Annotated in this window: 28 protein-coding genes (1 of these 28 cut by a window edge); 9 read left to right on the top strand and 19 right to left on the bottom strand. The window is 29.4% G+C overall.

The genetic code is table 11. From position 1 onward, the window contains the following. Nucleotides 1–55 precede the first annotated feature (55 nt). The gene (locus IEV72_RS10840) at nucleotides 56–1,675 is read right to left on the bottom strand and encodes a S41 family peptidase (protein WP_188459129.1); all 1,620 of its coding nucleotides are present in this window, start codon (nucleotides 1,673–1,675) and stop codon (nucleotides 56–58) included. Between the two features lie 523 nt (nucleotides 1,676–2,198). Between IEV72_RS10840 and IEV72_RS10835 the strand changes: the two genes are divergently transcribed. From IEV72_RS10835 to IEV72_RS10810, 6 genes are all read left to right on the top strand, one after another. Continuing rightward, entirely contained in the window at nucleotides 2,199–3,461 is a 1,263-nt protein-coding gene (locus IEV72_RS10835) for a hypothetical protein (RefSeq protein ID WP_188459128.1), read from the top strand. A gap of 313 nt (nucleotides 3,462–3,774) precedes the next feature. Continuing rightward, nucleotides 3,775–7,692 (top strand): eCIS core domain-containing protein, encoded by a 3,918-nt coding sequence (locus IEV72_RS10830; RefSeq protein WP_188459127.1) that lies wholly within the window; start codon nucleotides 3,775–3,777, stop codon nucleotides 7,690–7,692. A 401-nt stretch (nucleotides 7,693–8,093) separates the two neighbouring features. Further along, nucleotides 8,094–11,072: an nSTAND1 domain-containing NTPase gene (locus tag IEV72_RS10825; RefSeq protein WP_188459126.1), complete on the top strand. Its 2,979-nt coding sequence runs from the start codon at nucleotides 8,094–8,096 to the stop codon at nucleotides 11,070–11,072. After that, a complete protein-coding gene (locus IEV72_RS10820) occupies nucleotides 11,065–13,605 on the top strand; it encodes a TonB-dependent receptor plug domain-containing protein (RefSeq protein WP_188459125.1) in 2,541 nt (846 codons plus the stop codon). Before IEV72_RS10825 ends, IEV72_RS10820 begins: the two co-directional genes overlap by 8 nt. A 14-nt stretch (nucleotides 13,606–13,619) precedes the next feature. Beyond that, nucleotides 13,620–14,195, top strand: a complete 576-nt coding sequence (locus IEV72_RS10815; RefSeq protein ID WP_188459124.1) for a hypothetical protein — start codon at nucleotides 13,620–13,622, stop codon at nucleotides 14,193–14,195. A 10-nt stretch (nucleotides 14,196–14,205) separates the two neighbouring features. Continuing rightward, the gene (locus tag IEV72_RS10810; RefSeq protein WP_188459123.1) at nucleotides 14,206–17,115 is read left to right on the top strand and encodes an MFS transporter; all 2,910 of its coding nucleotides are present in this window, start codon (nucleotides 14,206–14,208) and stop codon (nucleotides 17,113–17,115) included. On the opposite strand, the gene IEV72_RS10805 is transcribed toward IEV72_RS10810, so the two are convergent. The 18 genes from IEV72_RS10805 to IEV72_RS10720 all read right to left on the bottom strand — a co-directional run bounded on the left by IEV72_RS10805 (nucleotide 17,092) and on the right by IEV72_RS10720 (nucleotide 43,832). Then, entirely contained in the window at nucleotides 17,092–18,444 is a 1,353-nt protein-coding gene (locus IEV72_RS10805; protein ID WP_188459122.1) for an ATP-binding protein, read from the bottom strand. The two genes, IEV72_RS10810 and IEV72_RS10805, sit on opposite strands and share 24 nt — an antisense overlap. A 5-nt stretch (nucleotides 18,445–18,449) precedes the next feature. Continuing rightward, nucleotides 18,450–23,885 (bottom strand): contractile injection system tape measure protein, encoded by a 5,436-nt coding sequence (locus tag IEV72_RS10800; protein ID WP_188459121.1) that lies wholly within the window; start codon nucleotides 23,883–23,885, stop codon nucleotides 18,450–18,452. Next, the gene (locus IEV72_RS10795) at nucleotides 23,872–26,631 is read right to left on the bottom strand and encodes a hypothetical protein (RefSeq protein ID WP_188459120.1); all 2,760 of its coding nucleotides are present in this window, start codon (nucleotides 26,629–26,631) and stop codon (nucleotides 23,872–23,874) included. The genes IEV72_RS10800 and IEV72_RS10795 overlap by 14 nt, the downstream gene beginning before the upstream one ends. A gap of 7 nt (nucleotides 26,632–26,638) precedes the next feature. Further along, a complete protein-coding gene (locus IEV72_RS10790) occupies nucleotides 26,639–27,376 on the bottom strand; it encodes a hypothetical protein (protein WP_188459119.1) in 738 nt (245 codons plus the stop codon). Nucleotides 27,377–27,380: 4 nt separating this feature from the next. Next, entirely contained in the window at nucleotides 27,381–31,133 is a 3,753-nt protein-coding gene (locus IEV72_RS10785) for a baseplate J/gp47 family protein (RefSeq protein WP_188459118.1), read from the bottom strand. Between the two features lie 2 nt (nucleotides 31,134–31,135). Then, nucleotides 31,136–31,555, bottom strand: a complete 420-nt coding sequence (locus tag IEV72_RS10780) for a GPW/gp25 family protein (protein WP_188459117.1) — start codon at nucleotides 31,553–31,555, stop codon at nucleotides 31,136–31,138. Nucleotides 31,556–31,559: 4 nt separating this feature from the next. Further along, nucleotides 31,560–33,377, bottom strand: coding sequence for a phage baseplate assembly protein V (locus tag IEV72_RS10775; protein WP_188459116.1), 1,818 nt, complete (start codon nucleotides 33,375–33,377; stop codon nucleotides 31,560–31,562). A gap of 11 nt (nucleotides 33,378–33,388) precedes the next feature. Continuing rightward, nucleotides 33,389–34,090: a CIS tube protein gene (locus IEV72_RS10770; RefSeq protein ID WP_188459115.1), complete on the bottom strand. Its 702-nt coding sequence runs from the start codon at nucleotides 34,088–34,090 to the stop codon at nucleotides 33,389–33,391. Between the two features lies 1 nt (nucleotide 34,091). Further along, on the bottom strand, nucleotides 34,092–34,298 hold the full coding sequence (locus tag IEV72_RS10765; protein WP_188459114.1) for a DUF5908 family protein: 207 nt from the start codon (nucleotides 34,296–34,298) through the stop codon (nucleotides 34,092–34,094). A gap of 27 nt (nucleotides 34,299–34,325) precedes the next feature. Beyond that, nucleotides 34,326–34,835 carry a phage tail protein gene (locus tag IEV72_RS10760; RefSeq protein WP_188459113.1) on the bottom strand — a complete coding sequence of 170 codons (510 nt, stop codon included), beginning with the start codon at nucleotides 34,833–34,835 and terminating at the stop codon, nucleotides 34,326–34,328. Between the two features lie 101 nt (nucleotides 34,836–34,936). After that, entirely contained in the window at nucleotides 34,937–35,404 is a 468-nt protein-coding gene (locus IEV72_RS10755; RefSeq protein WP_188459112.1) for a phage tail protein, read from the bottom strand. A 22-nt stretch (nucleotides 35,405–35,426) separates the two neighbouring features. Beyond that, nucleotides 35,427–36,929, bottom strand: a complete 1,503-nt coding sequence (locus IEV72_RS10750; RefSeq protein WP_188459111.1) for a phage tail sheath family protein — start codon at nucleotides 36,927–36,929, stop codon at nucleotides 35,427–35,429. 76 nt (nucleotides 36,930–37,005) lie between these two features. Next, complete coding sequence (locus IEV72_RS10745) at nucleotides 37,006–37,848, bottom strand: hypothetical protein (protein WP_188459110.1); 843 nt, start codon at nucleotides 37,846–37,848, stop codon at nucleotides 37,006–37,008. Between the two features lie 10 nt (nucleotides 37,849–37,858). Then, the gene (locus IEV72_RS10740) at nucleotides 37,859–38,392 is read right to left on the bottom strand and encodes a Pvc16 family protein (protein ID WP_188459109.1); all 534 of its coding nucleotides are present in this window, start codon (nucleotides 38,390–38,392) and stop codon (nucleotides 37,859–37,861) included. A gap of 241 nt (nucleotides 38,393–38,633) precedes the next feature. Continuing rightward, nucleotides 38,634–40,340, bottom strand: coding sequence for a glycoside hydrolase family 18 protein (locus IEV72_RS10735; protein ID WP_188459108.1), 1,707 nt, complete (start codon nucleotides 40,338–40,340; stop codon nucleotides 38,634–38,636). A gap of 58 nt (nucleotides 40,341–40,398) precedes the next feature. Then, on the bottom strand, nucleotides 40,399–41,697 hold the full coding sequence (locus IEV72_RS10730; RefSeq protein WP_188459107.1) for a hypothetical protein: 1,299 nt from the start codon (nucleotides 41,695–41,697) through the stop codon (nucleotides 40,399–40,401). Beyond that, nucleotides 41,666–42,763 (bottom strand): DUF4407 domain-containing protein, encoded by a 1,098-nt coding sequence (locus IEV72_RS10725; protein WP_188459106.1) that lies wholly within the window; start codon nucleotides 42,761–42,763, stop codon nucleotides 41,666–41,668. Before IEV72_RS10725 ends, IEV72_RS10730 begins: the two co-directional genes overlap by 32 nt. A 4-nt stretch (nucleotides 42,764–42,767) precedes the next feature. Next, complete coding sequence (locus IEV72_RS10720) at nucleotides 42,768–43,832, bottom strand: hypothetical protein (RefSeq protein WP_188459105.1); 1,065 nt, start codon at nucleotides 43,830–43,832, stop codon at nucleotides 42,768–42,770. Nucleotides 43,833–43,897: 65 nt separating this feature from the next. On the opposite strand from IEV72_RS10720, the gene IEV72_RS10715 reads away from it, so the two are divergent. The 3 genes in view from IEV72_RS10715 to IEV72_RS10705 are tightly spaced (at most 27 nt apart) and all read left to right on the top strand, a layout consistent with a single transcriptional unit that may run on beyond the window. Next, nucleotides 43,898–47,008: an AAA family ATPase gene (locus IEV72_RS10715; protein WP_188459104.1), complete on the top strand. Its 3,111-nt coding sequence runs from the start codon at nucleotides 43,898–43,900 to the stop codon at nucleotides 47,006–47,008. Then, nucleotides 47,005–47,853, top strand: a complete 849-nt coding sequence (locus IEV72_RS10710) for a hypothetical protein (protein WP_188459103.1) — start codon at nucleotides 47,005–47,007, stop codon at nucleotides 47,851–47,853. The genes IEV72_RS10715 and IEV72_RS10710 overlap by 4 nt, the downstream gene beginning before the upstream one ends. A 27-nt stretch (nucleotides 47,854–47,880) precedes the next feature. Next, nucleotides 47,881–48,012 carry the start of a DUF4280 domain-containing protein gene (locus IEV72_RS10705; RefSeq protein WP_229731890.1) on the top strand. 171 nt of this gene lie beyond the right edge of the window, so 132 of the gene's 303 nt are visible here — the first part of the coding sequence; the start codon lies at nucleotides 47,881–47,883; its stop codon lies beyond the right edge, outside the window.

The following is a 48,012-nucleotide window of genomic DNA, read 5'->3' as shown; positions in this document are numbered from 1 at the left end:
CTCATCTCTCACTTCTTTTCAATCTTCAAATTAACACCTACTTACATTAACCAATTTAAGGTTGTAAAATGGCATTATAATTACTTTGATTAGTTAGAATTTCTTGTGCGGTTTTAATTTCTTCACCTTGTTGAATGTCGTAATTAAAAACTCCTTCTTCGTAAAAATAACGCTGTACTATTTCACGGCTGAGCAGTTTCATAATTTGTTCCTTTTGCTGTACTAAAGCATCTTTTTTAGCATCAGCTAAACCTTCTTGTAAAGCTTCAATTTCTTTGTTTAATACTGTTTTTAAAGCTTCATCTTCAGCAGCAGCTAACATTTTCTGAAAGTGTTTTTCGGTTTCATTTTCAAATTCAAATCCTTTTTCTTCTGTAAAAGTTACAAATTTTTTGAAGTCTCTATCGCTTAATTGGAAATCTTCAATCTTTTCAATTTCATTATCATAAAAATACTGTGTAGCAAAATCGAATATGAGAAACTTCTGTAAAAGTGCTTGAGTTATGCCTTCTACTTTAGCATCTTCTATGCTGATATCTGGCATAATTCCGCCGCCATCAAATACTTTTCTTCCGTTTTTGGTGGTAAATTCGTTATAGGCATCTTCGGTATTTCTAATGGCTTTGCCATCTTGGTATTGTAAGGCTTGTATGCATCTTCCGCTAGGTGTGTAATAGCGCGAAATGGTGATTTTAGCCGAAGTACCGTAACTCAAATTCTTTGGTCGTTGCACCAAACCTTTGCCAAAACTACGGTTGCCGATGATTACACCACGGTCTAAATCTTGAATACTTCCAGAAACAATTTCGGAAGCAGAAGCACTGCGTTCGTTGATTAAAACTGCCAAAGGAATTTCGGTATCTACCGGTCTGTTTTGGGTTACATAATTGGCGTTGTATTTTTCTATAGCCGATTTAGTAAACGTGATTTGTACATCTTTTGGAACAAAAATATTGGTCACATTTACGGCTTCGCCAAGTAAACCACCTGGGTTGTTTCGTAAATCTAAAAGGATTTGTTTTGCACCTTGACTTTTCAATTCTTTTACCGCATTTTCAACTTCTTTGGAAGCTGTTCTAGTAAATTGAGACAAGACAATATAGCCCGTTTGATCTGCTAATAAATCGTAGAACGGAACGGCATTTTCTTTTTCATTAATGCGTGTTAACTCTGTTTTTTGAAGCTTTTCTTTTCGGAGAAATTCAATTTTTAATTTGCTTCCTGGCGAACCTTTTAGCAAATTTTCTGCTTCTTCTAGGTTTCCAGAAAGCGCAATTCCTTCTACTTTTTGCAGTACATCACCAATTTGTAAACCAGCTTCATCAGCGGGTCCATCTTTGCTGATTTGAGTAAGTACTACTTTTTCATTTTGTAAACGAATGCCAGCGCCAATACTCGAAAAGTTTGCCGATTGTTGTATTCTGGCATCCTGTACATCTTGTTCGTTGTAAAATTGTGTATACGGATCTAAATCGTTTAACATAGCTGTAATGGCAGTGTTCATCAATTCTGCGGTATTGATTTCATCTACATAATTCATGTTGACTTCCTTGAATAAGGTAGTGAAGATTTCAATTTGTTTGGCGATTTCAAAAAAATCGGTTTTTACGGTGGTAAATCCAACAGATATTAAAATTCCGATGCTTAATACGCTGATGTATATTTTCTTTTTCATTTATGAATTGAAATTGATTTGTAACTTTAAATTACAAGTTTAAGGCTTTAAAATTAATCAAAATAAAATCTAAGTAAACTTTACGATTCTTAAGTGGTTTCGAATATGGAAGGAATCAATTTGAAATATTTTTTTATTTTTTTTGCTAACCATGAAGATTCTTTATATGATTTGAAGCTATTTTTTAGTTCTCAATAATTTGAAGCTGAATTTTTTCAAAAAGCTTCAAAAGTTTCTTTTCCATTCTTTTACATCTTCAATTTTCATCAAAAAAAGAGATATTAACAAAAGTGCAAACTTTAGCAGAACTTCATTTATTAAACAATATAGCATATTTGTTTTCAACCATTGTCTAATCTGGGAATTTTAAAAGTCTTATATAAATGAAATATATCTTTAGACTTATAAGAAATATGATTGACGATTAACTTAGAGATGCGTCTTTATATGAGTTAATTAATAAATTATATGCAAAATGAGTTAATTTTAAAATTTATAATTAATTTTAGTCCAAATTAATAATTTGAACACCACTCTTAAACAGTCTAAAGATAAAAAAAAATCTTCTGACGGCTCAAAACAAAAAAAGGATAATAATTCTCAGCAAGCTAAAATACTTGATAAACGGTCTGATAATAAAAACCTACTTGAGCTTCAAAAGAAGGCAGATGCTTTTGTGGATCATGATGCTAGCAAGTTACCAGAAAAAAAGACACCAGCAGTAACTAAAAAAATAGAAGTATCTCCAAAGGAGATTTCTGCTGGAGAGACAATTACTGCTTCAAAAGAATCAGAGATAAAAAAAACAACCCCTTTAGAAGAAGAGTCAACTGCTACAGCAACAGAAGACGGCAAGGAACTTAGTCCAAGTCTAGATAAAAAAGAACGAAGCTTCTTAGCAAAAAATGGTGACGAAATTGTGGATAACGTAAGTGTTGGGGCTTCATCTGCAGGTGGAGTTGGCAAAGGAGTAAGCATGCTCAATAAAAAACAAGACCCAGCCAAAGAAGGCAGCAGCATAATGGAAAAAACAAAAGAAGTTTTTAATAAAGCTTCAAGCAAAACAAATTTTTTTAAAATACTTAGTAAGATACCAGGTATTGCCAAACCTTTAGTGACGGCTTATAATAATATTCAAAGTGCAATAGCTAAAAAATCACAATGGGTTGAATTTGAAAAAGCCACTATTGACCCAAAAACAAAAGAGAAAAAAGCTGGTGCTCCTAAAGAAGCAGAATATGGACTTAGTAAAATTTGGAAAGGATTTGTAAGAACCATCAAGAATGTAATCATGGCCATCTCAGACTTTACCGCTAACCTTTTATTATTAATTCCTGGTGCTCAACTGGTTGCTGGACCATGGAAAGCATTTAATACGGTAGTTGGTGCAATAGAATCTGTTTTTAAAGGTGGAAAAAGTGTATATCAATGGATTCGTGGAGAGAAAAAAGATGTAAATTCTGTCAGTTTGCTTGATAAAGCAATTAAAGGGGACCAAGCATCACTTGAATTAATTTACAACTTAAAACTCGATTCTATCTGTGGCTCAGGATTTTCCTTTATAGATTCTATTGCTAAAAACACACAATCAGCCAAAGATTACATCAAAGTGAAATTAGGTTGGAGTGAAGAGCAGGCATCAAGAATTGTTGATATGACACAAACAGGCGGTCCAAAATCTGTTGAAGAATTGAAAACACAATTGCAAGTAATTGCATCAAAAGAAGACTCCAAAAAACTAATAATTAATGATTTGAAAGAAGCAATGACTGGATATGGCACCTAATTTAAAAGGGACTATTCTATAGCAAATGTTAATTCAGCTAGCTCATTTAATTCTTGTTAGATACATAACTTAGATTTAAAGAAGAATCCTTTTCTCATGCGTATTTCAATTGAAATACTTGAACTGCATCCATTGGTTACATCTACCGAAAGTAGCGTTTGGTTCCCGTACTTAAATTCATCTTTGTATTTTAAAAAATATAAAATTGGCTTTCAGTTTAGATAAACATTTTAAAATGAGTTGATTAATAAATTATTTGCAAAATGATATAGTCTTTAAAATTTATAGTTAATTTTATAGAAAATTATTTGCTTTGGATGCCAGCTTTAAACAGTCAAAAGATAACAGTAAATCTTTTGGTGGTACTATACAAAAAAAAGATAATAATTCACAACAATCTGAATTAGTAAACAAACGGTCTGATAACACAAATCTAATTCAACTTCAACAGAAGGCAGATGATTTTGTGGATCAAGAAGCTAATAAGCATGTTGAAGGAAACTCTACTGGATTGCCCGATAACCTGAAAAGTGGTATCGAAAATCTATCGGGTTATTCTATGGACGATGTTAATGTACACTATAATTCTAACAAACCAGATCAATTACAAGCACATGCTTTTGCACAAGGAACAGATATTCACTTAGCTTCAGGTCAAGAAAAGCATCTCCCACATGAGGCTTGGCATGTGATACAACAAAGGCAAGGTCGGGTTCAGCCAACAACAGAAGTTCAAGGTATGCCTATTAATGATAATAATTCTTTAGAGCAGGAAGCAGATATTATGGGCGCAAAGGCGGCTCAGCTAGGTGGTCAGGAAGCTATACCTTTAGCAAATCTTTCACTTAATCAAGGAGGTAATGTACAGCGTAAAGTGATACAACGTCAAGCGGATAGTTCAGTTCTAGAAGAAAAGAAAGCAAAAGTGAAAGCTATATTCGAAGCTAGAATTCGACCACAATTGTTTATATTAGAAGGACAAAATTCATGGTTTAACCGTACGAGGAACACTACGTTCAACCAGCTTCTAAATGCTACCGCTAATTACAATGCAGCTGAAGCCGATAAAAAAGAAAAAGCTTTAGAGCAGGTCAGAAATCTTGGCGAAAAGTGGCTTGATAGACATAAAGAAATTAAGTCTGCTGACGAGCAGATAAAGCATAAATCCATCACCGCTTTATTGAATTTTATTAATGAGTATCGTCAGGATGATGCGGCGGCGGCAAAAGATGAATTCATGAAGCCTCAAGCGGTTGATACCACGCCTGATGATGCGGGTGAAAAGATTGAGTCGACCTCCACTTTTATGGAAAAAGCAAGGGAAGTTGTTACAGGTAATGATACGATTTACACGGATATTATCAAGCATTATACAACTTATCAGAACGATTATGTCAAAGTATCTTCCGAAAGTTCTTCCACTGGATTAAAGATGCTTGCTGAAGTTGCTTTAAAGAGCCAAGAAGTTTTGGATAAAATCAAAGAATGGCATGGTAAGCACAGCGTAGATGGGTTTTTGGCTAGTGCTGTGGAGCATGTATTCCTGGATTATGAACGAAAAAGAGCTATTCTCTCACAGATACAGCAGCATCTTAATGTGTTCAGCTTTAGCGTAGACTTATCGGATCAAGTCACTGTTCGCGGTGCTAATATTTCAACTACTGTACTAAGTAAAGAGCTCACAGGTTTGGGTATACAAATAGCTTTACCAAATGGTCAAGTTTACGAGGAAAAGAACTTTGGCATGACGGTAGAAGATGGGGATACAAAATTTAATTACAACTTTAAACATGCAATTGAATTGAATAACGAAGTGAAACTAGACGATTCAAATGTTATATTAGAGAAGGAACTTGGTAAGATAGTCAACATTCGAGGTGAGGGTAACGTAGCTTTTATCGGTCAGCCAGCGCATACCGAAAATGGAAGTTTTACGGATCCTTTTACGGAAGTGGCCTTAACAAAAGACAATACATGGAGTTTACCAACTAAAGAATTTAGTTATGAAGCTACTGTTGACGGCGATTTACATTTTAGCAGTAGCACTGTATCCATTACAGAGGGTTCAGCCGCCGCCGCCGAAGCGGATCTAGATTTAACTATCAAAGATAAAGTGCCTAATGCAAAAGGTAAGGTGAGCAAGGTTAAGATGAGTAAAGCAGGCTTTGGCTGGAAGAAATCCGCACTCAATATTTCTGGTGGCTTTCTAGTAAATAAACTGGTAGAATTAGCTGAAATTGAAGTACATCAGGAAGGGATGCATACTGGATATAAGCGAACGGTTACTTCTGGAAATGTGAATTTATCGCTAAATAAAGGGCCTGTTGCTGCAAGCATCTCAGATGGAGAAGTGTCCTTAAGTAAAAGTGTAACAAATTCAGACTGGTCATTAAGCACTTTTGCACTAGATTTTGGGTTTGACTACGAAAACCTCTTTAGCAGTTCGGTAGAACGAGCGATTTACAGCGATAGTGATAAAAAACTGAGTCTAAAATCATTAACTGTGACGCTCAAATCAGATGTTCTTCCAGGACTGGAAAATACTTCTGCAGAGCTAGAGGGATTGGTTATTCAGGATAAGGGAAGCGCAGTAGAAACAGACTTTGAGAAGATTACGATTAGAAAACCAGCGTCTACGTTTAAGCCCAACGATGGTATCAGTTACAAGACACCGGCTGCAATTTCTTTAACTAAGTTAGCAAAAGGAAAGTATAAGTTGGATATTGGAGATTCGGCGCTAGACATCAAAGCGGGTAACTGGCTAGATGCCGATGCAACAGCTTCTGCCGAATTCACCTTTGATGCAGGCCAGAAAGTCGCGAATTCGTCATTAATTACGGTTAAAACAGCTACTATAACACTAGGGTCTGCTTTAAATGCTCATTTGAAAGGACTAAAAGGCACGGTTGATAATTTAACCATAGCATCTAGCTTTAAAGGTTCAGGTGATGACCCTACAAATGACATAGATTGGGGAAAAATCACGGTAACTAATCCGCAAGATGGCGCAGTTTCATTTGGAGGCCCGATTAGTGTTATGCCTCCTAAAAAAGCGGAAATTTTATCGCCAAAACAGAAATATAAAACGACCCTTACTGGTGCTACTGGAACGGCCAATATTCCTGGTATGCAAGCTACTGGCGCAGTTAATTTTAGCTTTGATAGTACTGGGAAAGTTTCATTAGAAGACGGTTCTAAACTAAGCGTTGATGGGAAAACAGGTAAAATACCCCCTAAAATTCCAGGTTGGCCGGTATCACTAACGGTTCCATTTCCAATGGGTGGGTTACCTTTCGAAGCGAGTGTAAGGTTTGAGGCTGGAGGTGGTGTAGCTTTAAATTATAATTTATCTTTTGCCTATGAGAAGAAAGAAGTTCCTTCACTTGCCTTAAAAGGAACTATGGGCGCTGATGGAGAGATTTTTGCCAATGTTACAATAAGTGCAGGTGTAGGCTCTACCATAGCTCTTTATGCGGGTGTATATGCAGAAACAGGAGCAAAGGCTGTTGTGAAGGGTAATGCCACTTTAAATGGTCGTTTTCTTCAAAACGAAAAATCATTTACTGCTGAAGAATTAACCGCTGTAGCTGAAATGAAAGGCAATTTAACCGCTAGTTTGAAATTTGGCGCTGAAGCTAGAGCACTCTATTTCTTCCGTAAAAAGTTATATGAATTTGAAGCCGCAAACTGGAATATTGGCGAAGCGAGTAAAACCCTGACGTATTCTTTAATGGGTGAAGATGATGGCAAAAAGTATTCGCTAAATGAGGGTTCTGGAGTATTATCTCCTAATGGGGAAAACTTAAAATTACCAGATGCCAATGCTACTAAAGAGAATAAAGAAGGACAAGCCTTGGATGAGATATCTAGGAATTTAACAGGCTACACTCCAATTGATTCAGCTAAAGCGGAGATTGCAGCGATTATTGACGGGGAAAACGGAAGCTTACGCAAAACATCGCCAGATGCTATTGAAATTATGGCGTCATCTATAATTGAAGTGGGAAAAAGTATTTCTACAGATGTAGCAAAAAATGATTCATGGAAAATTACCAGAGCTTTTAACATATCTGATTCAAAAGAGCGCCATGAAAAAGTGGAACAGGTTAAAAAACTTACAAAAGATTTAGAACAAGAAGCAAATAAGCTAGCATCTTATATCGAAAATGGAAACTTGCCTGCCATTATAAAGTTTGACAAATTACTTTCGGATTTAGCAAAATATCTTTGACCTAGGTAATTAAGACTACCCTATATTGCTCATGTATCTACCACGTTCCTTGACCTGTAAGCTTACTCTAAAACTAGACTCATCTTATAGTATCATGGTACTTTTTTACTTTTACTATTCTAGGAGTCTGCTCTAAACCACTTTTGAAAAGTTTGATTTAAAGAAAACACGACAATTTAAGTTTTTATTAAGGCTCCCAAAAACATGATTTGTAAAAAGTAACTCCTAAGAATAAAATCTAATTTTACTGTAAAAGTTAATTCTTTACTTTTTTTTCAGAGGTACGATATTTTATTATTTAAACATGAACAACTATTAAAAAAAAAATATTAACTCAATAAAAAAGTATTTTAACTATTTTTGAGTTTTTTTTAAAATTTAGTTATGAAATATCATTAGTCATGTCTAAACGTGATATAAATAGTACTTTACTTTGTTTCGAAACTTACGGTTTCTCAAACAATAATAATTTTGTAGGTAGAGAACAGCAGATTAATGATATCATTCTAAAGCTCGAGAAGGAAAATTTTATAAGTTGTATTGGCCCAGCAGAAAGTGGAAAAACTTCACTTATTAATGCCGGACTTATTCCTACACTACAAAATTCAACTCATAATAAATGGTGCTTCTATAACTGTAATAAAGATATTAATTCATTAAACGAGCTCTTAAAAAGTTTAGATAGACTTACTAAAAATGATACCAATCAAGAAGTTGTAGGTATTATTCAAAAATTTTTAGTTCCAAAATATAAAGACAGTTTAACATTTATAAAAAATAAGAATGCAAAGCACCTTATTATTATAGACGATTTTTATTGCTCATTCATTAAAAACAAAAAACACAGTCCTGAAAAGTTTAACGAATTTGTATCTGCCATTAATAGTATAATTCGATCAAAAAACTCTAGAATATATCTTTTAACCACGTTTCAGGACTCTCACATATCCAAAATTATTCAATATAATGAATTTATTAAATGCATAAATAATTCATTATATCTTCTCCCACCATTAAACAAAGAACAAACCTATATCTTTATAAAGACATGTTTTAATGAGCTTAATGTTAGTATATCAGACAAATTAATAAAAGTAATTGATCATGATATTACTCATCATAAATACCCACTACCTGTATTACAATACACGCTCTATTTTCTATATAAGTCATGGATAAAACAGGGTGATAAAAATGCGCCAATACAACTTGTTGATTATAAAAATATAGGAAGTTCGACTTCTGTAATTAATACTAATGCAGAACATGCCTTTAATGTCTATACTGACGAAGAAAAAAGAGCATGTTGTAAACTTTTTAAGTCTTTAATTAAAATTGAAGAAAAAGAGTATGCTTTAAAAAAACTTTCATTTACAGAAATTAGAGGTATTACAGGTTCATCTGAAACCATTTTAAAAAAGATCATAAGCGAGTTAAGCTCCTCAAACTATAAACTTTTAGATAGAACAGACAATGAGGAAGTTTTAGAGCACGATGTTATATCACTCAGTAGTTTATCTATTACTGTAGAATGGAAACGTCTAGAGCTTTGGATTCATGAAGAAATAGAATCCAGTGAAACTTATATTAAATTATGCAAAGCCGCAAGTCTTTATCAAAATGGCGATAGAGATTTAATGAAGAACCCTGACTTAGAAGTTGTACTAAGTTGGTTCAATAAAGAAAGGCCTACAGAAGACTGGGGTAAAAAGTACGATAGGAGTTACAAAAGGGCTATTAATTTTTTACAAGAAAGCCATAAAGCTTATAAACAAAGAAAAAAATTTAAAGAAGTATCTCAAGCTAGACGGATTAAAAAAAATAAGCAAATTATTACGCTAACTAGTATAGGTTTTTTTATATGTCTTTTTTTAGGGATTTACTCTTGGATAGAGCGTCAATCAGCAATAAAATTTAGTCAAGAATTAATTGTTTCTAATAAAAAGGCTAAAGAAAAAGCAATTGAAGCCAATGAAGCAAAAGAAAAGACTTTAATCAGTATTGAGAAAGAAAAGAAAGCATCTGAATTAGCAAAGGCATCTCAAAAAAAGGCTTTAAAGAATGCACAAATCGCAAATACAGAAAAACAGAAAGCACTTATACTTAAGGAAAAAGCTGAAGCTAATGCTAAAAAAGCTCAACGAGCGGAAAAAAAGGCAAAGGAAAGTGCTATAAGAGAAAAAGCCTATGCAGTGTCTGAATCTAAAGCTAAAGAAGTTTCTTTACTAAATGAACAAGAAGCCCAACGCTTAAAAAATATGACTACAGCAATTAATCTGGCATTTGAGGCTGAAAAAAAATTAGATCAAGGTGAAAAGGAATTAGGGATAGATTTAGCATTAAAAGCATATAATATCTATAAAGACAATGACAGCACAAAAACTTTAAATAATCAAATCTTTCAAGCCATTAATAGGGCGTATTTAGAAGTAGTTGAAGATAAGAAAGTATCCTATAAACATGACATGGGGATAAAAAATGTAAAAATCACCAACTCCATAAATCCGTTAGTTGCACTAGTTGATTACGAGGATAAGCTCACGCTTTTGAGTTCAAAAAATGGTATTTTTAAAAAAGAAATAAAAAGTGAAATAAAAAACGTATCTGATGTTTCTTTTTCCAATTCTAAAGACGAATTGATTATCTCAACATATAATGGTTACTTAAGATTTTTTAACATTCAAAATTCAAAATTTACAAGAGAAGTAAATACATATAACAATCAAATAAACTCAATTGAATATACAAAAGTTGAATCTAATCCTCATCTACTATTAAAACATAATAGCGGAATTCAACTTTATAATCTGGTTATTAATAAACTAAGCTCTAATAAAAAAATGAATTATGAGCAGATTACAATTAACAAAACTGGTAACAAAATTTTATCAATTGAAAGTGACACCCTAAAGTTATATCAATTATCAATATCAAAAAATACAATTCAGCTTAACTTAAAATACCAAAGAAAAATTAACAAAGGTGTTTCTAAAATTAAAATTCTTGAGGATAATCTATTTGCAGCTTGCTACTCAAATGGTTTAGTTGAAATTTATGCTTTAGTTGAAAATCAATTAAACTTAAAAGAAAGCATATTAAATCATAAAAAAGTTAGAATATCAAATATAGAATTGTGTAACATTAACAATAAAAAGATGTTAATTACATCAAGCTTCGACAACACGATTAACCTAACTAATCTTAATAACATTAAAGAGACTATAACATTAATTGGTCATAATAGCTGGGTTACAGGTTTTAGTGTGAATAAAGTAACCAATCAACTTTACAGTATCTCACAGGACGCTTCCGTAAAAAATTGGTTAATTGAAGAAAAAGATATTATAACTGAATTAAAATATTTCAAAGGCTATGAGTAAAAAGTTAGTTAAAAGACTTGTATACAGTTTTATGATATGCAACCTATCATTGTTATGTAAAGCACAGCAAAACAAAGTTAATTGTGACTTAAGTATTTTAGAGAAAGAGTATAATATTGGTCGTTTTATTGAAGTGGATAAGCAATTGCGCCAATGCTTAGATAATTTTGAATCTGATGAATTAAAATACCTAGATGCATTAAGATTACTAACAATGAACTCTATCATGCTTGATGATATGGATCAAGCCATAGCTGATGTGAATAAGTTACTCGATTTTAACTCTGATTACAACATAAGGTCAAACGATCCTTATTTATTTAAGGAATTAATTAAAAAATACAGAAACTATGCGGGTGTTACGGTTAGCTCTGTTTCTAAATTTAAAGAATCTTTAAATGAAGCTCCAGCTTCTGTGTTTGTCATTACAGCGAAAGAAATTGAAAACAGGGGTTATTTAGACGTTGAACAAATATTTCATGATATCCCTGGATTTTCTATTTCAAGGTCTTCTGGTCCTGCCTATTCACTTATTTATGCAAGAGGTTATAGAAGTACTTTAAACGACAAGTTTTTACTATTAATCGATGGAATTGAGAAAAATGACTTGAACTCAGATAACGCAGTTATAAATAGACAAATAGCACTCTCTAACATTAAGCAAATAGAAGTTATTTATGGCCCAGCTTCTACAATGTATGGCGCAAATGCTTTTGCAGCAGTAATAAATATTATAACAAAAACTGGCTCTTTTAATGAAGATAATACATTCTCAGCAAATGTTACTGCTAACTATGGAACTTGGGACACTAAATTTATTGATGGTAATTTTAATAAGAAAATAAAAAAAGGCTATATCTCAATTACGAGTAGAATTTTCGAATCTGACGAAATGGATCTTAGTAATAATGGTTATGAATATAACCCAGATAGTTACGATTATTTGTCGAATTCGACTAATTTAACAGGTGAAGAAGCTTCTGACTTTATCTCTAATAACAGCACAACATCTCCTTACTTTAATTTTGACACTGATATCCCAAGTGTTACTTTAAATGAGTTAGGAGCCGAAAGAATGAAACAATTAGATAAAGGTTTAATAAACTCTGAGCCTAATTTAGGCTTTAATAATTCTGTTAAAAACTGGTTTGTAAGCTCAAAATTAAAAATTGACGACTTCACACTTGGCATAGAAAGCTTTAAGTCCAACTCAGGTGCATTACCTTGGTATAGCAAATCAGCTAGAATAGCTTCTGATGAATTATCAAGGTGGATCACTTTAAATAGTGCTGTATTTTTAAAATATGAAAAGAAACTTAATCAAAAATTTTTTCTTACCAATTTAGCATCCTACAGAGTCCATTCTTTGGATGGTAAAACTAACTTATCAACAGGTTATTTATATAATAATAATCAGCTAGGCTTTCAAGACCTAATTGATGGAACTTCACCCTTTTTAAGTACAACCTATTTCTACAGGACTTCCAATCAATTGAGAAATGAGCTAAAACTATTTTATAAAACAAATAAATTTAATGTTATTTCAGGATTAGAATTTAGGCAAGGTTACTTTCAGATGAATTACCTGACTAGTGATTTTCCAAATCCAGAAGAAAATATAGACCCTAGCACAGAAGTTGGGATAAGAGGTGGTAATAATTCTAGTAAATTAGATGTTGGATATTACTTGCAAGGAAAATATGAGTTTACTAATCGGCTTTCATTAACTCTAGGAGGAAGATTAGATTATAATTTAGTAAGGAATAACGGTGGGTATGGGTTTGTTTTTAATCCACGAGCGGCTCTTATTTATAACCAAAATGATAAATTTACGCTTAAGGCAATTTATTCAGAAGCCTTTAAAGATGCTTCTTTCTTAACAAAATATGCTACTACAGACACAAGAATTGCAAATCCATCACTGAGTCCTGAAAAAGTTAGGAATCTAGAGTTAACTACTATACTTAATCCATTCAAAAATTTTGAAATCAAACTTAACGGATTTATGGCTTCATATTCAAATGTTGTTGCTGAGGTAAATATTGGAAATGGTCAAACTCAAAATCAAGCATCAGCACAGGGAAATAATATAAAAGGATTACAAGCATCACTTGATTTTAATTACAACTCCTTAAGAGTTTGGGCTAACTACACATACTTAGATCCTTTTGACGATGGGTCCGATAAACGGATAAGTGATATCCCTTCAAACAATATTAATGCAGGTTTTAACCTTTTGCTTTTTAAAAACTGGAATTTTAATTTCAGAGCAAATTATGTAGGGAAGAGACCAACAGGTATTAATACTGCCGGGAGTTCAAGTCCTTTAAGTTCGATTGATCCTTATACTGTTTTTCATGCCAACATTACATTTAAGGTATTTGAAGGTTTTCACATTGGATGCCTTGTAAATAATTTATTAGATGAACAATATTACCACCCTGGCGTTAGAGCTGCAGCCAATCAGGTATATAACAGCCAATCTCTACAAAATTCTAGAAGCATCATGTTAAGAGCTAATTATAAATTTTAATCTAAGATTTTAAAATGAATATTACCCAACGCGACCTTAAAGTAAACTTCATTGATTTTAAAACTTATGAAGATCAAATCTTAAGTTTGAGAGAAAAATCTTGGAAGAAGTTTCACGATGATCTTAGCGCAAATGAATTTTATAGTTTAGAAGATAAGGTCGAAGACTTAAAATCAAAACATTGTGGAATTGTTTTAAATAAAAAGTTAATTGCTAGCTATCGACTCATGATAATAAATACAATAGCCGAAGTGCCATATCAAGAAAATTATAAAAATGGGGAAGTAATTAATAAAAAATGGTATATCTACAACCAAAATAATGATGGAGTTTATATTCATCCAAAAGTAGCTTGTACAGGAAGAATGGTTATAGACATGAATTACAGGAAAGAAAATATACCAGAAAAATTGATAAGCTTTTGGATTTCTTATGTGAAGAAAGAAAATATAAAAACCTTGTTATCTTACCCAACACCCTGGATGCTTAATAAGCTTTACATAAATGATTTTAAATATCAAAAGACACTTAAAAACGTTTTTAAGCCTTTACCGAAAATTGATTTAATTTTAGTAAAAAAAGAATTTTAAAATAAGATTGATGAAAGATAAGGTCTTAAACCTTCTTCAAATTAATAAAGATGAAGTTAAAAAAGTCTTGGTCCTTATTTTACAATCACTCTTTATAGGTGTATTTGTATCTTACTATAATACCTTCATAAATGCTGCTTTTTTAGATACATTTAGAATTAGTTTTCTTGCATATGGCTATTTAGCCTCCGGTTTAATTGGCCTTGCAACATCTTTTGTTTTTTCATTAATAATTAAAAGGCTAGCTTTTAAAGTTTATTCTGTACTTGTATTACTTATAATTTTCATATGTGTTTGTATACTAAAGCTAACAATTGACCAAGTCCCTTCAGTATTAAATGCCAGTTTTAGTTTGTTCAATGCTAATTTCAGCTTTAACAAGCTCATCATATTTATAGGGTTTATTGTGTATAGCCCATTTAGTTTAATTGTAATATTAATTTACACAAGTCAACTTATAAAATTATTTACTTTAAGACAGGGTAAAAGGTTATTTAGCCTTATAGGTTCAGGTTCTGTTATTGCAGCTATAATAAGTTACCTTTCTGTACCTATTTTATTAAACTACTTATCTGCACCATCAGACTTACTTTGGATTTCACTTTGCGGTTTGTTTTTAACTGCAATACTCCAATTATTTATTAATAAATCTTTTTTTCTAATTGATAAGAGAACTCTTAACAAATTAAAACCAATAAAAGTAGTTTCAGACAAACTAAAAGAAGAAAAAACATATATAAGAAATATCTATTTATTGTCAATAATATCTATGATAGGCCTTATCCTTGTTAGTTTTCTTTTTTTAAGTGAGACAAAATTATTCTTTAGAGATTTTGACGTTAAGGTTATAGGTCAATTTTTAGGACTATTCTTCGGCCTATCTAAGGGTATAGAATTAATTGTAAATACTTTCTTCTCAGGTCGATTATTAGCAAAACATGGAATTAGGTTTGGTTTAGAATCTCTACCCAAATTATTACTACCACTTACTACAATTGCAATAATAACATCAATCTTATCTTTTACTTATAATTCATTCAATACAGTAACTTTTATAGTTATAGTTCTTTGTATGATGACATTAATTGTGGTAAAAAGATCACTTGAAGATGTTACCTTTAAAAACCTTTTTCAGCCACTAGACAAAAGCATTAAACACATCATTCAATCTAATGCAGAAATTAAAGCTAGACAAATAGGAATTGTGATTGTTGCTATTATTTTAATTATCATTCAACAATCTGAATATAAAGATCTAAATAAAATAAAGTACTTAGTAGCTTTATTTCTTGCCTGCATACTATGGCTTTTTCTTATAAGAAAAACTTTGGTAAGCCTTAAAAACTATATTAGAAATGTTTTTGATACGCATATCAACATAAATTTATTTAAACGTGAGAAAGAGAGAATTGAATTTAAAACACTAGAATTAAAGGCTAAGCTTTTTAAATTATTTTTTCCTAGCCTCAGTATTGATAAGAAAACAAAAGAAATAAGCCTTATAGATAATGATTATATTATAAAACAACATCAAAATAAAGTACAATACATAAATTATGTAAAGAACCATTGGTCTAATAAGTTTTACCCAGAACTCCTAAGAATAATTAAATATGAAAATATTTTTATTGTTTCTTATTTAATCTCTAGCTTAAGTGATAAAATAAATAGCAATAATTTTAAGGATTATATCATAAAAAATGAAAAAGACATAAATAGTAGACTTCTAATTATTCTATTGAATATTAATTTTGACATTAAACACCATGTGGAAAAAAATAAAATATTACTGAAGGAGTCATCTGAAGATGTCTTACTTGAAGCTATGTTTTATTTAAAGGTTTTGAAATATATTGATGTTGAAATACCTATCGAAAATTTCAATTTTGAAAAAAACGTAAAAACTAGAAACTTAGAGTCTCTATACTTAGAAAACCCATATAAAAAGAATTTAAAAATTACTCAAAATGAGTATTTAAAACTAAAAGATAGACTTGATTATAGCGTTCAATATTATACTTGGATTCTTGCTTCTATAGTAGACTTAAATACCAATCCAGCTGATTTTAATAGCATTATAAAAAGTCTTACAGATGAGCTGCACAACGAAAAGCAAAACTTATTTAATCTCGTAAAACCAATCTATGGTAAGGATGAAATAAACAAAATTTTATATTTTCTGGACAATAATACAGAAGATAACAAAATACTGGCTGTTGAAATGATTGATATGGTTTTTAACAATGAGTTAAAAGAGTATTTTGTGCCTATAGCCGAAAAAAATTCAATTGAAGATCAGCTGAAGAAATTAAGAGAGATTTTCCCACAAGTTGACCTGAACCCAATAGATAGGTTGAAAAGAATAATTAATTACACACCGCAGAAATTAAATGATTGGATTAGAATACAAGCCATAGAATTACTATCGAAAAACTTAAAAGTTAGTGGTATGCCAATTGAGCTGGAAGCTAATACATATAATTCTAACTTATTAATTAGGGAAGCTACTATGATTTGTATGTTTAAGATCAATGGTGAAACTTATCAAAAACCTAATAGCAATATAATTAACGTATTTGAACGATTTAAAGCATTAAGAAACTCAACTATATTCAGTGAAATAGATACGCATACATTAGTAGATATTTTAAAAATAACAGAATTGAAGATTTTTAACTTTAACTCTTTGAATAGTTTGGAGTATAACAATCACTTAATATTGTTAAAGGGCAACACCAATTTACAATGCGAAAATCTAGTTGATGATTTAATAATACCCAATAAAGAAATAATAGATACTTTATTAAAAAAAAGCACCCAAGATTTAAAATTTTTAAAAATTAAGAGAGAAGAGTTTTTAAAAATTGCTTTTTGTAACCAAATACTATCAAAGAAATTAAGCTATTTGATTATTAAATGATTTTCCGTCTTTAGATAACTCTCTTCTTATACCACTTAAAATTTCTTTTTCAGATATGGGTACATTATGCTGTTTAGATATTAACCAGGCATACTGTATTATATTTTTTATTAAACCACCACTTATTTCATAAGAACTTGATATTTTTTTAATAAAAGAATCTGGTAAATTAGAAATACCTGATAGTGCAAATTTCCAGAGCTTTTCTCGTTCAAGTACACCGGGAACACTAAAGTTAACTACAGACTGTATACGCCTAGAGAAAGCTACATCAATATTTGGTTTTAGGTTTGTGGCTAGAATAATTAAGCCTTTGTAATTTTCAATTCGCTGCAATAAATACGCAGTTTGCTGATTAGCATATTTGTCTTTGGAATCTTGAACTCCTGTTCGTTTTGAGAAAAGTGACTCTGCTTCATCAAAAAATAAAATCCAATTTTTATTCTCAGCAATATCAAATATCTTGGCTAGGTTTTTTTCTGTCTCACCAATATATTTTGAAACAATTTGAGACAGGTCTATTCTATAAACGGATTTATTATTTTGTTTACCAATTAAAATTGCTGTTAATGTCTTACCAGTACCTGGAGAACCATAAAAAAGACACTTATAGCCTTTATTTATTTTTTTTTCTAAATCTTTTCTTTCCAGGATCTCTCCTTGTCTATCAATCCAGGTGTTAATAAGGCTCACCTCATCTAAGGTACTTTTATCAAGAACTAAATCTTCCCATTTTAGGGAAGTTGTTATTTTAGAAGCTGGAAAATTACTACTGTAAGATGGGTTAAAGGAAGTACCTATTGTAAAATATTGAAAATGCTCATCACTAAGTCTAACAGAGTTTGATAAAAAAGAATTTGAATTATCGCCATACAGCTCGATTACATTCTCTGATGAAAATAGATGATCCTCATCGAATAACCTATACATTAAAAAACGAGACTCAAAGCAATCTCCATAAAATATAAAAGCAATAGTTTCTAAAGTTGGTACAAAGATAGATTTGGACTCATCAATTTTTCCACCAAACTCTGTGAACCGCTTGTCTAAGGCTTTGTTTTTTATTAAAAACTTATCAAAAACTTTAGGCTTAAAATGCAAGGCTAGACAAACTACAATTATAAAACGCTCTATGTTTAATAATTCATTTTCTAAAATAAAATCTGAATATTTACTTTGACCTACAGTTAAATGTATAGGTTCGGGAGCCATAAATTCTAACTGAGAATCAAAGTAGCAATTAAGCCTTTTGTTGATAAAATCTTCTAACCAAACTACTTCCTTAAATATTACACTTGCATTATGCCTTGCTTCATTTTTAGTATTCATAAAACTTATATTTCCCAGTTAACTATCAAACGATTGTCCATAAATGCAGTTTGAATCATTTTAATATTCCACGGTATTGTTTTCAATAATAAATCATATGGCTTTGTTTGTACAGTAAGCTCAAAATTATTTTCACCACTTTTATTCAGCTTACCTTCACGTTTTAAAAATGTATCTTGCAAAGACTGTGGACTAGTATTATTTAGCTCTTTCCAGTTTTTTGTTACTGCAACTAATAAAGAGTTTGCTATATTCTTTTCATTTTCAGTAAACTCAATTGTAACATCTACAAAAAAATTAACTTCAGCCCCACAAAGTAACTTATTTAGTAACAAATCACTCTCACTTATTTTCTCATTTTTGTTAATTACATATTGAGAAATTAAGATAGCCTTTTGCTTACAAGTGTCATCTTTGAATTTTCTTCCATCTATTAAACCAATCTTATCAAAAAGTGTTGATAAAAACGGCCATAGAATTACCAAACCAGCGTTAGAAATATATGCAGAGTCAGTGTTGATATTATTTTGTTCAATTAAATCATCGTTTTTATTTTCTTTTTCACTTCTGTTTTTACTCTCAAGAATTATTTCTTCTTTTAAGAAATAACTTAGCATATTATTTTGAATATTAGTAAGTCTGGGTTTCTGTTGTACAAAAATATCAGTAACCTCAAAGTAACTGTTGGTTTCATGATTATTGTTAATTATTTCAGCAGATGCAATTTTTTTAAAGATTTCATGAATAATTAAATTTGGAGAATACATAATTAGAGAATTTTTAGCCCATATTGAAAATAATTCATAAATATAATCTTCATCCTTTTTCACATTGAGGTAATGTGGAGTCTTTTTTAATTTTGATTGATCCAATAGCTTATCAAATTCTATTAAATACTTATTTAATTCAGGGTGAATAAAATACAATAATTTATGTAAATCTTTGGTATTGAAAATTTTCAAAAATAGTTGAAGCTTAATCTTTTGCTTAGCCCAGATATATATTTGATTTCTTAATTTAAGATCTTTTTTATTTTTTAAAACAAAAGAGCGTAGGAACTTTGTTTGATGTTTTGGATTAGAAGTATCGAGAGAATGAAACTCAATGAAATAACGCAGGTCATTTAGCTGATAAGATTCTTCATCTTCAGAAATACGATCTTCCTTCTTATGATATAAATCTAAAGCCTGAGCTACAACACTCTTCATAGATATTTTACCATCATCTAATAAACGAGTCCCATTTTCAAAAATTACAGCACTTAGTTCTTTGCTATATTGCTGTATTTCTTTAAAGAAATTGATGCTAGTTGTAAGATTGTTAGAAGGCCTATTTATCAAACGTTTTAAAACTAGATTTAAAACATAAAAATCATCACTATATGCAACGTCTTTGAATTTCTCCAAGGGTGGTTTTAATAGAACATGCATATCAGTGTTCTTATCTTTTAAAAGGCTTAAAACTGATTTAAACAATACAGACTTTGAAGATAGCTTAACAACCGCCTTACTTATATTCTCTGTTTGATTAAATTCTGGGATTAGATATCTTAAAATGCTCTGGTCTGATTTAATGAAAGACTTTAAAACCTGAAGTTGATTTGATAAATTGGACTGGTAGGATTTTGGCAATTCACCAGTTCTTAAAAAGTACTTTATTAGCTCTAATTTATCAGTTTTATCAAGGGTTCTTTTTTTATTATATAATAATGAGATAGGATTAAGTCTTAGCTTATGCTTAAATTCTAAGTCAAGTAATTCTTTGATATTATCTGCATCTAAATACCCTAAAAAGCGTTCATAAACAACTAGAGCGCTAGGTTCTTTCCAAAGTTTCTTCTTAATTATAGCTTCAAAAAAGTTATCAGTACTCAAATTAAGCTTATCGATATCCTGTAAAATGCTAGTTAAAGAAAACGACTTAGCTTTTTCAGCTTCAAGTATAGTTAAAAGCTCATTTTTTTTAGTTAGTTCAGCCTTGATGAATTGATCTAATAATTTATTTTTTATATGGTTATTCTCAAAGATTGTTCTAATGAATTTATAGTCTTTTAATGCAATTTTCGAATCTATAAAATCAAAGGCATCTTCAGTATCTGTTGATTTGGATTTTGACCAGACAGGTAAGGTTTCGTTTTCTAGTAAATTGATAAAAAGATTTTTATAATAAACATCATCTTTTACTTTTCTATCAACGTTTTGAAAGTTATTGTTCTCTAAAAAAATTTGCAATGCTTTCTTAACAGGTACATCAACATCAACATCACTAATTCCTTTAAGATATATACGTTGTAAAACTTTAAAATTTAAATTTCTATTTTGCGCAAGCATTTGCAAAAAATCTAAGACTAGTTCTGTATTTAATATTTTGTGATTGGTACTTAATTTCTTAAAAATTAATACCCTAAGTGTTAAGTGAAAATCTTTAGGATGCAGCGTACAAAAAAAGGTCTTATTCTGTACTAATAAAATATTTTGCTCTAAGGATAAAAGGTCTACATTATTAGCCTTTAAAAGTGTTTCTAATTTATCATTTAAAGCTTCAGAAATACTTAACTGAGAGAATTCATAAAGTATTTCATGGTCTTGGCTATGTATTTTTAAAAATTCTAAAAGCGATTTATTATTTTTTGTAATATCTAATAGCGTATCAAATTTTTGTAGTTGAAGGAAAGGGTAATGGTGCTTGTTAAATAGTTCCAATTTTAAAATTAAGAAGTAGTCAAAATCATCTTCAGTTATACTATTTGTAATACCTTGATTCTGATTTTCTTTTGCTTTAATTGGGTTCTCTAATAGGTGAGATAATGATTTAATTTGAAGATCTGATTTATCTAATTTTGAATTACTTTCAACATTTTGTGTGATTTTCTGATAAACTTTTTCATCTATAGATTTAACTTCCTTTAGCAATGCTAATCTAAAGTCACTATCCTTTAAATTTTTATTCGCTTTGATTAAGTGCAAAGCCTTAAACTTTAAATCAAACAAAATTTCAACTCTTTTATGATAGGTGAAATATGATAAAACATTCATCAATATCTCATAAAATTTATTGTTTTTATGATTTGAAATAGTAGATATCAGTTTATTAAAATTATCAGAATTTAAACTAACCATTGCAGTTTGTGAGTTCAGCAAATATGTAGTAATTAATTTCTGTTTTAATTTTTTGTCATTTACACTATCAACTAATTCATAAGCAGAATTAAATGTGGAAATATTATTTTTAAAAGATTTAAGAGGACTAAAGATCAGCTCTGTTAATCGCTGAATTAGCTCTTGATCAAATTCAGAATAGCTACTCTTTTTTACAATATTTGATATTAGCCGTAGCGTTAAATTATCAGATTCAAAACCAGATGATTTTGAAATGGTATCTATAATAACTGCATAATTAAAATCGTTCCTGACTTTGTAGTTTATTTTAAACTCTAAATAGAGGTATTTAGAAAAAAATGAAGAATCATTAAACTTTGTGTTAGTCTTGTTAAGTATCGGTTGAAATGTATTAATTATGTAAGCAGATTTTTTATTAAATATTGTTGGAGAATTTTTTTCGTTGTATCCTTTAAAAACTATGTTATGAGCCTTGCTAGATTGTAAATTATCGTTAATAGCATGTAAATCTAAATTATCTTTAATATCATCCTGCTTTAATAGCTCTTGTATAAAACTCTCTTCTTTTAAGAAAAAGGTTTTATAGTTATGTGAAGATACTACTTGATATAGCAAGTCTTCAAAATAGAGCTGTTTTGAGTAACTTAAAGTTGGTTCAAAATAAAGCGCTTTTAAGGTACTCAATAACAATTCTTCTAAGGAAGTTTTATTAAGCTCTGAATAGTTGTTTAAAAGCTCAAAAAAATTATCTGATTCTTTGTTAGACTTGGTCACAAAACCAAAAACATATTCGTTTACTTTATCACTTTTCCATTTAGTTTTGAAAATGCTTGCATTCAAATAATTTATTAACTTTTTAAGAGAAGCAAACTCTGATTTTTTAAAAGCAGATAAGTGTTGCAAAGTTGCATGTATAGAGTTGGTTTTAAATTTTGTAGACGATGAAAAAATAAAACCTTCTAAATCCAATTGATTATAGAAAAAACTTTCAATATCGAAATCATACTTAAATTTTGCCTGTTTATTGATATGAAAGAAATAGAAACGGCTTATTAACTCCAGATCATTTATTTTATATTTATTTGATATTAATTTAATTAGGTGTGTGAAAAATTGACTAGCTGAAGCTGATGATACTTTTTTAAGGTCTAACAAAGCATCAAAAAAGTATGAAAAGCTATTATTTTGAGACTTAAATTTGCCAGATTTTAAATGATATAAAAAAACATAAAAATCAAGTAATAGTTGACTTTCCTTTAGGTTAAAAAACAATTCTAAAAAATATAAATAATTATTTTTCTCGATTAATTTTATGAGTTTATATGATCCTGAAAATACTTCTAATAAACTCTTTTTACGGATAACAGATTGTATTGTTTTTTTATCAGATTCTAGATACCTGTTGAATAATAGTTTTAGTTCAAAATACTTTAGTCCGCTTAAGACCTGTTTACTAAAAATATACTGATCTAACAAATACGCAAATGTCTTAGATTTTTCAGAATAATCTAATTCACTTATAAGTAATTGGTCAGTGCTTATCTTAGATGGATCATAAGGTTTTAAGGAAATAGAATTCTTACTCAAGAAGCTTTCAAAATCATGCCATTTAAATCCAAATTCAAAAATTACCTCATCAAGCACTAACGCATCAAAGTCTTTACTGGTATCCTTATAAAATAGAGTTTTATGCAGCAGTTTTTTCTCTATAATATCAATATTCTTTAAATTAAAATAAGTTAATTTTTCTTTTAAAAAGTCTAATAATAGACTTGTATTGTAGCTAAACAAGTCATACTTGTAATCTAAACAGAATTTAAAGAAAGTTGTTTTATTTGCTGGTGATAAAATATTTAAAAAACGTTTTAAATTATTTTTTTGAGACAACAGGCTAATTAATTCTTTTCTTGAAACGTCCCGATAAGAATCTTGTTCAAGAAATTTATTAAACTTAGTCTTAGAGTCACACCACCAAGGTAAACGACCGTTATATAGAAAGTAAGAAATAAGGTAAAATTTGGTTCTTTTAGGAAGGTTTTTGTTCTGTTTGTACCTTTCTAATTCTCTGATGAATTTTTTTGTGAAATTATAAACAAAATCTCTTGGTTTTAATAGGTCTATATCTCCAAGGTTTAATGTTATAGCGTCTATTTCGAAAAAATCTTCTTCTTTAAAAACCGTATTAATACAGTTCTCGATTTGCACTAATAATAAATCCTTTAAAACTATTGGGAATTCTTTACTTACAATACCGAATTCTTCTTTAGACGGTACGTCTATTTCAAGCCTAATCTGTTTAATAGTTACATCACTCTCTGTCATATGGAATTTGACTCTTAAAGAGTTGAATAAGTTGTAGAGAATAGTTTTCTATTTTATCTAATTCAGAATTCATCTGGCAAGACAACCAATTAAAATAAATAGACTCAAATTGGTTCATAGTTCTTAAATTGAAATAAAATATATTGAAACTTAAGTGGGCTGGAATAAAAAGTTCAATTTGTTGCTTTATAAAATGTTTAAATTCATTGTTTTGAAATCTAACTGGCCAATCAGGAAAAACAAAATTTAAATGGTTTGAATAGCTAAAATCGTCTGGAAATTTATTGGTTTTACTATTTACTATAGAAATATCAGTAAAATTAGTGATGTCTTCATTAGTATCCTTTTTATTATTTAAGTACTCCAAAACTTCTTCTTTAAACTTATGAGCTTCAGATTTAGTGCTAAATGAATTGAAGGATTTAAAAACTGGGTTATTTAATAAATCATAAACTATAAGCCAATAAAGCTTTTTTTTACTATCAAACTCTACTGTAAAATTTTCAGTTTTGTTGAGGAGCACCCACAAGTCGTCTCGTATATCTCTTTGATTTTTGAAATCTAGATTATAATAGCTTTTTAATAATATCTTTTTACTTTTAGAATAAATATTAAGTTCATAATTCGATTCTAGAAGTGGTCTTAATAAAATGTTTTCAACAATAAAAAAAGTCTCAGAAGCCGAATTTATTTCATCAAATTTATCAATTGTTTTTTCAAGAGCTGTTTTAGACATACCTAATGTTTTAGATTGAAAAATCTTTGTAGGCATATCTTGTTTTGGGCTGTTGTATAGTAGACAAAAATTAGATTTTGTTTTAACTATTTGGTAATTATTTGATTTATGTGCGTATAAAAATAAAAACTTTAGTGCTTCGTGATTTTTAGTGAAAAAATTGATATCATCCAAATTTTCAATGTCTCGAGATTTTGATCTCACTTTAATAGAAGGTCCATCTTCTAGTTCTAAAATTTCAATTTCCCACTTATCTTCTATTTTATTTATTTCAGAGTTTTCTAAAATAATATCTAAAGATGAATGAATGCTATGGTCTTTTATATCTAATATAAGTGATAAACGCTCTTTTAAACCGGATATGTTATTCTTATTGTTAACCGCTTTTTTATAGTTAAAAGCTTTAATTCTGTTTCTTCCTAAGTTAATAATAGATTTAGCATATTTTGATTTAGATAGAAGCCCATTTAGCTCTATCTCATCTACAGAAACATTTTCTTTAATAGACTTTTGCAATTTCGAATTTAATGTAGTGTCGTACACCTCGCCAAACCTGCTCAATAAATGGTCTATGAATTTACTCTTTCTCTTTATGTATTGAATCTTAGTTTCAGTTATAGATTTTAGGTTATTATAAAACGCATCGTAATCATCGCCTATTACATTACTTAATTCTCCAATGTTATTGGGTATTTGAGTGTAATACGTATTAAGATTCTCTTTGCTTATATCTACTGAAAATAGGTCTCTGATATTTACTAACTGACTTTGAAAATTAGCCATTATCTGGTCTATCATCAATAAATAACCTTTAAGTTGATTTACTTGACTCTTCCTTAAGTTAGTTGCTGAGTTTGGGATTTCGAAGGCCTTTAGGCCATAAATTGATGGGAACTCATTTTGGATTGAATAATAATATTCTATTTCATTTTTGGTAAACCTTGCCTTCGTAAAGGGGTTATCATTGTAAGCTAAACCATTAGATTTTGTGTTATTGGTCAATGATAAAGAATCATATAATTGAGACAAGATTGAAGGATCTATTTCATATGTGGTTTCATTTCTAATAAAATTTAATTTATCTATATTTTCATTAAATAAATTCTTTTCAAGTGAAGGGTAGCGGTCGCTATCAAAAGATATGATATCATCATACATTTTTACACCATTTTTGAACACTACCATATTTTGTACATCAATTACTCCGTCTATACTTTGTATTAATTCTTTTAATTCAAATACATAGATTTCGTTTGTCTTGTCATTTAACTCTTCTGATTTTATATAATCGTCTGTTTGATAAGGACCTGAAAAAACGTTTTCATAAGATTTTTCTTTTAGTATTGATTTATATTCATAAAACTTTAGATTGGTATTTAACTTCGACTCAATTTTGTGGTAAATTTCAGCTAAGACACTCTCTCCCATTGCAAAAGAGTTAATTGTTATATCACCTGACAAGGAGATTAAATCTTTTTTTAGTATTACAATCGAATTAAAATCTGTACTAATAGATCTATTTTCCATTAGAATGGAATTTACTCTTGAAATTGTATCAGATATTATATTATTATCTAAATCGTCTTTAAGTTGTACAGAAACATCAAATAAACCCTTAATGCCAAGAGGATTATCCTTTACTGGTGTTACCCAAGCATTTTTAATATTTTTTTCTTTACCAATTAATATTTTTCTAAAGTCTAATAATGTTGTAGGAGCAGACGGGAAAATGTTCTCAGGTCTTATAAATAGATTTGTGGACTCTAAATCAAACTTTGGGTCATTTCCCAGTAAAATATCTTCGATATTAAAATTTGCTTTATAACCAATGTCAGTTAAACCAAAACATATCTGCTCTAAGAAAGTAATTCCTGGGTCATGATAGTTATAATCCGTCCATTGATTGCCAGAAAATTGTTGAATAAGTTCAATACCTTCATCAAAAAGTTTTTCATAATCTAAACTTTTAGATTCAAAGCCTTCTTTACTTATAAACTTTGGTTTTATCATATCTAGATTAATCAGCTATAAGGTTTGTAATATTGTATTTAATTTTAAAGCTTTCTTTAGTTTCTGAAGATATCCCATAGTTAGCTCTTGTTCTAACTTGTAAAGAGAAATTATGTAACTCTCCTACCCACCTAAAAGAAATTCTTCTAAAGTATCTTTCATAATAGGCTGATGTTAATTTTATTTTATTTTTAGATCTTTTTCCACCAAAAGTAGAAAGTGCTATGCAATGTGCAACAGAATAATAGCCATTACCAATATTTCCTTCCGCTTTTGCGATGATTTCAAAAGCACATATACCATCTAAATTGGAAATAATGGAATGCCAATTTCCATCCGCAGGTACAAAGCCAGTTGCATAAACACCAAGCCTAGTCTTTACTGCTAATGTACCATTGACTTCTAAGTTGTATTTTGGATTACCAGTATTAACACCCACATTACCCTTTTTACTTAATTTGATAATTGACTCATCTTTTGAATTATCAAAAGAAAGGCCTTCCATACCATTACTATTTAAGCTTACCGAATAATCTGCCTTTTCTTGCGCTTTATTTTTAAAAAAAGATAATAATTTCGAGTTCTCTTTTGCAGATGATAATTTTAATCCTTCATTAGAAGTTTTGCTTATCCCGTCATCTACTGAGTTAAGTGTTGAATCTATAAGATCTATAAAATGTTTCTCAGTTGCGAAACCACCTTTCTTAAAATAATTTTTTAATGTTTGTCTATTAATTAATGCCATAAGACTAAATTTTAAGTTTAAAATTATACTCGGTGTCATCTTCTTCTAAATCTGATTTTGAGTCAGACAACTGAATCTGGTCATCTAGATCTGAACTTATTAAAAAAGCACTTTCTAAGCCTAAGTTATTAAAGCTTACTGGTTCGGGTGGATGGTACTCATTAGTCTCTAGAATATCTATAATATGATTGTGACTATTAGGAGTTAATATAACCCACGGCAGACCTGGTTTTATAAAATCTGTATTAATATTTTTATTAGCTGAATCTACAGCAATTTTACCTCCTTTTTCCGAGGTTTTAACATGAATAATAGATATACTAGTTACATAAGAAATATAGGGTCTTTCTTTTACGAAATTTATAATATCAATTTTTTTGATTTGAACACCTAATTTCATTGGTTTTGTATCATCATATAGCCACAAACAAAAAAAGTCATAAAGATCATTATTTAACATTCTAATACCAATACCATCCGCTACATTTTTAAAGTTAACTTTACATTTTAACCATATATCTTCAAACACCGGATTTATAATTTCAATGCTAGAAAATGGAGAAGAAAATTGCCTTAAATAATCAACAATTTCCTGTTTTTCAGCTGCACTCAACCGTATGTTATCAATATTTTCTTGTAGCTTTACTTTTTTGACGCACAATACTTTTAAACTTTCTGTAATGTTATTTGAGTTTACCGGAAAGCACTTAACATGTGATATCCATGAAAAATTTGCGATTATAAATTTTTCAAGATCCCATTTAGTCACAGGTCTATTTTTATGCCTTAACAATTCACTTGATCGCAAATAAAAATCAATATCTGATTCTCCACTTTCACCTTCTGCAGAGCCAAAGTGTTGGTCTACAGATATAACACCATCAATATCTTCTTTAAATCCTTGAACTGAATATGGTGGATAATAACTAGGCAAATTATTTACATTTTGCTCATCTATTATTTCTGTCAAAGAAACTGAGTTTGTTCTAATTGATTTTATAAGACTAAAGTGATTAGATTTACTTTTTGAACAAGCTTTAATAAAAAGCTTATCAGTATTATAAATCCTACTTTTATTAGATATATCTTCAGGTATTTTAAAAGACAACACACCTGTTTTCATTAAATTTAATGTATCGTCATAAATGATGTTTGTTTTGGTAAGCATTTTCCAACCTTCTGCGGTACTATAAAACCAGTCAATTTTTCTGCTAAATTCGTAGTTTGGATTATCACTCTTTAAGATTTCAAAAAGAAGGTTAAGGTTTAGTGGCTGAGTTGTATTTTCAAATCCCAATATGAGCTCGCCTTGATATTTAAAATTCTTAACCAAGTTGTTTTCATTAATTCCAAATTTCGATAATATGGGTTGGATACCAAAGGGTGAAATTAAATAAAAGCTATTTTGCTCATCAAAATCGTTTTCAGAATATTTTCTCTGATTAAAAATAAGAGTACTTTTAGCCTTGTAGCTTAATGTTAAATTGGCAATTTTTGGTGAAAATGGTTCATTTGGGAAATTTAAAATTTCGACACTTCCTTTCTTAGGTTTTTGGTTAATTGTCTTTTGTGTAATATCGTTTAAGACTTTACCATAAATATCGAAACCAAAGCCAAAAGATGGTTTCTCTAGTTCAAACTTCAGATAGCCTGTCTCTAAATCGTTAGAATAGTCATCTAGTGCTTCTAGTTCTAAATTATAATTAGGTTTAATCTTTAATGAACGGAAATCCAAGTCTTCAATTTTAAACTTGTCTAGGAGTTTTCCATTTTCATCAGTATTAAATAATTCAAATTTATAATCTTGATTATTATGGTTTGTATATTCAAAATCTGACAATCCATCTACCTTAGTAACGAAACTTTTGTAATCAATATTTCTGTCATACTCTTTATAAAATTCTTTAAAAGACGGTCTAACTACCGATAGGTTTGTGTAATCCCACTCTATACCTACAGATTTTACCTTTTTATTAAATAATTCATCAGAAGCTATTATCAAGCTAGATTTCACATTGGGAATAGCTCCAAACAATTCAAAATCAGAATTAATATCAATTCTATCTTTATTAACAAAGCAGTTAAATTGTTTAAGATTTTTAACATTTACATTAATGTCGATTTTAGAAAGTTCCATACTGTTTAAAAAAGAGTATGGATTGTAGAAGCTTTCTTGATTTAATTCTACTTTTAGAACAGGGTGTTTTGAATCAATGTCTAGGTCATGAATATTGTTATCTAAGGCTACTATAGCCGGATAAGCCTTATTCAATTCCATAGTTAGGGTTATTTTACCTGTTGACCAATCAAAAGGGAATGTCACCTTGTAACCCTCGACCCGAGTCCAAGAATCAATTGATGTATAATGAATAATAAAGGCATTAGAAAATATCTCATTAAAAGTCACTACTTCACTAACATCTTTGTTATGAGAAATATCTAAAATCAAATCTGATAAAATTTTTATTGAATCAACAGTAAATTTTAGATCAAGGTCTATCGTTCTATTGCTTTTAGAGAGTTTTAAAACAGGACTAGAAATTAAAAAGCCTATTTCAGCTTTATCCATATTCTGATCTTCAGAGCTTAAGAAAAGTTGTTCTTCGCCTAAAGAAGAAAAGGTACTGACGTTATTATTGAAGTCTTCAACTTCTGATGAATTTGAAGCATGGATTTTAGAATATAAGCCAGATATTAAATTAAACCGAGAGTGGTGATCAAAAAATTTGCTCTCACTCAAGTAAAATGTGCTTATATGTGCTAAGTTAATGTTGTTTGCTTTAAAATCTACGTTAGTCTGAAATAAAATTTCTTCACCATTTTCTCTCTGACCAACATTTAGCAATGTATCCTTTTTAATGTTTATGCCATCTAAATTTTCATCTATTTCTACCGATATATAAATTTTATTTGGTTGTGCCGTACGTGGTTTCAGCTTTAGTAAATTTCTGAAATAAAAGTCAAGATGCTTTTTTGTAAATGTATTTAAATCTGCAACGGGATATTTAAATAGTTCTAAAAATGCAAAAATTAAGCCTGTATGAGCTTTGTGATTATCGTTATTATATAGTGATATTTTATACAGGTCTTCACATTTTAAAACTAAATCGTAAATTATTTCGTAAGTAGGGTTAAATATTAGTGTTATCCTTTTTAATGCAAAATTCAAATCTGTCTCATCAACTATATCATTTTCAGGATTACTAGGTATAGGTGTTGGTAAAGTTATATTCCAAATTGAATTAAACTTATCAAAACCTTCGATTTGCCCTCGATTTATAATATTTTTATTACCAAACAATGTCGCTAAATCAATAAACTCCTGAAGCAATGGTGACAACTTGTTTTTTATGTAAATTTCGAGTTCTACTTCTATTATTGAACTTGCTTGAGTTAAGTTATTTTTAAGCGCTTCTGTGTACCAAAAGTCAATTTTCTCAAACAATGATTTACATAAATCAAAAAAATTATGAAATGAATGTTTTTTATCTTCTATACCAAAAGCTTGATCGTAATCTTTTATGAAATTAAGCCGTTTAACGCTGTAGTTTGAAACTTTGAACTTCGATATCTCCGCAATTAAAAAAGTTTCTTCAGATCTAAGTAAATCATACCAAGTGCCATCTACTTTGTTTTCCTTGTTGTAAAATAAAATTAGCTTTGAATATTCTTTTATGAAGATAATGAGATCTAGTACGTCTCTATCTTCAATAAGTAAGTTCTCAGGGTTTAAAATATGTTTATAAGGTGTATTCAAAATTATTTTATTTCAGTACCTTCATTCATATAAAATGGAAAAACTATATTATCCCTAACATTTGTAGAGTGTACTTCATACGAGATATTAATGCTTATCAGGCCATCTTGCGTATTTGATTTTGACGCTCTAACATCATGTACAAAAATTCTTGGTTCATAATTAGAGATAGTCTGTTTTAGTTCATAAGAAAGGCGTTCAATTACATCTAGGTCTGATTTTTCAAACATGTAATCATGGACTATGCAACCATAATTAGATCGCATAATACGTTCACCATATTTAGTATTAAAAAAAATATGTAAACTCTGCCTAATATCCTTGTCTTTAGATACCATCTCAACATCAGCACGTTCCTTACTAAATGTTGGTGGAAAACTCCAACCACGACCTAAAAACGATTTATCTTGATTACTTTCCATGATTTTAATTTATTCCAACTTTAGCACCTTTTATATTCACTTGACCAGAGGCACTTAATTCTGCCTTACTTCCGCCTTTAATAGAAGCACTTGTTTTAGCGCTTATATTTATTTTACTTCCACTTATTTTTACACCATCACCTGACTTTCCATTTAATATTATTCCCTTTTGGCCAGTTATACTAACCTCTCCAGATGATGAAATGCTTATATCTTTATTGCTATTAAGTGTAATTCCTTTTTCAGACAACTTAATATTATTTTTGTTTTGGTCTTTAATAGTTATATCTTTTGTTTTTTCACTAATTACAATGCTATTCGTTTTTGGAGTAGATATAGTAATTTTCTTTTCATCATCGTCAAACTCTACCTTCAGCTTACTCTTAGACAAAATAGCTTTTAGATTATTTTCTTTTTTAATAGTTGAATAAGGACTTTTCTTTTTAGTGTATAAACTATTTAGTATAACAGGATAACGTGGATCATTTGCTATAAAGGAAACTATAACCTGCGTTCCAACTTCTGGTATAAAAAAAGATCCTGCTTTTGTATTGGTATAAAAATGAGAAAGCTGGGCCCATAAACCGTCTCCGGTTTTTTTAAAAGCAGGTATTAATATTTGTATACGCCCTTGATTTAAAGGGTCTGAATGATTTTTTTTAACTGTGCCGATATAAACCCCATGAATCGGTTCTACAAGTTTTGATTTATCAAAACTACTCGACTTAAAATAGGAATTTTTTAAACCAAAGGAAAGACTGGTTGTAAATAAGCCTCCTTCTATTTGGTGCGATATTCCTGTTATATAAATTTTCCCGTCAAAGTTACTACCAAAGCCATCAAGAGTTACTATCTCGCCCAATTTTAGGTCTGGAACACCCTTAAATTTAGCCGTGCCTGTAAGTCTATTTAATCTTGAACTTTTGATAAAGGAATCGGCATAAATTTTTAATTCTGTTGTATCTGTATATTGTGGAATATTTATTTCTACAGAAGATGGACTAGTTTCTTTGCTAATTTTTTTAGCAGATAAAGTATCATTTGTATCTAATTTAGGCTCAACTGCAGATGCCTTTTTAGTTTCACCAGAGAAAAAGTCCCATGAGTTAAGTTTTAAAGAACTTAACTGGCTAGAAGAATTGATTTGAGCATCAAAGCTAATTGTAGATTCTCCATTCTTGATGGTTAAAACCGATTTGGATTTATTTGATTTGGGTTCAATTACATCTATTTTATTATCAGAATTTAAAACTACACAGCCATTTTGTTTAGCTCTATCCAATATAAAATCCCAATCTGTTGTGTTATACTTTGGGAAAAAGGGATGTTTGAAATTTGTAGCTTTTACTTTAAATTTTATTCCAGACACTTTGCTTAGTAAAGAAGTTATAATTTCACTCTCTTTTTTATCTTTATATAGATCTGATGTATAACTATTTTTTAATTTAATAGCTTTATCAACGCAATCTAAAACCAAAAGACTACACCATGGTTTTTTTGAATACCCTTTTTTTAGTGAGATATTATGATTTTCTATTATGCCCTTAAAAGCTAACTTGTTATCCTGCTTATAGCCTAATAAAATTTCAACTGATGTTCCGGGTATAAAATCTTTATTTTCACTTTCTTCAAATGTATTTAAGTATGAATTTCCACCTGCGATATTTATGGTTGCTTTACTAAGCTTATTTACAGATTTCTCTACGCCGATTTTTATGACATTAAATTTAGAAATAATCGATTTCCCATTAACAATGATATCAAATGAGATTGGTTCATTGACAGTATCTTTTGGTTGACTACTACTATTGTCTAATGGCATATTAAATCTTATTATCGAATTGGTGGTATTTGAATTTGTTTCCCACTCTTTAATGCCCTTAAAGAATTAAGATTATTAAACTCTGCTAACTTAATAAAATACTTCTTGTCGTCATAATAAGATTCTGAGATATTTACTATGTTGTCACCTTTCCTCACAATTGGCATTTTTGTAATATCTGGACTTTGAAATAATTTGTTTGTTCCATCTGAATCAAAGTCTTTAATAGTCATTTTAACGTTCGCTCTTAAAGGCACTCCATAAGCATCAAAAAAAGTATATTCATAATTGAATGAAATAACTTCACCAAAAATAGATATGGAGCCAAATCCCCATGTCACTCTTACAAAAGGAGGTCTGTGGGTTGATGCTAAGGGCTTAACAGTGATTCCTTCTAAAGCTTTAATAGAATCTGCTAAAGTCTTACTAGATGAATCTATACCAGTTGGAGAATTTGGTAATGCCCCTGTATTATCAATTATAAAGTTTAAATCTAAACTTTTTTGAAGTTTTGCAGGTGCTTTACTACTTATTAGGGAACCTATAGCATCTGATGTTTGATCACTTGATTGTTCTTTTGAGCCGACGGTAAAACTTAAATCTGCTGGGTTAATTTGAAGTTTGTAGCTTCCAACAAGTTCAGGGGCCTTTGATAAATCTTTATACTTATAACCTGATATGACTAAGGCAGTATTATTTGTATTTTTATTCATGCTAATGTTTTAACACGTTTTCAAGTTCCTTCAAAACTACTGCAACACATTCATCTATTAACTCTTGCCTTTCTAAGTTTGTTAAGTAGTTGTTTGAAACTAGCTGATTATTGACTTCTTGAACAGTATCGTGATTAAAACTTTGATGTTGATTAGAATCATCCTTCATTTTACCCTGGATAACTAATTCTTTAATCTCTATTGCCATAATTTTGCTATAATTTAAATCTACCAACTAAATATCTTGACTAAAATGAGAATAAGTTAAAGTTAAACTTTCAATAGCTATTTCAGACTTATCTGCATTAAATGCTCCAATATCTATTTCTCTAGGATAACAATTAAAAAAAGACCAAGTTGATAAAATATCCTTTCTACTTCTATCTAATAACATTACATTTAATGTTCTCCGCTCAATTTGATATGTAGATGAATCTTTTATTAGAAAATTTCTACACCAGTCACCTAATGATGATGATTTTTTTACGATTCCTCTAGTAAGCTTAAGATCCTGATAAGTTGTAGAAGTAGGTAATTTAAATTGTCTATTGTTTATACCAGAATTATAAATTTCTGAACCACCAACGGAAGCAGAAATCCCTGATATAGATTGAAAAAATGACTCATCTGGTCCTAAAGTGCTACTTTTTTTATTGGATGTAGGATTATTAACTCCCATAGCAATTGTTGAAGTAACTTTAAAATTAAACCCTAATACAGGATAATCCCCTTTATCTAGTTTCATTTTCAAATTATTTAAATGAAAAACTTATATATTTAAGTTGGATACACATAAAAAAAAGGCATGAAATATCACGCCTAATTTTAATGAATAAAATATATAATTTATACAGACTGAACCATACCTTCATGTGAAAAAACTATTGTTTCTATTCCAGCTTCTGAAGATTGAGAATTCATATCAGTAGGTGTAACTTTCTGTGGGAATGCATTGGTTAAAGTCCATGTCATTCTTTCTGTTGCTGTTTCATCTAACAGCCTTATTACAACTGTTAACCTAGTATAGGTGTTTAAATTAATTTGAGATATCCAATCAAAAAACTGATTGTCATCTGCGAAAACTCCCTTTTTCAAAGTAACATCTCCATACTTCATTAATCCAGGCATTTTTATTGTACCATGATTTGGACTATTTCCATGTCTATATTCTATAACTTCAGTTTCAACATCCAAACCACTAACTTCTTGGAATGGTAAGTCTTGGAAGTCTCCAATATCAACTGAAAAGTAGAATTTTGGTAAAGGCCAAAACTGATCTTGAACATCTCCTGAGCCTGCTACTGGTAGTGCCATAATATTATTTTTTTAAATTATTTTAAGATTTCTGTTGTTGTTGTTCGAATGTAATTACAATAAATTCTGCTGGTCTTGTAATTGCAACCTTTATATTCATTTTTAATACACCATCTAGAACATCGTTTGGTGTCATAGTGTTGCCCAAACCTATAGATACATTAAAAGCTTCTTCTGGCGACGATCCAGCCAATAATCCTGATTGCCACTGATTATTCAGAAAGTTAATAACTGTAGCTTTTAAAGTAGACCATGTTGTTGAATTGTTTGGCGAAAAAACAAAAGCTTCAGCCGCAAACTTTATACTTTGCTCTAAGAAAGTCATTGTTCGTCTAACACTGATATATCTGTAGTCCTTAGAATTACCATCTAATGTCCTAGCACCCCATACAAGAACTCCTTTGCCAGCAAAACTACGTACAGCGTTAATCGCTTTTCCGTTTAATGGCAAATTCATTTCTTCTTGATTGTCGTTATTTATATCAATCGAAGGTGAGATAACAGAACCTAAACTAATATTAGCAGGAGATTTGGCAACACTTGAACTATTATCACACATTGTGTAAGCTCCTGCCATTGCAGGGCTAGGTGGCATCAAGTTAATCATGTCACCCACTTCTTCAAGAATAGAATTTAATTTAGGACAAACAATAGATAATGTAGATTGTAATGAATTAATTAAGTCTTTATCAGTGGTTTCTAAAATTTTATTAATTTCAAGTTTGATGCCTTCTGCTCTAGCTTCAGATATAGTACCCGCTTCTAAACTAGCATCAACATCAGCAGTTAAAATTTCAACCAATTGATCTAGATTTTCTATTAATGTATAATCTAAATCTGAAGGATTAACAATGGTTGTATTTAAGTAAGGATAATATGCTGCTCCCCATTGTAAAAAATTTGAGCCAACACCTTCTCTAAAGTTATCAACTACATCTTTTTCATCAAAAGTACGTTCTTGATCACCGTTGTAAACATCCAAAATAGCAAACCTGTTTTTCATTTTATAACCACAATGCGTTAACATTGCAGCTTGTAGTGAATAACATGCTGATTTGGATAATAAAATTGCATCAGGAATAAGTAACAAGGTTGGTTCTAGATATTTTTCCAGACTTACCAAACCTCCTCCTGACGGATCATTAAGTTTAGATGCTTTAACTTTTTCAGAATAGTCACCTACCGAAACTACATAACAATCACCACCACTATTTGCGTAGAATAGTTTAATAGAGTTGTAAAGCATAAATCGTGATCCATCAACATAACTTAAATCAAATCCTAAAGCAGAATCTTCATTAACTTCTATGTTAAATTTAGTTTTTGGAGCACCACCAAAAAGCTCAAGGAATTGGCCAAAAGATGATATTTTAACAGGTTTATTAATCAAGGATTTTGAACCTCTACTTGCTTTTTCGGTATAACCTACAAACGCAGGTACAGCGGTTTGTACAGGAACAACAGATGAACCAAATGAACTTTTTTCTTCAATGTAAACACCTGGTGTTGCTAAGGTAGTTGCCATATTTAAATATATTAAATTAAATTTCGTATAAAACTATACCTTATTTTTATACCATCAAAATTAATTCTAAAAAAAATTAAATTTTAACATAAATATCGTTAATGAAATAATCAATATTCCTGTCATAACTTATATTACTGGGCTTTGGGTGAGGTAGAAAGAGGGAGAAATATGATAGAATGTCATCTTCTTTTTTTAAATACATTTTATTTGAATATAACTCGGATACAACTATTTTCTCTTCCAGTATAACGAAGTGGGCTTTTGTTCCACTTGCTAAAAATCTCTGTTTAAAATCCTTAATCTTTATAGTGTTGTTTTCATCAGTTAAATAATAATTTTTAAAAACGTTATTTTCTTTAAGTGAGTAAAAATTGTATCTTAATTTTACCTCTCTTGAATTAAATAAAATTGAAAAGTTAAGTTGTTGTTTGTTTTCTAAGGCTTCCTCATTTCCAAAAAATTGATTCTTGGTATTTATTTTAAGGTTTATTTCGCCATTAATACCGTTGTTATCATAACTAAATGAATCGTTTTCATCTACTGGATTGCTTAACTGAAGTTTTTCATCGCTAAGGTCTTGTTCATTAAAAAAACATAATTTTTGATTGCTAGAAAAAGGCAAGTCTGTAATGTTAATGAAATAATTATTTTTAACTTCAAAAATAAACTTCAAACGGATTGCACCTTCATAATTTTTTGATGCAAACCTGTTATCTACTTTTGATAATAATACAAAACCGTCATTTGTAAGTCTAAATAATATATTGAAATTATCGAGTAACTCCTGTGTTTCTAAATCTGGTTTTACAACAACATTTTTAAGTACATTATCATTATAGTAAGTGTGTTTTAATTTACAACTAAGCAATTTCCTGAAATTGGAAACATAATTATAACTATTGATAGGATAATTCATTTACAATGTCTTAAACAATTTTTGGTATATCTTGGGTAATTGTTTCTCCATCAAATATGATATGTTTAAACTTATAGGAAACCGATGGTAAATAATTAGCGCCTATATTTCCCCATAATTTATTAATTTCATCTATAGAAATATTAAACAATTCAGCTTTAATTTTATTTGCACTAATTGGTAATCCGGGCGTATTAGAATCATCAAAAGTTGTATTTATTTGAAAAAACTCTATGACTAAAGAAATATAATGCAGTGATTCTACATAATTAAAATTTGGGAAATAGGCTGAAAACATAACCAACAAATTTACTTTTACGGGCGGTGTTTCTCCAATACTGTACTTCATACTGGTATTTTTTGTTATGTTCTCCTCCTCAATATGGAGTAAAAATATGGTTACTTTGTTTTCTATATCTTGATTTAAGTTACCCTTAATATCAACTAGATTACTAACAATTACAGTATCTGCTTTAATAGACAGTTTATTTTTTATAAACTCATCAAGTCGTTGAGCTATTGATGTAATAACATTATGTATCATATTAAAGATATTTCTTTACTGCAATAATTATAATTCTAAATATGTAAAAACTAATTAATGAAACTATGCATCCTATAATGTATAACTGCACCGTAAATATCTTCTCAATAGAATTTAAAAACCCTTGGCTTGAGGTAAGATTTAATAATCCTAAAAATATAAACGATAGACCTAGAGACATCAAACTTCCTATCAAAAACCAAAATAACTCTCTTATAATTAATGCCTTCATTTTTTTATTTTATGGTCTTTCAATTGATTTTATCTTTATTCTATACGCCAAATACATTGTTAGAACACCGATAAAGAAAGATAGATAATAAGACCAATATGGTTTAACTACTAAATTAAAGCCTCCTAATAAATATTCTATTCGTTCAAAAATAACAATTGTAATTGGTATTAAAAGAATAAAAACAATTCCTATAAACATAGCCACATTTAGTTGACTTTTTACAATCGAGTTTCTTATGTTATAATCAAATAATAATACTAAAAAAGCTAAAATTACAGTTATAAGAAAAAATATAGATGTGGTAATAAATATTAATTTATACTCAATCAAGAATTTTGATAACTTAATAGGATAGCCATCAGCTTCATTAATTGGATTCACAATTATTTTCTGATCTGTTGAAAATTTATTCTCAATAACATTCCATAAATCATTATAACCATTATCATATCCAAGTGCCCAAATACCCACCCCTTTTAGCTTTTTGCTTAGAGCAAAGTCATACTTCTTGCCCAATGTGTAATCATCATCAAACCAAACTTCTTGAGTAGTATAGTCTTTGAAAGCAATATTATAATAATTAGTCATACTTCGTTCATCCCTATTTGATGTAATATCAACATTTTCATTGTTAACATACTTTTGCCTAATTTCGCTATAAGTTAGAGGTTTTTTGTAAGAGGTTTCATTATAAACCTTACTGTTGTCTTTTGAAAGTTTACCAGTCCATAAGCTACCATAATAAGGTAATGCAAGAATAGTTTTTTGTGGATTTATACCATATTCTAGATAGTAATTTACGGTTTTATTCAAACTTAAATCTGATCCTTCGCTTGAGCGTAATGGAGAAACTGCACCTTGCAGTTTTTCGCCGATATGATAATCGTACCCCATGATCACAAATAAATCAACATAATCATTAAGGTTTTTTACATTGAATATCTCTCTACTATCGTTTGCGGGTAAGGTTAGTGAAAGATAAAAGTTTTTATTTTGATTTTGAAACTTAGTATCAAATTGATTTCTAAAATACTCTATAAACCTATTCAAATTATTTTTTTCAGAATAAGGAACCATTTCAAAGTTTAAATCAATACCATCCGCTTGTCTCATGTTCAGTAGTGGCTCAAGGGTTTCAACTAAATAATCCCAGCGATCTGGATTTTGTAGAAACTCTCTATTATTAGAATAGCCATGACAAGATACTGTTAATAATACCCTAGTATTTTTAACTTTAGCAGAGTCAATCATAGCAGTGGTTTTCCATTCTTCAATTTGTGCTGGGTTTTTATACCCTCCGCTATAAGGATCTACTTTGTACGAAAAATAAGCAAGCGTAGATAATAGTTCAAATGGATAACTCTTCCACTTCGAACCCATCCAGTAAGGGTGCCAACCAAAAACTTCATTTTCTTTTTTAATAGATTTGAAATCTTTGTTTCTAACATAATATGCTTTTTGAACTGAATCCCAAGTAAAATTATCGCTCTTTAAATTTTGATCGTTTTTATTCAAGTAGTCAAAAAGGTCTCCATAAGTATTGAGCATACTTTTTTGCTTAATAGATAGAAACTGAGTGGTATCTTCTTGTAAATCTTGTTTTGTTTTGGAAGATGTACTATTAATGCCAGCACCTTTTTTTATTTTATTGAAAGTCCTATCAAGAATTCTATACTCGGTCTGAGTTTTTCTAACGCTACTTTTAACTTTCATTACATCTTTACATGAAATAAAAAGTATGGAAATTAGTAGAATGTATAAACTGAAATATCTATTCATCATCTAAAAGTGTTACAAATATTATGTCTTTATAGGCTACAATGTCTTCCAAAACATCTTGTTGAACTTCATTAAGCCCAACCGCTACTATGTGAGCTTTAACATTATAATCATAAAGACTTGACTTATTTGAAAGGTAAACTTCTGCTTTTTTTACAATACTAGTTGTATATTCATCACTCTTGTAGAAAGCATAATTATTAAAGTAATTTGATGATCTTGCATCTAGACTTGTGTTTTTAATTTCAAGATCTACATCTGCATTTTCATTTTTTGGAAGAAGTGTTTTGTTTTCTGACTTTAACAATTCTGATTTTGTAAACTCAATTAACGGGTTTTCGCTTTCAGCCATTTTGTTGTAAGCAGATATTTGCTTATCACCAACGCCTATCCAATAAGACCATCCTAATAAATTATCAAATTCATTTACAATTACATTAAACTTTTTAGTGTGATTTTTTGTTAAGTCTAATTTATTACCTAGTGAAAATTCTTTAGAGTCTATAACCCTATATATTGTGTCTTTTATAGATTTCCTAATTAAGCTTTGATTTACGATAGTATCCTTGGTCTTTTTAACTTTAAAGTTAAGATTAGGCTTGATTTTTTTTAGGACTAATTTTAAGTGAGACTGGAGAAAGCCTTTGTTTTTTATAAAATTGTCATTAGAAACATTGACCGTTAAAACATTATCAGATAAAATTTCAATTTGGCCTTTTACGGTTTCTTTAGGTTTTAAATCATTTTTTAAAAATCTGGTTGTTCCGCCTTCAGAAATAGATATCTCCATTAACTTGTGTGACTTAAGGTTTGATATTTCATAGTAAATCACATCGTCTTTTAAGACGTTATACTCGTAACTTAAAACTTCACCATTTACAGGTGAATTAAAGTATAAGTTCGCTAAGTAAGTTGTATCTGTTCTATTTGCTGTTTTTAAGTAATCAATTAAAAAAGACTCTTCCGTTTTTAATTTTAAAACGCCTGTTTTTTCTAACTCATTTTTTAAACTATCAATATAGTTATTGTCATAATAGCTAACCAAGCTTTCATCTGAATTTAAGTTTTTGCTTAAAGCAAACTTCGATTCTTTTGAGAGGTTTTTTATTGCATCATTTAAATTAACTTGGTCTTCTTTCAAGTTATTATTGTTGGTTAAATCTTTTTTTTGTGTTTCAACTTCTTCCAAAACAGATAAAAGGGAATCACAACTTATAGCGCCTACAACTGCTAAAATTAATACTATTAATTTTAGATTTTTAATTACCATTGGTTTTATAATCTTTTGCATCTATTAATTCTCTCATTTTATTGTATTGCTCGTAGGCTTCATTTTTAATCAAATTTCTCATTGCAGTTTCTTTTGATTTGATTTCTAGGTCTGATTCTAAATCATTTATCCTTTTATTTTTAAGCCTTTCATTGTTATAAATATCTAGTTTTTTCCTGTATTCTGACTCAAATTTAATTTCATGTTGAAGAATTAAATTATCATAAGGACCTTTATCTGATAATAATTTAGTTAATAAAGGTGCAGTTTCTATAAATATAAATAATGAGAATATGAATATAGATGACATTCTATCAATATTTTTCAAAGCTTTTAGTTTATCAATGAAACCATATCTTTGAGGGATAGTTAATTTTTTTTCATTAATAATTAAATCTTTTATTTCTAGTTCTCTTTTGCTTAGAAGGTTAATTGTAGAGTCCATTCTTTTCTTTTCTTCTTCTAAATCAGCTACATATACGTTATACCTTTTTTTTCTATCATTACACTCCTGCCCATAACCTTTTACATTTGTGCCACAAGTACCATTGCATTCACACTTATATTCTTCATAGTATTTATCTCTTAAACTAAGCATGTTTTTATACTCTGTTCTAAAATTATGTTTTTTTTCTTCAATATCAATTAATTCTGCATCATATTTTTTTTCAATATTGTAAGCTAAATCAGCCTTTTGTTGATTTAAAAAGTTATTGATTTCCAAATCAAAAATTTTCAACTCTAATGGTTTAGATATTACTGTAGCTATAATAACTGCTACAAGAATACGCGGGATAGATTTTAAAAATTGTTGCCACTTACTATTACCCATTCGCATTGAACTGATAATATATCTATCCAGGTTGAAGATTATGGCTCCCCATAAAAATGAAAGTGGAATTGCTATAGTTTCAGAATCAAATATGAGATAAAATGCAAAATAAGATGATAAAATTGAAAGGATTGTTGTAAAAACTATAGTCATGCCAATACTCATGTATTTATTGACTTCAAAACGAGGACACTGCTTAATCAAATCAACTGTTACGCCAGAAGAAAACAATAAAAAGTTCTTAAATACAGACATGGTTTTAAAATATATCTTTCAATTTTCTAATTAATACTTTAAAGCGATTTGATGAAGGATTATATGCTTTAGGCGTTGATTCTAGATTTTCTCTTTTTTTTGGAAAGTTAGAAATTTCTTCTTCTTTAAAAGTATGAAAAATCAAGTTTTTTGATATTGATCCATCAATCAGGTTTAGGATAAATGTAAAATGCGTTATTTCATTCACTTCAAATTCATAGCTCCCAATCAAGGGTAGTTTTCCAATAGATTTTTCAATTAATTTTCCTGAAAACCCAAAGTCCCATTTCAACCTCACCAATTGACCTAAGTAAACACCATAATGAAAACTTTTCTCTCCAGAAGGAGTTAAAGTTATGAAATCTTTTAAGGTTTTATCAAAAACACTTACATCAAACTCCATATCTGGTGATTCTTTGATTTTTATAAATATATTTTTCTCAACAACAAGCTCTTTATTTTTAGCAACTAACCTATAAGTTTGATCATTATATAACACCACATTCCTACTGCCCTCAAGATTTACTTGGCCAATATCTGGATGTATTGAAACATGATGAGCGTTATTCACTTTCCATGAAATATTTACTGTTTCTTTTTTTCTAACAATGTAGTGATCAGATTTAAAGTCTATTTTTATATCACCTGTTTGTAAATTAATTTTTTTAGAATCTAAAATTATTGATTTAAAAAATGTATTTTTTCCTTCAATGTAATTTGCTTCATCAATTCTATTTAAGTCATCCTTTTCTCCTTCAATTAAATACGATTTATCAAATATTGCAAAATAGGATTCATTTTCGAAACTATTTTCATCAATATTCCAATATATTTCAGCACCTCCGTCAATTAGTCTTTTTAAAAGATTTATAAGCTTTAATGATTTTTTCTGGTTTGGAGCAACAATTACAATTTCAAATTCTATATTTTTGTTTAGCGATGTTATGAGTTTTTCTGATAAAAAAAAGAGATGGTTTTCATCGATGAAAAGTTGTATTGAAAAAAGTGCCTTTGGAATTCTAGCTTGAATTTCATTTATAATATTACAAGTAGAGTAGGTTTTAAACAAAATTTATGTAAATTGGATATGCTTTAACAAATATAGCAAAAAACACCTGCGGTAAAAAAATAATCATGCCAAAAGATAATCGCAATCCATTTGTAGGATTGAAGCCTTATTCCGAGAGTGAAAGTGATCTTTTTTTTGGAAGAGAAGAAGAAATTGAAAACCTTCTCCTAATCTTGCAAAAAAATAAATTATTAACCCTGACGGGCGCTCCTGGAAGTGGTAAAACATCATTAATTGTTTCGGGATTAATCCCAAGACTAAAAAGGGGTTTTATAGGTGTTTCTGGTAAAGAATGGTCTGTAGCCTACATGAGACCAGGAGTAAACCCCATCAAAAACTTAGCTCATGCTTTATCTGAAAATTTTGTTTTAAAACAAAACAAAAAGTCCAATATATCAGATTATAAATATTATGAGGACACCATCGAAAAATTTGGTAGCAATAGCATTGTTGAAATATACAAAAACTCTGAAATTTTTAATCAGAAAAACTTACTAATTGTAATTGACCAAGTTGAAGATTTTTATAAATATAAAACGGCCTTTGATTATTTAGAAAGAGACGAAGACAATATGCTTATGGATATAGTTTACAAGTCTGTATCTATAAAAAAATCATCAATTTATTTTCTAATATGTATTGGCAGTAATCACCTGACAAAGCTTAATTCCTACACCAAATTACAGGAAATTATTACCAAATCTCAATTTACCATACCCAACTTAAGTAAATCAGGTCTTATTAAAATATTTGAAAATACATTTCAAGCTAATGGTATTTATATAGATCATAAAATAATAGATAAACTACATGTAGACCTTAATGAAGAAATTAGCTACTTACCTAATCTTCAGTTTTTATTAAAAAAGCTTTATGATAGGCTTATAATTAGCAAGTCTAATTCTGATGCTATTACATCAAATATTTTAGATGAACTTGGAGGTTTAAAATATGTTATAGCACTGCAATTTGATCAATTTTATGAAACAGAAAACAAGCAGAATCTGAAACTTTTATTCAAATCAATTGTAAATGCCCATTTAGTAAATACCAATACCTTGTATGGTACTTTAGAAGATATTTCGAGTTACTTAAACATAAGCCTTCCAGAGTTAACAAAATTTCTTAGGGAATTAAAGTTAGAAACTTCAGAATTATTTGAACTCATTGAACCTACAATATCTGGTATTGAAGACACAAAATCGAAGACTTACAACGGTAAAAATATATTGAATCTCAAATATTTTAAAAATATTAACTGGGATAAGCTGGATACTTGGCGAAAAGAAGAGATTGAGAACTACGATAAATTCAAATCTTTTAGTATAGACGCTATCAAAAAGAAAAATAATGAAATTGATTTCTTAAAGACACCTGAATTGGAAACCGCCATCAATTGGAAAAATCAAAAAGACATCAATAAGAATTGGGCAAAAAAATATCCTTTTAATTTTAATGAAACCATTGAGTTTATAAATAAAAGTGTGAAAGAGGATGAAAGAATAAAAGAAGAAAAATTAGCTGCAATAGAAAGAGATAAAAAAAAGGAAAAGAAAAAAAGGAAAATATTTGCAACATTCACATTAATTTCAATCATTCTCGCAACTTTTGCAATTATATCATACCAAGATGCAAAACAAGAAAAAATAATAGCTACCAATGCTCAAATTGATGCCGAAAAAGCTGAAGAAGATGCAAAAAAAGCAACCTTAGAAGTTGAAAAAAAAGCAAATGAATTAGTAATCACAAACGAGAAAGTAAGTACTCTTTACAATGAAATGCTTACAAAAAATAAAACCATCAATAATCAAAACGCAATTATTAAGTCTAAACTTGATGAACTAGAAGATGCAAGAGAACAAGAAATTAAAGACCAAATAGCGCTTACAAATAAGTCCGACTCACTCAAAAATTCAATTGTTATTGCTAAGAATGAAGCCGCTAAAAGCAAAATGATGAAAGACTTAATCGAGATAAAATCAGAATTTAAAACCTTAAAACTAGCTTTAAACGATGCTTTCTTAGAGAATGACGAAGACCGAGTTAAAACACTAGTTAACGAATCATTAAAGAAACAGGAGCTATTTAATTCACTTAAAGAATCTGGAGTTGTTGATAAAAATATAATTGGTAATGAAAATGTTTTACAGCTGAACCAGAAAATACTTTCAATTTTAGAAAATAAGAAATCATACAGCAAAACAAGCATGTTGTTAACTAAGTCAAAGGGTAACTCAGTACGTTCTTTTGACATAAATAATAACGAGATTATTGCTTTTGCTGGCGATAAAGGAACTATTTATTTTTTTGACATTAAAAACAATGTATCAATTTACAAACCCATTAATGTTGCTAATGATAATATAGATGATAGAATAAGATATTTGTCTTTTGTTAGTGATAACAGTTTATTAGCCACCACATTTTCCGGTAAACTATTAAACATAAATCCACTAACCAAAGAAGTCAATACTATTTACGAAGACAAAAGTCAAAAATTAATAAACCTGCATATAGATATAGAGAACAACAAACAATATTTAATATTCGAGAAAGAGATTATTGTTTTTGACAATTTTAAAATCAAAAATCGAATTCAAAAATTTAATGATATCAAGACTAGTTTAGTAAATAACTCAGTTCTTTACTTTGTGTCCAAAAATGAAATCTATAGGCTAGAAAAGGATAACAATGCACTAAAATTAAACATAGATACGTCTAGTGTTCATGAAATAAAACAAATTTATATATCTGAAAACCACTTATTATTAGGAACAGAATATGGAAAGGTTTTTTGGTATGATTTTAACGTACAAAATGTAAAGACTTTAACACCACTTAAATTAATTGATAATTTTGAACTTCACAATAGCAGAATTACTTGCATATATTTTGACGAACAAACAGAAATTTTATACACATCAAGTTTAGATAGTAAAGTATTTAGATACGACTTTAAGTTGGTAAAAGACAAAATACAAAATTCTGCTACCGAACTAACAGGGCACGAAAAGTGGATTTGGCATATGTCTACCTTCATAAAACCTAATGGTGCTAAAGTTTTAATAACTTCAGATGAAGAAGGTAATTTATTAACTTGGTACACAGATCCTAGCGACATGAAAAAGAAAATTGAATCGCTTTACAATGAAAGGATGAAAATTTTTGAAGAATGAAAATTTTAATCTTATCAAGTGGTCATTTTTCAGATTTAGTAAGTATTAATTTAATGTACAATAACCTATTAAAGGTTTATAATAATAAATTACACTTAGACATTTTATTTACAGAAAAACAATCTCAAAGCATATATTTCAATGAATGTTTATACAAAAATTTGTATCATTTAAAATTGAGATCTAGCAATTTGAGTGTGTTTCGAGAACTAAAGAAAAATAATTATAAATATATCTTTTGTTTTTCCAATAACGTATTTTATCGCTTGTTACTTAGGTCTCTTAATACTGAAATAATATCAAAAAATAACCATAAACTTAGAAAATCGTATTTTGATCTAACAAATTATTTCAGTTACGCTAAGGAAAAATCCTTTTTTCACCTTGATAATATCCCGGAATTAAAAAGACCATATATTCATATTCCAATTATATCAGTAGACAATAATATGTATAGAAAAGCTTTTGAGATTGTTAATTGGTCATTGAAAAGTTCTCAAAGGAACTCACTTACCAAAAATAGATTCTGTTTTTTATATCTTAATTCAAAGTTCATAGATAATCAAACTGTCAAAACTAAGTTGTCATCTATTATGGAAAAACTCAAAAATAAAAATATTGAAATATTAATTGTTTTAGGGCGTGAATTTAATCTGAAAATTGATGATTTAGGGTTTTATAAAACCAACTTCCTAATTGATAATTTTAGTTACAACAACAAAAACGTTTATTTAAAACTTTTTTTTGAGTACGCACATACTGTCATGACTGATGATGAATCTCTCGCTTTGGAGTGCCACTTAAAAAATAAACAGTATACTTTTTTGAATTTGAATAAATTATAAATAAATTTATAAAAAATCTATAATACTATGGCTAAGTGTGTATGTAATGGAGCTAAAATATCATGTTCAATGGGAACTGCCCCAAAAACTATGAATGTGTTACCACAAAACAGAACATTAACAGGAAATACAAAACCAATTGCTACCGTTTTAGACATT

Origin of the sequence: Psychroflexus planctonicus, from assembly GCF_014640195.1 — a bacterium.
GTDB classification, from domain to species: Bacteria; Bacteroidota; Bacteroidia; order Flavobacteriales; family Flavobacteriaceae; genus Psychroflexus; species Psychroflexus planctonicus.
This window is presented reverse-complemented; position numbering and strand designations above follow the sequence as displayed.

Excerpts from the sequence above, each read along its gene's own strand:
- IEV72_RS10840 (WP_188459129.1), bottom strand. The coding sequence starts at position 1,675 with ATGAAAAAGAAAATATACATCAGCGTATTAAGCATCGGAATTTTAATA.
- IEV72_RS10825 (WP_188459126.1), top strand. The coding sequence starts at position 8,094 with ATGTCTAAACGTGATATAAATAGTACTTTACTTTGTTTCGAAACTTAC.
- IEV72_RS10820 (WP_188459125.1), top strand. The coding sequence starts at position 11,065 with ATGAGTAAAAAGTTAGTTAAAAGACTTGTATACAGTTTTATGATATGC.
- IEV72_RS10815 (WP_188459124.1), top strand. The coding sequence starts at position 13,620 with ATGAATATTACCCAACGCGACCTTAAAGTAAACTTCATTGATTTTAAA.
- IEV72_RS10810 (WP_188459123.1), top strand. The coding sequence starts at position 14,206 with ATGAAAGATAAGGTCTTAAACCTTCTTCAAATTAATAAAGATGAAGTT.
- IEV72_RS10805 (WP_188459122.1), bottom strand. The coding sequence starts at position 18,444 with ATGAATACTAAAAATGAAGCAAGGCATAATGCAAGTGTAATATTTAAG.
- IEV72_RS10800 (WP_188459121.1), bottom strand. The coding sequence starts at position 23,885 with ATGACAGAGAGTGATGTAACTATTAAACAGATTAGGCTTGAAATAGAC.
- IEV72_RS10795 (WP_188459120.1), bottom strand. The coding sequence starts at position 26,631 with ATGATAAAACCAAAGTTTATAAGTAAAGAAGGCTTTGAATCTAAAAGT.
- IEV72_RS10790 (WP_188459119.1), bottom strand. The coding sequence starts at position 27,376 with ATGGCATTAATTAATAGACAAACATTAAAAAATTATTTTAAGAAAGGT.
- IEV72_RS10780 (WP_188459117.1), bottom strand. The coding sequence starts at position 31,555 with ATGGAAAGTAATCAAGATAAATCGTTTTTAGGTCGTGGTTGGAGTTTT.
- IEV72_RS10775 (WP_188459116.1), bottom strand. The coding sequence starts at position 33,377 with ATGCCATTAGACAATAGTAGTAGTCAACCAAAAGATACTGTCAATGAA.
- IEV72_RS10770 (WP_188459115.1), bottom strand. The coding sequence starts at position 34,090 with ATGAATAAAAATACAAATAATACTGCCTTAGTCATATCAGGTTATAAG.
- IEV72_RS10765 (WP_188459114.1), bottom strand. The coding sequence starts at position 34,298 with ATGGCAATAGAGATTAAAGAATTAGTTATCCAGGGTAAAATGAAGGAT.
- IEV72_RS10760 (WP_188459113.1), bottom strand. The coding sequence starts at position 34,835 with ATGAAACTAGATAAAGGGGATTATCCTGTATTAGGGTTTAATTTTAAA.
- IEV72_RS10755 (WP_188459112.1), bottom strand. The coding sequence starts at position 35,404 with ATGGCACTACCAGTAGCAGGCTCAGGAGATGTTCAAGATCAGTTTTGG.
- IEV72_RS10750 (WP_188459111.1), bottom strand. The coding sequence starts at position 36,929 with ATGGCAACTACCTTAGCAACACCAGGTGTTTACATTGAAGAAAAAAGT.
- IEV72_RS10745 (WP_188459110.1), bottom strand. The coding sequence starts at position 37,848 with ATGAATTATCCTATCAATAGTTATAATTATGTTTCCAATTTCAGGAAA.
- IEV72_RS10740 (WP_188459109.1), bottom strand. The coding sequence starts at position 38,392 with ATGATACATAATGTTATTACATCAATAGCTCAACGACTTGATGAGTTT.
- IEV72_RS10735 (WP_188459108.1), bottom strand. The coding sequence starts at position 40,340 with ATGAAAGTTAAAAGTAGCGTTAGAAAAACTCAGACCGAGTATAGAATT.
- IEV72_RS10730 (WP_188459107.1), bottom strand. The coding sequence starts at position 41,697 with ATGCAAAAGATTATAAAACCAATGGTAATTAAAAATCTAAAATTAATA.
- IEV72_RS10725 (WP_188459106.1), bottom strand. The coding sequence starts at position 42,763 with ATGTCTGTATTTAAGAACTTTTTATTGTTTTCTTCTGGCGTAACAGTT.
- IEV72_RS10715 (WP_188459104.1), top strand. The coding sequence starts at position 43,898 with ATGCCAAAAGATAATCGCAATCCATTTGTAGGATTGAAGCCTTATTCC.
- IEV72_RS10710 (WP_188459103.1), top strand. The coding sequence starts at position 47,005 with ATGAAAATTTTAATCTTATCAAGTGGTCATTTTTCAGATTTAGTAAGT.